The organism is Prochlorococcus marinus XMU1405, assembly GCF_017696275.1.
Taxonomy (GTDB): Bacteria; Cyanobacteriota; Cyanobacteriia; order PCC-6307; family Cyanobiaceae; genus Prochlorococcus_A; species Prochlorococcus_A marinus_AB.
This window is the reverse complement of the sequence record NZ_JAAORF010000001.1, coordinates 114,199-170,657: the sequence shown is the minus strand read 5'-3', so window position 1 is coordinate 170,657 and position 56,459 is coordinate 114,199. Positions and strand designations below refer to the sequence as shown.

Sequence of the window (56,459 nt, the reverse complement as noted above, 5' to 3'; positions counted from 1 at the left end):
AAAAATAATAATTAGCATTCTTTTAAATTTATACTCACATTTGAAGCCTCTATCCATCTTTCTAACTGATCGGGAAGTTCAATTTTATTTCTTGAATCAACATCTAAAGAACAATGTATAATTTTCCCTTCGGCTACTTTATTTCCGTTTTTTATAAAAAAGCTATTTACTTGGAACAAATAAGTATTAATTTTATGAGGGGCAATTTTTACTTTTAAGAAATCTCCAATTTTTATAGGAGCAAGAAAATTTGCTTCACAATTAACTATGGGAAAAATAATTTGACTTTTACGTGTAGAAAAATCTGGAAAAATATCTTGATAAGGGATCCCATAAATTTCAATACTTTCTTCCCAAGCTTCGTGCGACCATTTTAATAAGTTATGAAAATGAATTACACCTGCAGAATCACAATCACCAAATCTTACCTTCTTCTGCAATATTAACCAATCAGCGGGTTTCATTTAAAGAAATTATCTATCAACAGATCCCATAATGACATCTATTGAACCAAGGATTGCCATAATATCAGCGATTTTGGCACCTTTAAGAATATGAGGCAATATTTGCAGATTATTTAAATCAGCTGCTCTGATTTTAAATCTCCATGGGGTAACTTCATTATTTCCTTGAATAAATACACCTATTTCTCCTTTGCCGGACTCTAATCTTGTATATAATTCTCCGTTAGGAATTTTAAAAGTTGGAGCAACTTTCTTAGCTACATATTGATAGTCAATACCGAATATTTCACTTTTCTTATCTTCAGTCGCCATTCTTTGAGCTTCTAAATTTTCTGTTGGACCTCCTGGAATCATTTTGCAGGCTTGGCGAATGATGCTTAGTGATTGTCTCATCTCTTCAACTCTTACTCGATATCTCGCATAACAATCTCCTTCTTTTTCAGAAGCAATCTGCCAATCAAAATCGTCATAACATTCATAACTATCGACTTTCCTTAAATCCCAGGAAACCCCAGAAGCTCTTAGCATTGGCCCAGACAAAGACCAATTAATTGCCTGGTCTCTTTGTATTGTTCCAAGACCTTCAATTCTTTTTCTAAAAATTGGATTATTTGTTATTAATTTTTCGTATTCATCTATCTTAGGACCGAACCAATCGCAAAAGTCTATACATTTTTCTAACCATCCATATGGTAGATCACATGCTACTCCACCTATTCTAAAGAAATTATTATTTATTAGTCTTTGTCCAGTAGCAGCTTCCCAGAGATCATAGATCATCTCTCTTTCTCTAAAAATATAGAAAAATGGAGTTTGAGCACCTACATCTGCTAAAAAGGGACCAAGCCATAAAAGATGATTAGCAATACGATTTAGTTCGAGCATGAGAACTCTGATGTAACTAGCTCTTTTGGGAACTGGAATATTAGCTAATCTCTCAGGAGCATTTACTACAATAGCTTCATAAAACATTCCTGCGGCATAATCCATTCTGCTTACATAAGGGACATACATTACATTTGTCCTATTTTCAGCTATCTTTTCCATTCCTCTATGTAAATATCCAATTACCGGCTCACAATCAATGACATTCTCACCATCAAGAGTTACAACTAACCTTAAAACCCCATGCATTGAGGGATGGTGAGGGCCAAAATTGACCACCATTGGTTCTGTTCTAGTCTCTAGCTGAGCCATTCAAAATTTAACTTCTAAACAAATCTTAGTCGAAAGTTATGCAAAATGACCTATCTGATTCATCTTTTTTCAATCATAAATCAGTTATGACAGATGAGATTATGGCCTCATTAGAGCATTACCCACTGATACATAACAATCGACTTAAGGGAATAGACGCAACTTTAGGCGGAGGCGGGCACTCTTATCAATTATTGAGAAAATATTCTGATTTACATATAATTGGACTTGATCAAGATCCATTCGCGAGAAAATCAGCATCAAAAAAACTTGATGAGTTTAAAAATAGGATTGATATAAGGGCTTCAAATTTTGCGGATTTTGTACCAAAAGAAAAAGTTTCTTTTGTGATTGCAGATCTTGGAGTAAATAGTAACCAAATTGATGACCCTAAAAGAGGATTTAGTTTCCAAAAAGATGGTCCACTTGATATGCGCATGAATCCTTTTCTTGATGTTGATGCAGAAAAATTAGTTGAGGCTTTAAATGAAAAAGATCTAGCTAATCTAATATATAAATACGGAGAGGAGAGATTATCAAGAAAGATTGCTAGGAAAATAAAATTGGATTTGAAGGAAAATGGGAAATATTCTGGAACAAAAGAGTTAGCTTATTCTATTGCAGGCTGCTTCCCACCAAAACAAAGACATAAAAAAATACATCCAGCAACAAGAACATTTCAAGCACTAAGAATTGCTGTTAATAAAGAAATTGAAGTATTAGAAAAATTTTTGCAAGTTGTACCTGAATGGCTTTTGCCAGGGGGTATTATTTCTATTATTAGCTTTCATTCCCTTGAGGATAGGTTGGTAAAAAGTTGTTTTAAGAATGATCAAAGACTAAAAAACCTGACAAAAAAGCCAATAACTCCTTCCGAACAAGAAGTTGAACAAAATAAAAGAGCTAGAAGTGCAAAATTAAGAATTGCTCAATTAAACTAAAGAGCCAATAATTTTTAACGTAATGATTTGATTATATGTGTAAGAATTTGTATTGCTTGTTTTATTTCTCTTGAATTAGTGCTTAATCCAATACTTAACCTTATTGAAGATTCTGCTTCTTTAAAAGATCTGCCTAAGGCTAGTAAAACATGAGATGGTTCACCATTACTGCATGCAGATCCACTAGAACAAACTATTTTCGATTTTAAAAGTTTATGAAACTTCGCTCCGTTTAAATCCAATATAGTCAAATTTAAATTGTGAGGTAATCTTTTTTCTATTGAGCCATTAATTAATAAACCAGAATTATTTTCTAACAAACCCTCTAAAAGATTATTTCTGTAAAAAAGTAATTTCTCAGCATTATTTTTTTGATTAAAAACTGCTATCTCTATTGCTTTAGCAAAGCCAACTATTAACGGAAGAGGTAATGTACCAGACCTGAGACCATATTCCTGACCTCCTCCAACAATTAAAGGCTCAAGATTAATTTCTTCATCTATCAAAAGAAGTCCTATCCCTTTAGGACCATATATTTTGTGAGAACTCATCGTTATCATATTTACATCTGATAAAAGATTGTCTAACTCGATATAACCTAAACATTGTGCGAAATCAGAGTGAAAAGTTATTCCTTTCGATTTACATATCATTGAAATACTCTCTATTGGCTGTATAACTCCAATTTCGTTATTTGCCAGCATTATACTAACCAGGAATGTATCCTCTCTTATATTTTTTTTGAATTGTTCTTCTGAAATTAAGCCATCTTTCTCAGGATTAATTTCTGTAACCAAAAATCCCTCATTTTTTAGTTGGTTTAGGGGCTCTAAAACAGCTTTATGCTCTGTTTTTAAGGTAATAATATGTCCATAATTTCCTGTTTTTTTATAGTAATCTCTAGCAAAACCTAATAGGGCTAAGTTATTAGATTCAGTTGCCCCACTTGTAAAAATAACTTTTTTATTCTTAAGAAATAAATTTTGTTCTATTTTTTCTCTTGAGGCTTCCAATATAGCGCTTGCGTTAATCCCCGCCAAATTAGATTTGCTTGCGGGGTTAGAAAATATCTCACTCCAAAAAGGTTTCATAGAATCAACAACATCTTTAGAGCAAGGAGTCGAAGATTGATAGTCTAGTAGTATGGGAGTTGATAGCATTATGTTTAGTATATAAAATTCTGTTTATTACTAGAAATCAAATTGAAGAATTTAAAAAATGAATGAACTTAATCGAATAAATAATGAACCGATACGAAAATCAAGAATTTTATTAGTTGATGATGAGCCTGGTTTAAGAACAGCTGTTAAAACCTTTCTAGAAGATGAAGGCTTTGAAATATTTATTGCAGTTGATGGAGAGGATGGATGGGAAAAGGCGCAAACAATTTTTCCCGATTTGATAATTAGCGACATTATGATGCCCCGAGCTAACGGTTATGCTTTATTAGAAAAAATTAGAGAGGATGAAAAATTAGGAGGAACTCCAGTTATTTTTCTGACAGCAAAAGGAATGACCCTCGACAGAACAGAAGGCTATCTTGCAGGAGTTGATGATTATATTTCCAAACCTTTCGACCCCGATGAATTAGCTGCAAGAGTTAAAAATGTAATTAAGAGACAAGAACGTTTACTAAAAGAAGCGGCACGATTCGCAGATATTGATGTAAGCAAAATGGCTAAACAAATTACTGAAATAAAATCTATGCTCACAGACCAAAATCCAATTAATTCAGAAAATAAAATAAATATTCCTACTTTTACTCCAAGAGAAGCAAGTGTACTTCAACTAGTAGCAGAGGGCCTGATGAACAAGGAAATTGCAAGACAGCTGGAAACATCTATTAGAAATGTTGAGAAATATGTAAGTAGACTTTTTATCAAGACAGGTACATCTAGCCGAACCGAATTAGTTCGTTATGCACTTGAAAATCATTTAGTAAAATAAATTATTAAATTTTTTCAAATTCAATTAGTTTTGAAAAATAAAAAGGAGCTTTATTTAATTTCTTTTTAACCACTTTAAATCCTCTTTCTTTAGCAGCATTAATAATACCATTTTCTTTCAATGTATATGCTCTTGTAGTTTTACTTGGCCCAGGAAATAATTTCCCAATATTTTTTAGAACAGCAAGAACAGGAGTATAAGGAGCAAAGCTAACGATTAGTTTTTCTTTGCTTAAATCGCATAGATGCTGGACCATTTCTTCTGCGACCGGTTGAGGATAATGAATAAATACGTCCAAACAAACCACAACATCAAATAGTCCTTTTAATTTTTCCAAATCACAGACTTCATATTTGATTTTGCCTTGATTCAATCCTAATGTATTAATGCGTTTCTTTGTTTCTTTAATCATTTCAGAAGATATATCGCTCACCTGTAATTCTTTTATACCAAGTCTTAGTAAAGGTATGGAAAGACTTCCTACACCACATCCTGCATCACAATAACTTTTTTTTGTTAGTTCAGGATAATCTTTGATGTATGAGACTACATCATCTACAGTTTTTTGATGTCCTTTCCTAATATTTTTCTGAACTGTATTAATTTCATCAGATTTGCTATAAATTTTATTCCATCTTTCAAAGCCAGTTCCATTAAAATACTCCCTAACTTCACTTTTTTCGATAATCTTATTTGACGTCATAATATTCTATGGTATTTTCTTATTTTTATACTAACTAACTGGCGCCAAATTAATTGCACGCCATTATAGGAAAGAATTGATTTGTTATTTTGTCAGAATTGAATTCTAAAGATGTTTATAAAATTGCTGTCGTAATGGGTAGTGATTCAGATCTAAAAACATTGAAACCAGCCATTGATATTTTAAGAGAATTTGGAATAAAAACTGAAATTTGTATACTTTCTGCCCATCGAACACCTTTTGAAATGATGGAATATGCAAAAAATGCAGAATCAGAAAACATAAAAGTAATAATTGCCGGTGCTGGTGGTGCTGCTCATCTTCCAGGAATGCTGGCATCCATAACTTGCATTCCTGTAATTGGAGTACCAGTAGAGAGTAAGACACTTAAGGGGATTGACTCTCTTTTATCAATCGTTCAAATGCCCGCTGGAATTCCAGTCGCAACAGTTGCAATTAATGGAGGTCAGAATGCTGGATTATTGGCAATAGAGATGATCAGTTTATTTGATGAATCCATAAAGAAAACTTTAAAAGAATTCAGAGAAAATCTTCATACACAGGTAAGAACAAAAAATAGTAAGTTATCAGCTATTGGACCTGACAATTATCTTCAAAATAAATGAACTATTATTTTTCTATTGGGCCTTGTTAAGAAAGTTTTCTGTTTTAAGGTAGTTAACAACTTTTTCAACGGAATCATTTAAATCTAACGAACCTGTATCAACAACAATTTCTGGATTATGAGGAGCTTCATATGGACTAGAAATCCCTGTAAATTCTTTGATTTCACCCAAACGAGCTTTCTTATACAGACCTTTAGTATCCCTATTTTCGCAAACTTTAATATCAGCAGCACAATAAACTTCAATAAAATCACTAGATCCAATAATTTTTCGAACCTTATCTCTATCGCTAATAAATGGCGAAACGAATGCTGTAATAGTTATTATCCCAGCATTCATAAATAAATTCGCAACTTCTCCAATTCTTCTTATATTTTCTTCTCTATCTTCATCCGAAAACCCAAGATCTTTACATAAACCGTGTCTAATATTATCTCCATCCAACACATAAGTCGAAAAACCATCTAAGTGTAAAACTTCATTTAAAGCGTTGGCCAAAGTACTTTTACCAGAACCAGATAAACCTGTAAACCAGATAACCATACCTTTATGACCTCTCATTTTCTCTAACTTTTCTCTATCAATAGTTAAATTGTGCCACTTTATATTGGTTGACTTTGTTTGATCTTGTTCTTTCATTTTTTGGATCATCAAAATTAAAAACCTATCCTAACCCTTGCTTCATAAATTATGAAATCCCTCTTTACGAAGAAACTCAATTGATTTCGATACCATATCACCCTGTAACTGGATATTTTTATCAATTAATGTTCCTCCAGTCCCACAAAAAACTTTAATTTTTTTTAGTAATCCTTTTAATAAGATTTCATCCTCAGTGCCTAAACCCCTAATTAAAGTTATAGTCTTACCTTTTTTACCTTTTTTTTGTTTTGAAATATTTATTTTTGATCTTTTATCAAAAGTATCTTCCTTAGCTGTTTCTTCAGAATTTTTTTTGTGATTATCAAATTCTATCCAATTCTTTTTTCCCATTATTTTCAATATATTCTATAGTTAGTTAATACTTATTCTATAGAAAAGTGGTAAGTACATTTTCTCGCAAAGATCAAAACTATAAAAATGAAGATTTAAATCAACCCTCGAAAGAAGGAAGATTTGGAAAATATGGTGGTCAATATGTTCCTGAAACGCTAATGCCTGCTCTGTTTGAGCTTGAAGAAGCTGCATCTGATGCTTGGAAAGATAAATTTTTTGTAGAAGAATTAAATCATCTACTTAAGACTTATGTAGGTAGAGAAACACCACTTTATGAAGCCAAAAGACTTACTGAACATTACAAAACCAAACAAGCAACTCCAAGAATATGGCTTAAAAGAGAAGATTTAAATCATACTGGTGCTCACAAAATTAACAATGCCCTTGGACAAGCTTTATTAGCTATAAGAATGGGCAAAAAAAGAATAATTGCAGAAACTGGAGCAGGTCAGCATGGAGTTGCTACAGCTACTGTTTGTGCGAGATTTGGCTTGAAATGTATTATCTATATGGGTGCTGAAGACATAAAAAGGCAATCCCTTAACGTTTTCAGAATGAAACTTCTAGGAGCTGAAGTTAAAGTTGTAAATTCTGGAACTGCAACACTTAAGGATGCTACTAGTGAAGCCATTAGAGATTGGGTTTCTAATGTCGAAACCACACACTACATTTTAGGATCTGTTGCCGGCCCACACCCTTTCCCAAAAATTGTTAGAGATTTTCATGCAGTTATAGGAGAAGAAACTAAAAAACAATGTCTGGAATCATTTGGATCTTTACCCCATATTTTACTTGCATGTGTAGGTGGGGGATCAAATGCAATGGGTCTTTTCCATCCTTTCGTAAAAGAAACTTCTGTACGACTTATTGGAGTGGAAGCCGCAGGAAGCGGAGTTGATACTGACAAACATGCTGCCACTATCACTAAAGGTTCAGTTGGAATTTTGCATGGATCAATGAGTCTTCTTTTGCAAGATGATAATGGTCAAGTACAAGAAGCTCACTCAATAAGTGCAGGTTTAGATTACCCAGGAGTCGGACCTGAACATAGCTTTTTAAAAGATATAGGTAGAGCAGAATATGGATCAGTCACAGATCAAGAAGCTTTAGACGCTTTGAAACTTGTTAGTGAACTTGAAGGCATTATTCCGGCACTTGAAACGTCCCATGCCTTTGCTTGGTTAGATAAATTATGTCCTACTCTTGAAAAAGATACACATATAGTTATCAATTGCTCTGGAAGAGGGGACAAAGATGTTAATACTGTTGCATCTTCATTAGATATTTAATCAATACCTTGGAATTGATGGGTCAATATATGTACTCCATCCATCAATTCCCTCCTCCAAATTCCATATTTCGCTAACAATATTATTATCTAAGCACCACTGACAAAAGTTATAACTTCTTATCCCTGCATGACAGCTAACAACAATTTCTCTATCTAATAAACCAGAAAATATTTCTTCAACATATTGAAACGTGACTTTACTAATTGGTATATGTAAAAATTCTTTTGAGAAACGAGCTAGTTCAAGTTCTGACTGTTCTCTTACATCAATCAAAACTGGATCCTCTTTCTCAGAATTAAACCAATCATTGAGACTAGAGGCATTTATAGATTTTGGATAATTTCCCAATTAAGAAGATCAATTATGTGTTATTTACAATTTAATAAATTAGGTTGCAGAGCGAAATTTATTGTTAAAAATAAAAATAAACATTGATAATGAAACTTAGAGTAATAACAATAATACTATTATTATCTTTATTACTTTTTTTTGGTTTTAAGAAAGTTTCTGCCAATAAAAATAAGGAGCAAAGTATAAATATTGAGCAACTAAATATCCTAAAATTTATACCTGAAAACAGTAAATTATTATTTATCTCAAATTTAGAAAGTTTTAATATTGTTAACAATAACGAAAAAGATAAAAATCCAAAAAATCAAGATAACTTTGTTTTAATAAAAGATTCTATTTTAAATTACTTAGGTATAGATATAGGTAACAATAAATTAGAAGATATCTATGATAATGAACTTATAATTTCAACTTTTGAGAATAATATAACGCCTAAAGATAATATTTTGATTGTTTTTAAAATTAAGCCGGAAAAAACAATAGATGATTTATTAAATTTGCCTTATAAAATTGAGCAGAATGATTATATAATTCCAATCAAAAGAAAAAATAAAATAAATTTCCTTAACTTTATATATCAGACTGAAGATAATTATATAATTGCTTCATCAGATAAAAAGTTAATCAAAAACAGTATTAACTCTAGTGATAATTTTAAGAAAAAAAAATTTCAATATGAGGAAGAACTTTTTAGACTGAAAAACGAAAAAAATATTTTATTTACAAATAAATTTTGGGAAAGTAAATTTTTTAATAAAGAAATTTTTACTGATGATAATGAGGATATTATAGCCACAACATTTGACTTCAAAAATAAGCATTTAATTTTGAAATCATATTTACTAAATAATAAAAAAAATATTGATATTCTTACTTACGATAATATAATAAATAAAGAGAATATTAATGAAAATAGTCCTGAAGTTTCAATTTTTTGCAATAAAAAAATTTTTGACTTATATCCCAAATCTTTATTAAATGATTTTGAACTCAGTTTTTTTGATGAGTTTAATCAAAATGTCAACCAAGATATATTAATTCTCAATTCAAAAAAAGATTGGCTTATTGCATTTGAAAAAAATACTGAAGATCAATTTAATTTAAGTACTTTGAAAAAACTAAAAGATTTCAACAAATATACTTTGAACCAAAATGAAGCTATTTACTCAATTTATTCAAAAGATATTCTTGAAGAAAGAGAAGATGTAATAAAAGAATTAACTTATGAAAATATCTATTCAATAGAATCAGGAAATTTACAAATCATAAGTAATCATTTAATTGATGGTAAAAAACTAGAAACAATCTCAAAAAAATTTTTCAACCTAAAAAGTAATAAAGATAAATCTGCTTTTCTTTATGCGAAAGTTGATATCAAAGATAAAAATAATAATAAAATTAAAAAATTTACTAATCTAGAAGATCTTAATTTTATGATAAAAAATATTTTAAAAATATCAAATGAAGAATCTATAGAAATCATAAGACAATCTATTCCTGAAAAAAATCCAATCCTCTATACAGAAACAATATTAAAAATGCTTTAATAAAGTCATTCAAAAAAAGCTTTAAAAACAATCAATTAAAATTTTCGTGAAGTTAATAACTTATGGTTAATTAAAAATTATTTGACTATCTTTAATCTATAAGTGTTAATTATTGAATTAAGGAATTGGATAGCAACAAACTAATTTTAAAACCAGGATTAGAGGGTGTCCCAGTTACTAATTCATCTATTTGTGATATTGACGGGAACAAAGGTAAATTATTGTACAGAGGCTATTCCATTGAGGAACTATCCAAAAAAAGCAGTTTTTTAGAAACCGCTTACCTATTGATTTGGGGTGAATTGCCTACAGCTATTCAACTAAGAGATTTTGAACAAGAAGTTCAAATGCATAGAAGGTTAAGTTTTAGAGTCAGAGATATGATGAAATGTTTCCCTGCGACAGGTCATCCTATGGACGCTCTTCAATCTAGTGCGGCTTCTTTAGGGCTCTTCTATTCACGTAGAGCGATAGATGATCCTAATTACATTTACAACGCAGTAATAAGACTAATAGCAAAAATACCTACTATGATTGCCGCGTTCCAACTTATAAGAAAAGGACAAGATCCTATTCAACCTAGAGATGATTTAACTTACTCATCAAATTTTCTTTACATGCTGACTGAAAAAGAACAAGATCCTATAGCTGCAAAAGTTTTTGATAGGTGTTTAATTCTACATGCCGAACATAGTTTAAACGCCAGTACATTTAGCGCTAGAGTTACTGCAAGCACTCTTACGGACCCATATGCTGTCATCGCCTCTGCAGTAGGAACCCTTGCTGGCCCATTGCACGGAGGAGCAAATGAGGATGTGATTGCAATGTTAGAAGAGATTAAAACCTCAGAAAATGCTGGGTCTTTTTTAGATAACGCAATAAGAAATAAAAGTAAGATAATGGGCTTCGGCCACAGAGAATATAAAGTCAAAGATCCAAGAGCAATAATTCTTCAAAAACTGGCAGAAGAGCTTTTCATTAGATTTGGAGCAGATGAAATGTATGAAGTCGCTAAATCATTAGAAGCAGAGGCAATTCCAAGACTTGGACCTAAGGGTATATTCCCTAACGTGGACTTTTATTCTGGTCTTGTTTATAGAAAACTTGGTATTCCTCGTGATTTATTTACTCCAATTTTTGCCATATCTAGAGTGGCTGGTTGGCTAGCTCATTGGCGAGAACAACTTGGAGCAAATAGAATTTTTAGACCATCTCAAATCTATACAGGAGCAGCACCAAGAGATTGGATCAGCCTAGAAAATAGAGAATAATATTTGCAGCTTTTCATAAAAAAACACACATATTGATTGTGAAGAGTTAATCTATTAGATAAATAGCATTAAAATTTTGGAATACGGATTAGATCTCGAATATAGTTTTAATGAATTCTTAAAAGGTTTTGGCCTTCCCAGCGAAATTGCTCATGTAATTTGGCTCCCTCTACCTATGCTTTTAGTTTTGGTAGCAGCAGTTGTTGGCGTTTTGGTAACAGTTTGGCTTGAAAGAAAAATATCTGCTGCTGCTCAACAAAGAATAGGACCCGAATATGCAGGAGCTCTTGGGGTCCTCCAACCAATTGCAGATGGTCTTAAGTTACTTGTCAAAGAAGATATTATTCCTGCTAAAGCGGATGGAATACTCTTTACTGCAGGACCTATATTAGTTCTTGTTCCAGTCATCCTGTCTTGGTTAATTGTTCCTTTTGGACAAAATCTTTTAATAAGTAATGTTGGTATTGGAATTTTCCTATGGATAGCTTTAAGCAGTATTCAGCCAATTGGACTTCTTATGAGCGGATACGCATCAAATAATAAATATTCTTTATTAGGAGGTTTAAGAGCAGCAGCTCAATCGATAAGTTATGAAATTCCTTTAGCTTTATCTGTACTTGCTATCGTACTAATGACAAATTCACTAAGTACTATTGACATTGTTAACCAACAAAGTGGTGCTGGGATCCTAAGTTGGAATATATGGAGACAACCAGTTGGTTTTATAGTCTTTTGGATTTGTGCTCTTGCAGAATGTGAGAGACTTCCATTTGACTTGCCTGAAGCTGAAGAAGAATTAGTTGCAGGATATCAAACTGAATATGCAGGTATGAAATTCGCATTGTTCTACCTTGGTAGTTACATTAATTTAATCCTTTCAGCTTTATTGGTATCAATACTCTATTTGGGAGGATGGGGTTTTCCTATCCCAGTTGAATTAATAGCTAAGTTTTTAAACTTGCCCATTAATGCACCATTCATACAAGTTTTCACTGCATCAATAGGAATTGTAATGACTGTATTAAAAGCATATCTTTTAGTTTTCATTGCAATATTACTGCGTTGGACAACTCCTAGAGTAAGAATAGATCAACTATTAGATCTAGGATGGAAGTTTCTTCTTCCAATTTCTCTTGCTAATCTTTTGATAACTGCAGGATTAAAACTTGCTTTTCCACAATTCTTTGGTGGTTAAACTTAAGTAAAAATACTTAAATTTAAAATTAATCCACTAAAATAAAATAACTAAGTAAATTCTTCAAAATGAAAAATTTTCTTCAACAAATAAATAGCTATATCAAAGAAGCATTTAATGCAGGCAAATACTTATATAGTGGCCTATCAGTAACTTTTGATCATCTTCGAAGAAGACCTGTTACTGTCCAGTATCCATATGAAAAATTAATACCTTCTGAAAGATATAGAGGAAGAATACATTATGAATTCGATAAATGTATTGCTTGTGAAGTTTGCGTGAGAGTATGCCCCATAAATCTACCAGTAGTTGATTGGGTGATGAACAAAGAAACAAAAAAAAAGGAACTTAGAAATTATTCTATAGACTTTGGAGTTTGTATATTTTGCGGAAATTGTGTTGAATATTGCCCAACTAATTGTCTATCAATGACCGAAGAATATGAATTAGCTACTTTTGACAGACACAACCTAAATTTTGATAATGTAGCACTCGGTAGACTTCCCACAAACGTCACGACAGATCCTTCAGTTAAACCTCTAAGAGAACTCGCCTATCTACCTAAAGGTGTCATGGACCCTCATGAAATCTCAGCTTCAGATACTAGAGTTGGTAAATTACCTGAAGAAGTCTATGATTGGATGAGATCAGAATCCAATGAAAATAAAGATAAAGTTTCTAATTCAAACAATTAATTTCAATTAATTTATGTCTATTGCAATAACAACTCAAATTATTTGTTTTACAGTTTTATCTTTAGTTATCCTTATTGGTGCACTTGGGGTTGTCTTGCTAGAAAGTATTGTTTATTCTGCATTTCTTCTAGGAGGGGTTTTCATGAGTGTAGCAGGATTATATCTTCTTTTAAATGCAAGTTTTGTTGCTGCAGCACAAGTTTTAGTTTATGTGGGTGCAGTTAATGTATTAATAATTTTTGCAATTATGCTAGTAAATAAAAAAGAAGATTTAAAGCCCATCAATGACATTAAATCTAGAAGAATCATATCAACATCAATATGTTTAACCCTACTAAGCCTTTTAATAAGAGTTGACTTGACCAATGTATGGAGCCTATCAAATCCTCAAAACTCTATAGGAGAAGAATCAACTATCAGAATTGGTGAACATCTATTTAGTGATTATTTACTCCCATTTGAAGTAGCTTCAGTTTTACTTTTAATGGCAATGATTGGAGCTATTGTTTTAGCTAGAAGAGATGTAATGAGCAAGGATATTTCCACTGGATTACCTGTTGATCAAGAGTTAATTGAAAAATCATCAGAACCTTTACTTACAAATAAAAATTAACCTCTTAACTTTCTTATGATGAATTTAGAATCAATCCCTATTCAAGCTTTTTTAATAGTATCTTCAGCACTATTCTGTATTGGTATTTGGGGATTATTAAATAGCAGAAATGCAGTCAGAGTTCTTATGAGCATTGAATTAATGCTCAATGCAGTAAATATAAACTTAATGGCGTTTTCTTCCTATGTTGATAATAATTTAATTCAAGGACAAGTTTTTACAATTTTTGTGATTACTGTTGCTGCCGCAGAAGCAGCAGTTGGATTAGCTATCCTGTTATCTCTGTATAGGAATAGAGTGACTGTAGATATGGAAAGTTTTAATTTATTAAAATGGTAAAACCACTAAATGCAACTTTCATTAGTGCTTATTGTATATCGTTCAGATAGTTCTATAGCTCGAGAGGCTTCTAAATTCTGTGAAGAAGTCCTAAAAGCTAAAAATATAAAATCAAATAGAATTGAAAGTGATTTTCATAAAAATGAAATTGAAAAATATCTTTGCAATCCAGAATTGCAACCAAATATTGGCATAGTTCTTGGTGGAGATGGAACGTTCCTAAAATGTGCAAATGCTTTAGCTGATTATGATATTCCTTTGTTAAGCATTAACATTGGTGGTAATCTGGGTTTCCTTACGCAAGAAAAAAATTTCTTGTTTGACAAATCTTTTATTGAAATCCTTGAAAACGAAGAATATAAAATTGAATTTCGTAATAGATTAAATTGTAATGTTTGTATGAACGGGACAAGTTCTGAGAAAAAAATTATAAAAAGCTACGACGCCTTAAATGATTTTTATTTTAAATCCGTTGAAGAGGACATTTCTCCTACCAACCAAATACAAATAGAAATTGATAACGAAAAGGTGAATGAATATAAAGGTGATGGATTAATCATATCTACATCAACTGGTTCAACAGCCTACTCTATGGCTGCAGGTGGTCCAATAGTTCACCCTAGTATAGATGCAATGATAATAAACCCTATATGCCCGATGAGTTTGGCTAGTAGACCAATAGTTATACCTAATACAAGTAAGGTAGTAATTAAACCTGTTAAAAAAAGTAAGGGGGAAATTAAATTATGGCGAGACGGTTCAAAATGTATGACCATTAAGGAAACTTATTATTGTGAGATCAAAAAAGGGCAATCACCTTGCAAAATAATAAAGTTTAAAAAAAGCAATACTTATTATAATACTTTAATAAAAAAACTAGATTGGAAAGGCGATTTATCTAGAAAAAATCAGAAAAATTAAATGGCCTTAGAAATAGAAAGAAGATTTCTTATAAAAAATGAAAATTGGAAAGAATTCATAACTAGAAAAATTTATATTGAACAAGGATATTTAACCAAAAGTTTAGATGATTGGATTATTAGGGTAAGGTTTACAGGCAAAGACTCTAAAATTGCACTCAAAAAACATATCAAAGGTTTTACCAACTTTGAATTTGAATATTCCATTCCTCGAAGCGATGCTGAAACAATAATGTCAAATCTTTCTAGCACAATTAAAAAAGAAAGATTTTTTTTAGAAGTTGAAAAAAAATCTTGGATTATAGATTGCTTTAAAGAAAAGAATTATCCACTTGAAATTGCAGAAATTGAACTTTCCAATGAAGAGGAAGATTTATTTCTTCCTTCTTTCATTTCAAAAGAAATTACTGGTCTTACCCATTACTCTAATTTCAGTCTTGCTAACAATCCTTTCTCAAAATGGAGATAAAACTATTTGACAACTTTCAAAAGTAACTAGTCAAAAGAACCACTCATCCTTTATATTTTCTTTATATTTAAATTTTCAATTATTGTTTTCTTCAGATGTATGGTCTTTATGACAAAGAAGGAATATTGAGATTTGTTGATTCAGACAAAGATGCATGTATTGCATACGCTGAACTTTTTGAATTAGGATCTACAAATTATTGTTTAATGGATTTAGCTAATGATACAACAAAAGTAAAAAGTAAAATTAATCTTGATCAGAATCTGGGAGTGAACAGCAATTAAATCCATCTCTACAAATCTTTCCATTGTCCATTGCCCAATTCAAAAGAGCTACTCTGTTTTTAGAACCAGTTTTTGTAAACATATTACTTACATGATTATCAACAGTTCTTTTACTAATAGTAAGTTTTACTGCAATTTCTTGATTTGTAAGCCCATCAGCTACGAGATCAATGATTTCCATCTCTCTTGCTGAGAGACCCATCATGTCAATGTTGTTTACTTCTTCTTCAACCATTTGCATTTAAACAGTTCCTTTTTTATATTAATTAAGTTTAGCAATCTCAGTACACTTGTTAACTTAGTAAGAAACAAAAGCAATTGAAATCAAAACTTCAGCAGACTTTAGAAAAAAAATCTAAAGTAATAACGGCAGAGTTAATGCCGCCAAGAGGCGGGAGCCCCATAAGATCTCTTAAGATAGCACAACTTTTGAAAGATAAGGTACATGCTGTTAACATTACCGACGGAAGTAGAGCTGTAATGAGAATGTGCAGCTTAGCAATGTCCAAACTATTACTGGAAAATGGAATAGAACCAGTCATGCAAATATCTTGCAGAGATCGTAATAAAATTGCTTTACAATCAGACATTCTAGGAGCAAATGCTTTAGGAATTAGAAACATTTTATGCATTACCGGTGATTCAGTTAAAGCCGGGGATCAACAAGATGCTAAGGCAGTGCATGAGTTTGAGTCAGTTAGATTACTTCAACAAATTCAAGCCTTCAATAAAGGAAGTGATCCGACTATAGGAGAACTTTCCGATAAAAAAACCTTTATTTTCGCAGGTGCCGCTGCTGATCCTAGTTGCAGAAATAAAAGAAGTTTAGAAAATAGAATGAGAAAGAAAAAAGAGGCAGGAGCAGGATTCATACAAACTCAAATGGTTATGGAAAAAGAAAATTTGATAGAATTTTGCGAAGAAATTAGCAATCCTCTTGAAATTCCTGTAATTGCAGGTGTATTTCTATTAAAATCTTATAAAAACGCCTTATTTATTAACAAATATGTTCCAGGCGCAAACATCCCTGAAAATATCTTAAATCGGCTTAAAGATGCTAAAGATCCTTTACAGGAAGGTATTAAGATTGCAGCTGAACAAGCTCATGATTTTATTAATATCGCAAATGGTATTCATCTAATGGCCGTAAAGGCAGAGCATTTAATTCCTGAGATTCTTGAAAAAGCTGATCTTAGTCTGGAATATTAATCAAATCAGTACCTAATAATTCTGCCATAGCTTTCTGCTGAGGGGATGGCTCAGTCAAATCAGATCTTCTTGAATCTGCTATTAACCAATCTAAAGATGCATCTTGCAAATCAAAATGATCTCCATTTTTCCCAACACAATATTTACCAAAAACTAACTTATCCATAAGTCTTACACCTTTACCAATTTTAGAATAATCAAAAATAATTGAGTTATCTATAGTTGCTCCCTCGCAAATGCAACAACTTGGTCCAATCATTGAAGGGCCAATAATAGTTGCTCCATCTTCGATCCTAGTCATACCTCCTATATAAACCGGCCCAGTAATATTAACCTTTTCCCAGTTAGCCGCTACATTCAAACCGGTAAAAACTCCTGGTTTTATTTCCTTACCTGGTATTTGCACTTGTCTTACCTTGCCTTGCAATACATTTCTAATAGCACTCCAATAATCAGGAACTTTTCCAATATCTACCCATTCAAAATCCATTGGTAATGCAAAAAATGGTAAATCCATTTCAACAAGTTTAGGAAAAAGATCAGCTCCAATATCAAACTTCTCTGCTGAAGGGATATAATTAAAAATTTCAGGTTCGAAAAGATAAATTCCTGTATTTATACAGTCACTTAAAGCTTGATCAACTTCTGGCTTTTCCTGAAAAGCTTTTATACGGCCGTTTTCATCAGAAACTACGACACCGTAACTTGATACTTGATCTTTAGTTACCTTTTTTGTTATTAAGCTCGCAATAGCTCCTTTCTGCTTATGTTTTTTAACAGCTTGAGTTAAATCTAAATCAACTAAAGCATCACCACATAAAACAACAAAAGTTTCATCAAAGAAATTTTGAAAATCCTGAATTTTTTTTAATCCTCCTGCGGATCCCAAAGCATCACCTATTAATTCTCCATCTTCAATTCTTCCCTCAAAACTATAAGCAATTTCTACTCCAAATCTTTGCCCATCCCTAAAATAATTTTCAATTTCTTCCGCCAGATGAGAAACATTGACCATAATTTCCTTAAAGTTATGTTCTCTTAAAAGTTCCAAGAGAAACTCCATAACAGGTTTTTGCAAAATCGGAATCATCGGTTTTGGAATAACATGCGTAATAGGCTGAACACGTGTACCTTTACCTGCCGCAAGTATCATTGCCTTCATGAATTCAAAACCTCTTTTTTAAAGATTATACGTTATTACTATTAAGCTCCTAAACAGCAGAAGGATAGGTCTTGGATACCTCAAGATTCTCTATAGGCAATTGAGCCAAACCTCCATCCGGAATTATTCTTTTAATTTGAATTGGGCCATATAAAGAGTTAATTTGTTTAATTTCAATTTTGTTTTCAGATGATAAAAATAACAAGGCCCAAAAAACACCCAAACGATCTTTATCTAAATCATTTTTTTCAACAGTTTGCCATTTCTCAACAAGATATTCAAAATCTGTCCACTGCAATGCTTTTTCCCACCCTTCAATAAATTTACCTAATGCTTTAGTGGTTTCTGGTAGTTTCTCACGATGCGCTAATGATTTCACTTGAGAAATCAAAGCTTTATCTGAATATTTTTTATTTCTTTTTCTCTTCATTAGTAAAAGATCTTGGGTTTCTATAACTTCAGCAATAGACTCTAACTGACTTACCAGTTCTCCCAAAGTTGTTGTACGTTTGAGAATTGGTTGTGCTATTGATCTTCTCCTTAGATATTTTTCAGGATATTTTGGTATATCAAATTCTTGATCAATCCAATCTTGATCATCCAAGTCAAAATCATCTTCAAAATCGGAAGAATTTTCTTTGAAAACATCAGATTCTAAAACTTGAGCCTTTAAATTAACTAGTACTGAAGCCGCAAAAAAAGCCTCACTTGTCTCAGATAAATCCTTATGATAGGAAATTTTGCTATTAGATTTGCTTCCGAAAGATTGTGAATATTGCTCTAAAAAACTATCAATTACACTTATTACATCAATATCCCATGGATCAAGATCACCTTTTCCTGCGGCGTCTTGAAGAAACTTAATCAACAATCTAGGCCCTAATTGTTGTCTATGAATAGGGTTGTAATTAGATATTTTTAAAATAGATAATAACTATTCATAAGATATACCCTTAATTATTTAATGCCAAACAATATTGCATTAATTTTAAAATTATATAGTTGGAGCTTTTAGGGTGTCATTTGTTTTAGTTCCTGAAAAAATATTTGTTTTAACTGCACCTTTAACTGCGGTTAAATCTCGATCGACCAAATTATTGATAGATGCAATGTAACTTTCAGTAACTAATCTAGGGTACAAACCTATTCCTATAATCGGTAAAAGTAAACAAGCAATAATATAAACTTCCCTTGGTTCTGCATCTACAAGTTTTCTTTCTTCGATTAGTTTAGGATTTTCTTTACCAAAGAAAATTTCTCGTAACATTGAAAGTAAATAAATAGGAGTAAGTATTACACCTATAGCAGCTAAAGAGGCCATCACCACCCTAAAAGGAAGTGTGTACACTTCATCAGTAACAAATCCTGTAAATACCATCAATTCGGAAACAAATCCGCTCATACCAGGCAAAGCTAGGGAAGCAAGGGAGCAAGCAGTCCACAGGGCAAACATGATTCTCATTTTTTGTCCTACACCACTCATTTCATCAAGTTTAAGAGTCTTTGTTCTGTCATAGGTGGCACCAACAAGAAAAAATAAACTTGCACCAATTAATCCATGACTAACCATTTGCAGCATAGCTCCACTTGTTCCAAGGCTACTAAAACTCCCTATACCAATAAGAACGAAACCCATATGACTTATCGAACTATATGCAATTTTTCTTTTAAGATTTCTTTGAGCAAAAGAAGTTAATGCAGCATAAATTATATTGACTACCCCCAGAACTATTAATAATGGAGCAAATTGAGCATGGGCAACGGGTAATAATTGTGCATTAAATCTTAAAAGAGCATATCCTCCCATCTTTAATAAAATTCCTGCTAAAAGCATATGAACAGGAGCTGTAGCTTCTCCATGAGCATCTGGAAGCCAAGTATGAAGAGGTACTATTGGTAGTTTCACTCCAAATGCAATTAAAAGCCCGACATAACATAATATTTGGAATTTTTGACTAAAATCCTGAGCTGCCAAGTGAGAAAACTCAAAGTTAGGAATTTCTGAACCATAGAAACCCATTGCTAACGCTGCCAAAAGAATGAAGATAGAACTACCAGCTGTATAAATAATGAATTTTGTTGCTGCATATTGTCGATTTTTGCCACCCCATATAGCTAATAATAAATAAACGGGAATTAACTCAAGTTCCCAAGTTAGAAAGAATAAAAGCATATCTTGTACTGCAAACACAGCGATTTGCCCCCCATCCATAACCAATATCAAAAAGAAAAATAACTTTGGTTTGAACTTGACTGGCCATGCAGCAAGAACTGCTAAAGCAGTTATAAAACTAGTCAATAATATTAACGGCATAGACATTCCATCAGCGCCAACAGACCAAGTAAGACCTAAATCAGGGAGCCAGCTAATATTTTCCTTCAGTTGAACATTTTCATTATTAATATCAAAGCCATTTATATATGAACCTACAGTTATTAAAAAAGTTATTAATGCAATAGACAATGCAAACCACCTCACCTCTTTGCCATCGCCTTTATCTGGGAAAAAAGGTATCACAAATGCACTACCAATTGGGAATAAAATTGAAGCAGATAACCAAGGAAAATTTGACAATCCAGCTCCCAAAGTTCCCAACATTTGTGTCGCAAAATGGGTATAAAAATAAGTACTCAATTTAAAAAGAAATTTATCTTAAATAAAGTCTAGAAATTTTCTGTATTTTTTCACCCCAATGGACAGTGAAGACACACAATTGTAATTAAGATACTTGTGGAGATTGAATACCAAATATAGCAACTAGTAGAATTACTCCTCCAAAAACAATAAGCGCATAAAATTGAGCCCTACCAGTCTCAAAATATTTTAAACCTTCTCCACTACCTAAAGTTACGAGTCCAGTAAGATTTACGACGCCATCAACAACCTTAGAATCAACCTCTAAGACTTCTTTAGCGAGTTTTCTACTACCCTTAACAAAAAGTTTTTCATTAATATCATCTAGATACCATTTATTGGATAAAAACCTGTTGATACTAGGAAACTTTTCGGCAAATAAAACTGATAAATTAATTTTTTTCACAAAATATGCCTGATAAGCAATAATGATTCCAGCTGATGCAATAAGAACTGAAGCTATCGCTAAAGGCAAAAATTCTTTTAATTCGAAAGCTTTTGCAGCAGTCTCTGCTTCTTCAGGATCTAGTAAATTGGCAATTTTGCTATCCCATGGAAGTCCCATAAAACCTATAATTAGAGACGGTACAGCTAGAAATACCAAGGGAAATGTCATTGACCAGGGTGACTCATGAATAGTGCCTTGTTCTTCATGCTGTTCTTCATTTTCTTCATCTTGATTTATTTTAGAGGCCGTTAGAAGCTCTTTTTGCAATTCTTTATTCTCCCCTCTGAAATCTCCTTCAAATGTCAAGAAATAAAGCCTAAACATATAGAAAGCAGTCATACCAGCTGTTATAAGTCCTATAAACCAAAAAGCTGGAAATGATATGAAAGCATTTCCGAGGATTTCGTCTTTACTCCAAAAACCTGCCAATGGGGGAATACCACTAATTGCTACGCAACCTATTAAAAATGTTGTTGATGTATATGGCATTTTTTTTCTTAAACCGCCCATTAATCTCATATCTTGAGCTAAAACAGGCTGATGGCCAACTACTTCTTCCATGGCATGTATTACTGAACCAGATCCCAAAAAGAGCATTGCTTTAAAGCAAGCATGAGTCACTAAATGAAAAATTCCTGCAACTGGTGCTCCACAACCCATTGCAAGCATCATATAACCAAGCTGAGAGACTGTGCTATAAGCTAAACCTTTTTTTAAATCCATTTGGGTCAAAGCTATAGATGCTCCTAAAAAACAAGTGATGGTACCAACTAAAGCAATAATGAACTGAATAGAGGGGAATATTGAATACAAAGGTTGAAGTCTTGCTACAAGAAAAATGCCTGCAGCAACCATTGTTGCAGCATGGATAAGTGCAGAAATAGGTGTCGGGCCTTCCATCGCATCAGGCAACCACACATGAAGAGGAAACTGAGCAGATTTTGCCATTGGCCCTAAAAAAACTAAAAAACAAAGCAATAAAGCAGCCCAAATAGGTATCGAATTATCAGATATTGATCGAGAAATTCCAGTGGCTATTTCATTAAAATCAAAACTATTTGTTGCCCAAAATAGGCCAAGAATTCCTAGTAATAATCCAAAATCTCCCACTCTATTAACAACAAATGCTTTTTGTGCAGCGTGGGCAGCGCCATCCCTGTCATACCAAAAACCAACCAACAAATAAGAACACATTCCAACTAATTCCCAAAAAACATAAATTTCTAATAAATTCGGACTAACTATTAATCCCATCATTGAACTACTAAATAATGCTAAATATGTAAAAAATCTGACATAACCTTTGTCATGCGCCATATAACCATGAGAGTAAATCATCACGAGCAACGTTATAGTCGTTACAAGAGCAAGCATTACACTCCCCAAAGGATCAAGGACAAAACCCATCGGGATTGTAAAATCCCCAGCACTAGCCCATACAAATAATTTTTCTACAGATTGATAACCATTAACTTGTTCAATCAGAGCTTTGTAACTAATTACTGCAGAAATGCCAACAAAAGAGATAAGACCTACAGAAACAATTTCTCTAGAATTATTAATTTTCTTGTTAATACTTATTAGGCCTAAACCAGAAAGAACTGCTCCAATCAGTGGGAAAACAGGAATTAACCAGGCAATTTCTGAAGCTTGAGGCATTTTTTAAAAAACTTATATTTAAGATTTTAAACTGTCAATTGAAAAATTCAGACAAAAATGATGAATTAAATGTTTTAACAGCAATATTTATATATTGATGAGACCACCAAAGTACGCCTATTGCAATTAATATGCCTAATTGAGATAACCTAAAAAATTCTTTAATCTTAAATTCTTGCCTCCCCTCAAGTATTGCCATGAAGGGGATTATGGATGTATTTTTTTTAAAATTTTCAAATTCTTCTCCAAATCTATTTGCTAATCTCTTGTCACCATGCCAGATTGCAAAAAGATGATGCAAAACTAAGCCAATAGAAGTTACTAATGTGAATGATGTACCAATCCATAAAGTATGAGCAAAACACCAAATTATCTGACCAAATGCTTGAGGATGTCTTGTAATTCGCATTATCCCAGTTCCATAGATTCGTACTTTAGGTTTTAAAACCGAAGGAATTTCTAGCAAATTGTAAGTAGCGGGATACAAAAATAAAAAACTTATTGCAGTTAAGAACCAAACGACCATAAAAACAAAATTATTGCCCTGTAAATTCCATAATCTGATTCCGTCATATCTATGAGCCAAAAAATAACTGATCAAGATAATTGCAGATGGCAAACTTAAAAAAACAAAACATAACCGCCATAATCTCGGACCAATAATAGATTCTGCTTTGATTCTCAAAGCAGCTCCCCCACTATGAATTACCGCAAAAATCAAAATCAAAAGTAAGATGATTAGGGAAGTTTTATGAGTCTCCATATATTTAAAATGTTCAAATAATTTTTGTTCTTAACAAGAATGCTCCGAAGCATTAGAATTATAAGAAATTGTAGGCATAATAGATGCCAGAATTACCTTTTACACTCGACCAATTAAGAATATTAAAAGCTATAGCAGCTCAAGGAAGTTTTAAAAAAGCTGCAGATCTCTTATATGTAACCCAACCTGCCGTGAGTTTACAAATACAAAATTTAGAAAAACAACTTGAAATCACAATTTTCGATAGAGGTGGTAGGAAGGCTCTATTGACTGAAGCAGGGAGGCTATTACTTGAATATTGTGAACGGATTTTGAATCAATGCGACGAAGCTTGCAAAGCTATTGAAGATTTAAATAGCTTAAAAGGTGGAACTCTTGTTATTGGAGCGAGCCAAACAACAGGTACCTATTTAATGCCGAGAATGATAGGACTATTCAGACAAAAATACCCTGATGTATCCGTTCAACTTCAAGTTCATAGTACGAGAAGAACTGGTTGGAGTGTCGCCAATGGACAAATTGACTTAGCCATTATTGGCGGACAATTACCTGGAGATTTGGAAAATTTACTACAAGTAATTCCATATGCCACTGATGAATTGGCATTAGTTTTACCATCCAAACATCCACTTTCGACCAAGAAAGAGCTTCTAAAAGAAGACTTATACAAATTAAATTTTGTAACATTAGACTCACAATCTACAACAAGAAAAGTTGTTGACAAACTTCTCCAAGATTCTGGGCTTGATATTCAAAGATTAAAAATTGAGATGGAACTTAACTCTCTTGAAGCAATCAAGAATGCGGTTCAATCAGGTTTAGGAGCTTCCTTTTTGCCTGTTGTTTCTATTGAAAGAGAATTATCGGCTGGAACAATCCACAAAGCATTCATTGCAGACTTAGAGGTTAAAAGAGAACTTAAATTAATTACTAATCCGTCAAGATATTCATCAAGAGCATCAGAAGTATTTAAGAAAAACATTCTTCCACAATTTGCTAGCTTAGAAAGTCCTTTGAGACATATATAATTTTGATCAAAACTGAATTGCTTCTTTGTTAATACCTACCCCGCCGTCTTCGGCTTGTCCATCTCCTTTTATTATAAATTTATTTTCATTTACATCAGTCTGATAAACGCACTTAACTATTGGCTTATCTCTTATAGATCCAATATAAGCAAAAGTATTCATCCTTTGCTTACATTCTCTTACATCTTCATTACTAATTGCGCCCTGTTTTTGTAGTACTGTCCAATTCTCTCTTCTAATCACACACCCTGGCTGAAGAGCTGGTTGCGTTACAAAACTAGTAGATGGATTAAGTGTCGTATACATTTCAACATCAATTACAAAAGCACTAGCTCCCCATTGTCTGCAAAATTCAGGGTCTGGAACAGCCATATCTAATTGTTGTTGACTTGCTATATTTCCCTGCCCGCCATCGGTTGTACTGGTAATAGCGCTCCCGATACCAACTCCTAAAATTAATACTCCAGCAAGTACGGCAATGGTTCCTGTACTAAAGTTGATCTTTTGTTCAGAAGAAGCAGGCAATCTATTGCTTCTTTGACCATATGGATCCATATCCCTTGGATTTGGAGGATAATAACTTCTATTTGAGCCTCTTCTTGGCCTTCTATTTGATGGTGGTCTATTCACAGTACTTCATTGGTCTTTGGTAAACCCATTGAATAATTCATTACTCTACATTCAGGGTTATAGCTAAGCTGACCGTTTTGTAGCAGCAATTTAATTAAACCTTCAATTTCTGATCCTATTTTTCGAAGTTCATAATCATCTAAATCCCTTCCTGCTCTCTCTTTTATTAATTCATTGAATTTTTCATTTATTTTATTTAGAGAATCTTCGTTCCAAATAAATTCGTTATCGGGATCTAAATCAAGAGTTAGTTTATTGGGATGAAACTTTAATTCTTCATTTACCACTTCGGCAGTGAAAATTCTTACATGCCTAGTAGTCGATTTTAAAAGCATTTTTTCCATAATTTTACGAAATAATCAACGAAAAAAACTATTATGTTCTAACTTTAATGTAGCTTATTAGTAAGTGTTAATTTATTTCTTGATTTTATAATGCGTGTTGTAATTGCTGGTGCTGGTTTAGCAGGTCTATCTTGTGCAAAATATTTAGTCGATAATGGGCACATCCCGATTGTACTTGAAGCCAGAGATGTTTTAGGTGGGAAAGTTGCTGCATGGAAAGACGAAGATGGAGATTGGTATGAAACTGGATTACACATCTTTTTTGGAGCTTACCCAAATATGTTGCAACTTTTTAAGGAACTAGATATTGAAGACAGACTCCAATGGAAAAGTCATTCAATGATTTTTAATCAGCCATCAGAGCCTGGAACTTACAGTAGATTCGACTTTCCCGATATACCTGCTCCTATTAATGGTGTATCAGCGATACTAAGCAATAATGATATGCTTTCATGGAATGAAAAGATTTTGTTTGGATTAGGTTTAGTGCCTGCAATGTTGAGAGGCCAAAAGTACCTAGATAAATGTGATACAAAATCATGGACAGATTGGCTAAAAGAACACAATATCCCCGAAAGAGTTAATGATGAAGTTTTTATAGCGATGAGTAAGGCTCTTAATTTTATTGGACCGGATGAAATATCATCTACAGTTTTATTAACAGCATTAAACAGATTTCTACAAGAAAAAAATGGTTCTAAAATGGCATTCCTTGACGGAGCTCCTCCAGAAAGACTATGCCAGCCAATGGTTGATTATATTACTGCTCGTGGTGGCGAAGTTCACATGAATAGTCCATTAAGGCAAATTAACCTTAATGAGGACAGCACTGTTAAAAGTTTTACTATTGCCTCTTTAGAAAAAAACGAAAAGAAAGAGCTAACGGCTGATGCTTATGTTAGTGCAATGCCAGTAGATCTCTTCAAATTAATGATCCCTAAACAATGGAAAGGATTAGATGCATTTTCTAAATTAGATGGTTTAAATGGTGTTCCAGTCATTAATATCCATTTATGGTTTGACAAAAAATTAACAGATATTGATCATTTATTATTCAGCCGATCACCTCTCCTCAGTGTTTATGCAGATATGAGTATCACCTGCAAGGAATATGAAGATCCAAATAGATCAATGCTTGAATTGGTTTTTGCACCAGCAAAAGATTGGATAAATAGGAGTGATCAGGATATTGTTGATGCAACTATGGAGGAACTCAAAAAATTATTCCCAACGCATTTTATGGGAGACAATAAAACAAACTTACGAAAATATAGAGTAGTCAAAACTCCAAGATCTGTTTATAAGGCAGTCCCTGGATGCCAAGAGTTCAGACCTAGTCAAAAATCCCCTATAAAAAACTTCTTTTTAGCAGGTGATTATACTATGCAAAAATATTTAGCATCTATGGAAGGTGCTGTTTTAAGTGGTAAATTATGCGCGGAATCAATTAATAAGGAGCATTCCAAAACTCCTCAAACTGTTTCTTAATGAGATTTACATTCCAGTAATTTAAAAATTCATCTAAAAACTTTTTGAAAAATTCATTTTCTCAACTAGATCAAGCATACGAGATATGCCGAAAAGAAACCCAAAAATGGGCTAAAACCTTTTACTTGGGAACTCTTCTACTACCTGTAGAAAAAAGAAAAGCCATTTGGGCTATTTATGTTTGGTGTAGAAGAACAGATGAAATTATGGATAGCTTAGAAGCTTCAACTAAATCGCAAGATGAGCTTTCAGATAATTTAGATGCGTGGGAAGAAAACACAAAAAATATTTTTAAAGGAAATATTAAATCTGAACTTGATTCAGTTCTACTAGATACCATCGAAAAATATCCACAAAGTATTCAACCTTATCTAGACATGATAGAAGGTCAGAGGATGGATCTTAATAAATTCAGATATAAGGATTTTGATGAATTACAACTCTATTGTTATAGAGTCGCAGGTACTGTTGGTTTAATGACTCAGAATGTAATGGGCATTGATAGCGCTTATACATCCGCACCATGGAGTGCCAAGCCAGACCCCTCAGAAGCAGCTATAGCTTTAGGAATAGCCAATCAATTAACCAACATTTTGAGAGATGTAGGGGAAGACAGAGGAAGGGGTAGAATTTACCTCCCACAAGAAGATATTGAAAAATTTAATTATTCTGAAGAAAAGCTTTTAAAAGGCGAAATAAATAATCAATGGAAAGAACTGATGAAGTTTCAATTAAGTAGGGCTCGAGATTGGTTCCAAAAGTCTGAAGATGGGATCAAATGGCTATCTTCTGACGCTAGATGGCCTGTTTGGACATCTTTACGTCTTTATAGAGGCATATTAGATTCAATTGAAAGATTAGACTATGATGTGTTTAACAATAGAGCCTTTGTAAAAAATTCAGTTAAAGCTTTTGAGTTACCAATATCTTTTTTAATTTCCCGAATTAAATAACTAAGCAGGTGTTTTCTGATTAGCTAACAAATCTTTTAGTTTCGATAGTTCCCCAGCCCATCTTGGATCAGGTGCTTCGAGATTAGGGGCATCGCTATGGACAATTTTCTTAAAATCTTTCCTCTTCTTATTTTTGTTAAAGTTTCCACTATTTTTTTTGTTTGAAGAAGAATCCTTCTTTTCTGATAACTCTACTCTTAACTTAGAACCATTAAATTCAAAACCATTTAATTTTTGAATCAGTAGATTAGCATTCTCTTCACTATTTGTTGTCGCGAAACCAAACCCTCTACATTCTTTAGTTTCCTTATCTAAAACTGCTTTAAATCTAACCGAATCAGAAATAGATTTTAAAAGCTTATCAAATTCTTTTGGATTAAATCCTTGTGGTAAGTTGCCAATGTAAATGCGAATACTCATAAATTTTTAAAAATGATTTTGAAGTCTGAACTTCTAAACAAAACTAAGCTATGTGTATTTAATCACATTTTGGCGCATTTTGTTCAATCCATTGCTTTGCTTTATAAATAGCTTCATCAAAATTATGCAATCTATTAAATGCAAACTCCTTTGAAAGATACTGTAAAAGCTCTCCCAAGATAGGCCCATCCTTTATTTTTAAATTTTTTTTAATTACATTACCGTTAAGAAGATTTGAGGGATGAAATAATTTGTCTTCCTTGTCACGCCACCTTTTTAGCCAATCGGAATGCAAATTTTGAGGTAAATAAAAAATAAATAATGGAAGAAACATTTCTAACTCTTGATGTAATTTAAATCTATCAAATTCACTTAACTCAGCGATATTTTTGGTCTTCAAAAAAAAATGCCATTTTCTCAATAACTTTGTTTTTGCAATTTCATCTTTACTAAATTTAAGTTTCTCTAGAGATACAACATCCAAAAGTTGGTTAATAAAAAACAACGGTAAAAATTTCTCTTTTTCTTTTTGATTAAGTTCTGCATAATTAATTTTCTTTAAATCCAAAAAAAAAGAATCTTTATATGAATTCTCAGAGCCTAGTATATTCAATTGTTTTACCAAACTTACCGCATGAAGAGCATTTGACCCATTTACTATTTTTTGGATTTCATAGTTAATCCTCTCTTTAGCAACAAGATATAGTTTTCCTTTATTTTTTTTTATAAATGTAATTAAATTTAGATCAATTTCAAAATTCAATTCTGAAACGAATCGAAAACATCTTAATATTCTTAAAGGATCATGCAGTAAATTTATTTCTGAATGCATTCTAAGCATAGAAAGCTCTAAATCTTTAAGGCCATTTAAGGGATCATACAAACACTTCTTATCCAAGAAAAAAGCAATTGAGTTAATTGAAAAATCTCTAGCACTCAAATCTCCCTCGATCGTGGGTGAAACCTGATTAGCTATATCAATATTAATTTGATGAAGAATAATTCTTACAACTTCTCTTTTTTTATCTAAAATTATAAATTTGGAATTAATGTTATTCGCAATATTTTTCCCAATTTCAATTGCATTTGAAGGCACCACAATATCAACATCTACCTCCTTACTTACCCTCCCCAAAATAATGTCCCTTATGTATCCCCCAACCAAATATGATCCTTTAGGTAAAAAAGGTAAAATAAAATTCCAATTATGAAATTTTATTCTTGTTTCTAATTCATCGATTATTAGTGTATGATCAATGAGAATATTTCTTTTCATTTTATTTATTAATTATGTGCATTTGCATCAACTGTAAATGGGTTGATAGATGTATCACTTATCATGATGTTGAGAATAATCATGATGTTGATAATATTTGTGATGTACCTGATTTTAAACCAAAAAGACCATACATTCATGTCTCTATAGTTAAAGTAAATAATGGTGATTACAAAACTGATTGGGATGTTCAGTCTTGTGAAAGTTTTGTAAATGAATTTGGTAAATGGTCTAAATGTAATCCAGATATGGAATTGCCTGTTTGAAGGTAATAAATGACAAATAGTTTCAAACAAAGAGGAAATTACCCTGCATTAGTGATCCTTAGCACAGATAATTCATTTGGCTTTGGATATAGAAAAAACAAAAACCATAAATCTGATGAATTATTTCTAAAAAAATTTGATAATGACTTATGTAATAACTTAATTAATGATTTTAACAATTTTATTTCTAAAGAAAATCTACAAAACGTTAATAAGATATCTGTCAGCATAGGGCCAGCAAATTTTAATGCTTCTAGACTTATTGTCGTTTTAGCAAGAACTATCTCACAACAAATAAATTGTCATTTAGACAGTTTTAGTTCATTTGAAATAATGGCAAAAAGAATTGCATTGAAAAATAATATTTTTACAAACCAAAAATCATACTGGATTTACAAAAAATTAAAACGAAGGGGATTTATTGCAGGTAAATATGAGATTTGCAATAACCAGCAAAGGAATGAAGGTCTAGGAATTCGAGAAATAGTTTCACCAAAAGTTATTAAAGAATTAGATTCTAAAGAACTTTTTTTTGAGGCACATTATGACGATAAAAAAGATTTAACAGAATTATTAGATTTATCAAATAAAAATTTATTAGATGATATTGAAAATTCATGGCAAAGAGTTCTGCCCCTTTACCCTATTTCTCCATTTAACTGATTATTTATCCAATCAAATTATTAATATTATCTTGAAGGTTCATTGTTACGATATTCAGATGATCTTTTGATGAGCTTTGTGGAGGTTTTATAGGTTTGCCCACTTTGATAATTATTTTTGAAAAAAAAGGTATACAGAATTTAAATTTTATTAGTTTATTTGAATTAACTATTGCAACGGGTAATAGTAATTTTTGATTTTTAAAAGCTAATAATGCAGCGCCTTGTTTTGGTCTATTAACTCGCCCATTTTTTTGACGAGTTCCATCAATAAAAATTCCAATAGAGTTGTTATTTATTAATTTTTCACATGCTATTTTAATAGTATTTTTATCAGCAATTCCCCTCTTCACAGGATATGCTCCACAAGCCTTTATAATAAAGCCAAGAACAGGTATTTTGAAAAGCTCTGCCTTTGCCATAAAAGATATATTTCGTTCAAGAGCGTGACCTAACAAAGGAGGGTCGAGTAAAGAACCATGATTAGAAACCATTATAAAAGAATCTTTTTGAGGTATATTTTCTCTACCTATTAAATGGCCTTTAAATACAAATTTGTAAATAGGAAATACAAAAAGTTTGCTGACTAATTGATATATTAATTTTTGAAAAATATAGTTTTTCATAAGAATTAATAAGTTAATTTATCTGAAGATGAAACTTGAGAAATTTTTATATCCTTCAGATGTCTTTTTCCTAAACCGCTAAGTACATTTGACGGGCCAATTTCAACAATATGCAGATTACTATCTTTTGCCATTAAATCCATAGTTTCTCGCCATCTCACTCCATTACACATTTGATTTTCCAATCTAATTTTTAGCTCATTTGGATCGCTGCAAAGTGTAGGATCATAATTACTTATGACGGGAAATAAAGGATTTTGAAATTTAATCTGTTTTAAATATTCAGAAAATTTTATTGAAGGCTCCTTCATTAATGGTGAATGAAAAGCACCTGAAACATTTAATTTTAAGAATCTTTTACAAGTAATTTCTTTCGATAAATTATCTAATGCTTCATTAGAGCCGGACAAGACAACTTGGGACGAGCTATTATCATTAGCAATTACAATATCGTCAATTTTTTTTACTAATAACTCAAGTTGATTTCTGTCAAAACCAATTACTGCTGCCATAGATCCTTTCCCAGCACTTACCATTAATTCAGATCTCACTTTTATTAGAGATACACAATCTTCGAATGAAAAAACTTCTGCGCAGTACAGAGCAGTAATTTCTCCTAGACTATGCCCAGCAACATAATTTGGTTTCATACCTTTATCTTTTAGGGCATCTAATAAAATTGATTCGATTAAAAAAAGACAAATTTGTGTATTTCTTGTGTTATTTAAATCATAAAGAGAATTAGATGGTTCAGAATTTAACTCACAAATTTCAAATAAATTCCGCTCAAATATCTCAGAAGCATAACTAAACCTCTCCTCTGTATTTGACAAATTTTGAACTTGTTTTGCCATACCTATTTTTTGCGAACCCTGTCCAGGGAATACCCATGCAACTGTCATAATTTTCCTATTTAGTTTTTAAACCCATTTAATGAGGGCTGCACCCCAACTTAGGCCAGCACCAAAACCACTTGTAGCAATAATATCATTTTGTTTAATTCTATTGTTTCTAATAGCCTCATCCATCATTAGCGGAATTGTTGCTGCTGAAGTATTACCATATTTTTCTAAATTGCTAAGAATTTTTTCTTTAGGAATTTTTAACCTATCTCCTACAGAATCCAAAATTCTTTTATTAGCTTGATGCAATACAAGCCAATCAACTTCATCAGAACTATATTTCATTTTTCTAAACAACTTTTCAAGAATGATTGGAACTTCTCTAACTGCAAATTTATAAACTTCCTGACCATTCATTTGAATTGGCGAAAAACCTCCACTTAAAAAATTAACGTTATCAATTATTGAATCCATATTATTTTTTGATGGAAGATTAAGAAAAGAACCCCTTTCCCCATCAGTTCTCATGTCAAAACCAATAAAACTATCAAATTCATTGGTGGCTTCAATTGCTAATGCACCTGCACCATCTCCAAATAAAATGCAACTTCTTCTATCATTCCAATCAACAAAACTTGATAGTTGATCTGCTCCTATAACTATAGCCCTTCTAAAACTACCCCCTTTTAAAAATTGTGAGGCTGTTATTAAGGCGAATAAAAAACCACTACATGCTGCAGTTAAATCAAAAGCTACAGCATTATGGGCTCCTAACTTGGCTTGAATAGAGGGCGCCGAACCAAACAAATCATTTGGAGTAGAAGTAGCTAAAACAATCAAATCAATAGTTTTAATATCCCAATCAGCCATTTCAATCGCAGATAGTGCAGCCTCATAACCCATTTCAGTCACACCATCTTCAGAGCTAGAAATTCTTCTCTCAGAAATGCCAGTCCTAGACTTTATCCATTCATCATTTGTATCTACCTTTTGACTAATTTTTTGATTGGTTAGTATTTGATCGGGTACATAACTGCCACTCCCTTTAAATGAGACTCCAATTTGGTTAAACTTTATTCCTTCCAAAAGAATTTTTTAGTTACTTATATAAGTCAAACATAAATTTGTCGCAATATGTTTTATGAATTTAAAACTTGAAGCTTTTGAAGTTGATTTAAATTTTCCATCACATTATGATTCACTGCCGAGTGAGCCAAACGAAGAGCGCTTACTACCGATAAGGACTTACTGCTACCGTGACCGATCACGCAAATACCATTGACTCCGAGTAATAAGGCACCACCATGCTCGGCATGATCTAACCTTTTTTTAATTCTGAGTAAATTACTTCTTAAAAAAGCTGAACCAACTTTACCCCGTCTTCCTCTTGGAAGCTCAGCTCTCAAAATATCTAATAAAACGCCTCCCACAGACTCAAGAAATTTTAATAATATATTTCCAGTAAACCCGTCACACACTACTACGTCAAAATTACCTGATAAAACATCACGACCTTCACAATTTCCCTTAAAATCAAAACTTTTTTCATTAGATAGTAATTCAAATGTTTTTAAGGATAAATCATTACCTTTACATTCCTCTTCGCCTATATTTAAGAGACCAATTCTTGGTTTTTTTACTTGCAAAACATCTTTTGCATAAATATTACCTAGAAGAGCAAACTGATGCAGATAAGAGGGTTTACAATCGGTATTTGCGCCAACATCTAAGACTAAGACAGGACGAGTTTGATCCCTTGTAGGAAATAATGCACCTATTGCAGGTCTATCAATCCCTTTCAACCTACCAATTCTAAATATGGCAGAAGCCATCATTGCACCAGAATTGCCAGCTGAATAAACAGCTTGAGCTTTATTATTTCTTACTAAATCCATCGCAACATTTATAGTTGCATTTTTCCTTTTTCTAACCGCAGTAGCCTCTTCATTCATTCCTATAGGATCTCCACTATCAATTAATTCGAGACGATTATTTTCTATTTCTTTTTCAACTAATTCTGCTAAATCATTTTTTTCTGCAGCATTTTTGACTTTTTCAATTTTGCCAACAAACTTTATATTTATTGGAAATCTGCTAATTGCTTCAAGGCAACCTTCTAATATTGGCCCAGGCGCATAATCTCCACCCATTCCATCAACTGCAATCCAAATCCTTTTAGATTGAGATTCTTCTTCCTTATCTAAAACATTATCGTTGTTTTGCAATCTTTTAAATGGATCAAAAACTAATGGCTGTAATTTATTTTTAGCTATTGAACTAGCATTTGAAACAACACTACTAGCGGTATTAACAACAGATTCAGCGCTTGAGACTACATTACCCGCAACATTACCTGCAACATTACTGGCAACATTACTAGCTGTACTTACGACAGACCCAGCACCTGAAACTACATTACCCGCGACGTTACTAGCTGTAACTGCAGAACTAGTAGCAGTATCTACTATTGAAGTTACAGCCGAGTTTCTTTTATACCAAATTACTAATCTTCTAATAGCTCTGGGCTTGTTAATTTTATGTACAGTTTCTTTGCCCATTTACTTACCATCAAAAGGTGTAATATCAACAATCCTTTGAAAAAGATATCCTGTGCCCCTTGCTGTTAATATCAATTCAGGATTTGCCGGATCAGCCTCTAATTTCGATCTTAATCGAGATATGTGAACATCAACTACTCTAGTATCTACATGTCTCTCGGGTGTGTATCCCCAAACTTCTTTTAAAATCTCTCCTCTACTAAATGGCTCTCCTGACCTACTTACCAAAAGTTCTAAGAGACTAAATTCCATTCCAGTCAATCTAATTCTCTCATCACTTTTAAAGACTTGTCTTCGATTTGTATCAATTTTTATATCAGTAACCAAAATTAATCCTGAATTAGGCATTCCAGGAATTTGTTCTTTATCAATTCTTCTTAGAACGCACCTAATTCTAGCTTCTAATTCCTTTGGACTAAATGGTTTCACGACATAATCATCAGCCCCTAATTCTAAGCCTGTTATCCTATCTGCTACATCTCCTAATGCAGTTAACATGACAATTGGTACATCAGAGTCTTTCCTTAATTCCTGACAAACTCCATAACCGTCTAACTTTGGCATCATGACGTCGAGTACGACTAAATCAGGCTCATAATCTTTAAATAACTTTAGTGCTTCTTTACCATCACATGCAGTGACAACTTTGTAGCCAATCATGGAGAGACGCGTCTCCAGAATTCTTCTGATACTTGCCTCGTCATCTGCGACAAGGATTGTTTCTTTAGTTTGACTAGATAGAGCCATTTGTTTCTATTAGCTAATCAGTAAGAGAATTAATTATTAGTCTAATCTAACTTGTAGAGGGGCAATATCCCAAACATTCTAGTTCCATTACTTTATTAAAAAAACTAAATGTCTAGCAAATTGTCAACTTTTATTTGTCAAAACTGTGGGACTAAAACTTCTCAATACTTTGGGAAATGCCTAAATTGCAACTCATGGAACTCTATTATAGAAGAAATTAAAAGCAAGAGATCTAAATATCAAGAAATAGCAAATAATAAAAAATCTATACCGTTTAATGAAATTTCATCAAAAAAAATATCAAGATTTACAAGTGGTTTTAGGGAATTTGATCGAGTTCTCGGAGGTGGAATAGTACCTGGATCTGTTGTTTTACTTGGAGGAGAACCAGGTATAGGTAAAAGCACAATAGTTCTTCAATCAGCAGGAAAAATATCTCTCAATGAGAAAGTTTTATACATAACTGCAGAAGAATCTTTAGAACAAGTAAAAATTAGATGGGAAAGATTAAATCAAAACAGTATTGATTTAAAAATTTTTGCAGAAACTAATTTATCCCTAATAATTGAGGAGATCAAACAGGTAAATCCAAGTTTCGCAATTATTGATAGTATTCAAGCTATCCATAATCATGAGATGGAAAGTTCGCCAGGATCTGTTTCTCAAGTTAGAGCATGCTCATCTGAATTGCAAAATCTCGCCAAAGACAAAAATATTGCGCTTTTAATAATTGGTCATGTAACCAAAGATGGTGTTTTAGCTGGTCCTAAAACTCTAGAGCATTTAGTTGATACAGTAATAAACTTTGAAGGAGATAATATCTCCTCACATAGATTACTGAGAAGTATAAAAAATCGATTTGGATCAACTTTTGAAATTGGAATTTTTGAAATGCGTGAAGAGGGCTTAAGAGAGATAAAAAACCCAAGTTCAATTTTTACAAATAAAGAAAATATTGCAGGTGTAACAACTACGATTACAAATGAAGGCACTCGACCATTAGCAGTTGATATACAAGCACTTGTAAATAAAACTTTCTACAGTAACCCAAGACGTACTACAACTGGAATAAACATAAATAGATTACATCAAATTCTAGCTGTTATTGAAAAACACGTAGGGATAAAATTATCTGAATTTGATTGTTATATAGCTACTGGTGGGGGTTTTGAGATTAATGATCCATCATCTGACTTAGGTGTAGCAATATCAATTTTATCAAGTTTGAAAAATATCCCTCCTTTGGCAAGTAGCTCATTTATTGGAGAATTGGGTTTGAGCGGTCAGGTTAGAAAATCAAATAACCTTCGAGCAAAGATAGAAGAAGCTGTAAGACTGGGGATAAAAAATATAGTAGTGCCAAAACTTGAGGAGGACCTAAATAATAATTTTCAAAATTTAATAAATATCAAAGAAATATCAAATATTAAAGAAGCAGTTGACTATTCCTTATCAGATTAAAAAATTAGAGATACATATCGATTGAACTTCTTCCGGAGTTTTTCAACCAATTCTCAATATCTAGATAACCACCTGGATATAGTCTCACTGCTTTAGACCAGACTTCAGCAGCCTTATCAAACCAAATGTCTCTTTGATCTAAATCACCATTTTGCTCAGCATATCTTCCCCTTTTTTCATAAATCAAACCTATATTTTTAAGGCATGATGGCTGTTTAGGATTTTCTACTAATGCTTTTTCATAAGTTTCAATAGACAGATCCTCTTCACCATTACTCATATATATTATTGCCATATTTTTTAAAGTCTCACCCCTATCAATTTTATTTTCTTCAAGTAGTAAACTCTCTTTGTAATATTCTAATGCTTCTGAATAATCTCCATTATTTTGTGCTGCTAGGCCATCTCTGTAATAGATATATGCTTTTTTTTCTTTCTCTGCAATAGGCATTATTTTTACTATAGATTCAGCAATTACAGTAAAAGCTTTATCGATAAAATTGTCTCTATTTTGATTACTTGGCACCGCTCTAAAACTAATAAAATTAATATAGTAATTTAAAAAATAACTATTTAAAAAGTATATTACATTTATTATTATAGTTAAAAAAAAGGTTAAGCATTAGAATTTGATTCAACAGTGAAAAATATGGAAAGCATTCAATTAAACATTACAGGAATGAAGTGCGGAGGTTGTGTTAGTACTGTTGAAAAAATATTAAATAATTCTGATGGTATTGAAAATGTTTCTGTTAACTTACTAACTGAAAGTGCATATTTTGAAATTACCCAGAAACATATAGAAATAGAAACAGTTCTCAAAAATCTTAAAGAGAATGGATTCCCATCAAAGATTTACACAAATGATTTTTCAAAAAAAATAAATAAGGCAGAATTAGAAAAAAAAAAGAAGTGGAATAATCAATGGAAAAAACTAACTTTTGCTTTATTACTTTTATTATTTTCAGGTTTAGGTCATTTAGCAGAAGGAAGATATATAAATTTTCCAATATTAGGTAATATATTTTTTCACGCTTCATTAGCAACATCGGCTCTATTATTCCCTGGCAGAGGAATAATTATTAATGGATTTAAATCATTTTTTAAGAACCGTCCGGATATGGATTCCTTAGTAGCTCTTGGAGTGATGAGCGCATATTCAACGAGTCTTCTATCCTTAATATTTCCTGCCACTGGTTTTCCTTGTTTTTTTAATGAACCAGTTATGTTATTAGGCTTTATATTAATTGGGCGTTTCTTAGAGGAAAGAGCAAGATACCAAACTGGTTCATCTATTGGAGAGTTATTAGATCTTCAACCTGAAATGGCAAATATCTACACAGAAGATAATCAAATAAAATTAATAAGAGTAAATACTTTAAGACCTAATCAAGAGATTCAAGTTTTAGCAGGAGATAGAGTACCTGCTGACTGCGTTGTTACCCAAGGTAATTCATATGTTGATGTTTCACATATTACTGGAGAATCCAAACCTATCGAGGTAAAAGGAGGTGACAATCTATCTTGTGGGTCTTTAAATCTTAATTCAACTCTAAGACTTAAAGTACAAAAGGTCGGAGGCGATTCTTCTCTTGCAAAACTAGTAAATCTTATAGAGTCTGTAAACGCTAGGAAACCTCGCATTCAAAGAATTGCTGATGAAATTGCAGGCAAATTCACTTACTTTGTACTTTTTTTTGCTACTCTAACTTTCTTCTTTTGGTGGCAGGGAGCAAGAAACATTTGGCCAGATTTATTAAGTCATAATCATAATTTCATCACTCAATCAAGCCACACACTTCATAGTTCGCTTGGTAGTAATGCTGAGAATTTCCTTAGCTTAGCCATTCAATTGTCAATTGCTGTTTTAGTAATAGCTTGTCCTTGTGCATTAGGTTTAGCCACCCCAACTGTAATCACTGTCGCATCAGGTAAAGCAGCAAAAAAAGGGGTTTTATTTAAAGGCGGGGATAAAATAGAGATGGCTTCAAAAATTAATCACATTATTTTTGACAAGACAGGTACTTTAACAAAAGGTAAACCTTTCATTGTTGATTATAAAAATAATGATGATCATTCATTTTTATTAAGAATAGCTGCCAGTTTAGAAAAGGAAAGCAGGCATCCAATCGCAGATGCCTTAATGCAAGAGGCAAAAAAACAAAATTTAAGTTTATTTCCAATAAAAAAAATTTTCACTCATTCAGGTCGAGGTATTTCTGGAGAACTAGAGTCAATTGATGGACTTATTAATATTGGAAATATTGAATGGCTACTAAGTAAAGGAATAATTATTGATAGTGAGGCAAAAAAAGTAATTGAAAATGAAGAGACAAAAACGTACACTATCGTTGGTGTAAGTATCAAAGATAAGTTATTAGGCTTTATCTTTCTAGGGGATTTACTCAGAGATGATTCAATTAAAACTGTTCAAAATTTAAGAGAAAACAAATTTAAAATTAATATTTTAAGTGGAGATAGAAAACAAACAGTTTTAGCTTTAGCAAAAAAAATTGGTTGTAAAGAATCAGAAGTAAAATGGGATCTTCTTCCTGACATGAAGCTAAATACTATAGAAAGTTTAAAAATTAACAGTAAGGTAGCAATGATTGGTGATGGTATTAATGATGTCCCAGCCTTAGCATCCTCAGACTTAGGAATTGCTGTGGGATCAGGGACTCAAATAGCCAAGTCAAATGCAGATGTAGTATTGATGGGAGATCAACTAAATGGATTACCCTACGCCTTTAATCTTGCAAAAAAAACTATAAGAAAAATAAAACAAAATCTAATATGGGCTTTTGGTTACAACTTACTAGCTATACCTTTAGCCGCTGGCATTTTATTCCCTAAATACGGTATTCTTCTTACTCCCTCAATTGCAGCATTATTGATGGCTATTAGCTCTATTACAGTTGTAATTAATGCTTTATCTTTGGATTAAATGAAAGGAAAATTTATCGTTATTGAGGGTATTGATGGATGTGGTAAAACTACTCAAATAGATGAACTGTCTAAATGGCTACCTAATAGTGGTCTAATTAAGAAGGGGTCCAAATTAATCACAACTAGAGAGCCGGGAGGCAGTCTTTTAGGAAAAAAACTTAGAGGACTGATTCTTGATAATAATAAAAATAACAAGCCTTCATCTCTCGCGGAATTATTGCTTTATTCAGCAGATAGAGCTGAACACGTTTCCAAAATTATTTCACCTGCTTTAAATAAAAATGATTGGGTGATAAGTGATAGATTTTCAGATTCCACCCTGGCTTATCAAGGTTATGGAAGAAATATAAATTTAGAAATAATTAAAAATATTGAATCTATTGTATGTCAGGGAGAATCTCCTGACCTCACTTTCTTCCTAGAAATTTCTCCAGAAGAGAGCATGTTCCGAAGAAAAAATCAAATTCCAGACAGAATAGAATCAGAAGGTATTAGATTTTTAGAAAAAGTAAATGAAGGCTTCAAACTAATTGCCAAACAAAAAAACTGGAAAGTAATATCTGCTTCACAAAATATTAAAACTATTTCTAATCAAATTAAAGAGACTTTGCTAAACAATTTTTCTAATAACAGATGATTGAGGTTAAAAAAAATAATTTTTTCTTGAATGAAGAAGTTAATACTTGTCTTAACAACATAATAAAAAACAAATTATTTGCTAATGGTTATATATTTTATGGGCCTGAAGGTGTAGGAAAAAAGCAAACTGCTCTTCAATTTATAAAAGAGATTTTCAAACAGTCACCAAGCGAAAATGTTGAAGACAGCATTACAAACAATAACCATCCTGATTTTTTAACTATTGAACCTGATTCTTTTTTGGCAACAAAAAGTTCAGGAAGTTCCGATCATGAGAAAACGTTAAAAAGTGGATCTGAGATTATTAAAATTGCTCAAATACGTAATATCAAAACTTTTCTTAGTCAAAAATCAATAAACTCAGAAAAAAAAATTGTTTTAATTATTGATGCACACCTCTTAAACGAAGCAGCCTCAAATTGCCTTTTAAAAACACTAGAAGAGCCTAGTAACGGCATTTTTATTTTGCTGACATCTAAATTGAACCTTCTCTTAGATACGATCATCTCAAGATGTCAAATCATCAGATTTCGATCTTTTTCTGGTAAACAAATAGAATCTATTTTGAAAGAATATTTAGATACTTCTAAATTAAATAGAAGTACAAAAATAAAATTTGAAGATTTGATAAACTCTGCAAATGGATCTCCAAAACAATTATTGAAAAATATTGAAATTTGGAATGAATTTTCAGATGAAATTATGAGTAAATTGGATTCTCCAATTAAAAATAGTCTGGAAATATTAGAAATATCTAAATCAATATCTGAAAAATTAGAAATTTTTCAACAGATTTTTTTAGTAAATTTAATTCAAACAATTTGGTGGAGAAAAACAAAAAATATAGGTTTAGTTAAAAAGCTTGAAAAATTAAAATACCTCTTAAGAAAAAACATTCAACCAAGGTTGGCTTGGGAAATTACTTTTTTAAAAATTTCTATGGAAGTTATAAAAAATTAATCTACTGCAGAATTTATCAAGTTAGGATTTCTTGCTTGAATAAACTCTTGCCTAGCAGTTTCCACTTGAGAACCAATAGGTAACTCAAGGCAATATCCAGCACCGTATACAGTTTTTATATAAATAGGTTTACGTGGATCGGGTTCAAGTTTAGTACGTAAGTGTCTAATATGAACTCTTATTGTCTCAATATCATCATCAGGTTCATATCCCCATACTTCTTTAAGAATTAATGCTGGCGATACAGTTTGACCATGCCTTTGCAAAAGACAATGAAGGAGTTCAAATTCAAGATGTGTTAATCTAACAGGAGATTCAAACCATATAGCTTCAAATCTTTCAGGAACAAGGGTTAAAGGGCCATAATTTAATATTTCTTGCTGATTACTTGAATTTAATTGCGCTCTGCTAGTTCTTCTTAATAAAGCTTTTATGCGTACATGTAATTCTTCTAAATCGAATGGTTTAGTAATATAGTCATCTGCTCCAGAATTAAAGCCAGTAACTTTATCTTTAAGACCGCCTAAAGCAGTTATCATTAAAATTGGTATATTTGATGTCCTTTCATCTCTTCTTAATCGCTGGCATAAAGTTAATCCATCAACACTTGGTAGCATTAAATCTAAAAGTATTAAATCTGGTGAATATTGAAGAGCTAACGCTTGACCTTTAATTCCATCTTCAGCTTTTTGGACATCGAACCCAGAATGTTCTAAATGCCTAGACACCAAATCACGCATATCACGATCGTCTTCAATTAGAAGGATTGAAATTTTCATATTTATCAACTATTAAATTAAAATTAAGTTTTCGTATTACGATTCTCTCAAGAATTTATAAAGATTGCTGAATTAGTGTAAACAATTTTATCAATTAGATTTACTAAATAACTTTGTAATAACAATGGATTAGAAAGAAATCGCAAATTTTTATAAAGTCGAAATTTTAGAATTTCTTTCGATTCTATTTACTTTTTCTTAATAATTAAAGAATTTCAGAAACAAATAATGGTTAAATTTGAAAGAAAAACTAATCCAGATTGCCATTTAAATTATATAAAAATTAAGTTAAATGATGTTTTTAGTTGTCAAATAGGAATTAACTTAGTTTAATTTCTCCAGAATGTTTAAACCAATAATTTTGTCTATATTAAAAACTTAAGTATTTATGATTTATGAAAAAGAAGCCAATTATCTATTCTGATTTATCAAAAAAACAACTAGAAAGTCTTAAAGAACTTTACATTAAAAAAAAAGTTGAATCGATGAGTCATCAAGAACTTAAACAATATGTACTAGAAATTATTTCTCATCAAATAAACGATACTATTGGCAAAGAAGAAGAAATGGAGGCATGGAGAGAAATATCAGATTTTTTTGGAGAAGAATTTGAAATAATTATCTCACAAATACAAACAAAATTCATTGACGATAAAAACGTAATTGAACCAGAAATAGATTCTCAGAAACAAAGAATAGAATTACTTGAAAGGAATAATTTCGATCAAGAGAAAAAGGATATGTGGGATGACTAGAATTGCCTGATTAGTGCAGTAATTCAAACGATACAAACAAAAATATGTATTAATTAATTAATTAATTAAAAAAAATAAAACAATCAAAGAACTTTTTTTTCCTAATGTGAAGATTTTATTAAATGTTCTAATTACTGTTCTTAAAAAAACAATTTTTTAATTTTAATTTGGTTGTTTGTGATATATAATTTAAATATTATTAATGTTCTATATACTGTTATTAAAAATAAATTAAATTTACTTGATTATATCTTCTGCGAACCACTATTTGACAAAAAGAATTCAAAGAAATAAAAAAGTCACCTTTTTAGGGTGACTTTGGATAACTTTTTGAATTTTATAAACTCCCCGGGCGGGACTTAATTAATAAATCAGATGCCTTGATATGCCTACATGTGCCTAGTTATGCCGAGAACTAATTGATGCATAGCGAACATTTAGCGAACAAATTAATATTGTTATAAAGGAAATTGAGGAATAATGAAGAAAATTTATTTTTTAAGTTCTTTCTTTTTATTTTTAAGCCCTTCTGTAAATTCAACCCCTGAAGTTATAACTGAATATGATGAAAAATATTCAGAGGTTATTGAATTAATCATGGAAAAAAACAAAGTTGATATAGAAAATAGAGGTTTATATCAATTTTCTTTTTTAAAATTTAAAAACAATTGTGAAGCTGAAGTGAAGTTAATTCACTATTCTCCATTAATAGAAGTTTTTAAAGTAAATGTTTGCAAAAAAACTTCAGTAGTATCAAAAGCAGAAAAATGAAAAAGTTTCTAATTTCAGGAATAGTTGATGAATTATGATGTGTGTTTTTCTCGGTTTACTTTTAATTACAATCAAAAAAATAAACTCTAAGATCTCTTTGCTTGTTTATTCCGAATTAAAAAACTCCCTGGGCGGTCGCAGAGTTGGAATATAAACAGTAGAAATGGGAAGTTTTATGAACTTTTTTTGAAAATTTAGGGGAATTTTGCGCACATTGAACACACATTTTTTTGTGTTAGCAACCCCTGAAATTCAAGCTATAAAATCCTTATCTATCCTAAACATTAGGAAGCAATCTCATAAAAATTTAATCTTGCTTGAGGAAAAATAAAGTTTTACTTTATTTCGTAAAGGAAAGAATCATTTGAATATTTTCCTTTACGCGTATCTCCATTCGCCCAAATATAAGTTCCCACGCCATGTCTTTTACTATCTACCCAATTTCCAATATATTTGTCCCCATTATCATATATATAAGTTCCATTTCCATTTCTCTTCCCATCTACCCAATTTCCAATATATTTTCTTCCATTCGCCCAAATATAAGTTCCTACGCCATGTCTTTTACCATATAAAAAATCCCCTTCATATTTGTCCCCATTAGCCCATATAAGAGTTCCTTTTCCATTATAAATACCCCATTCGCTGAAACTTCCTACATATTTGCTTCCATTTAAATTAAACAAAGTTCCATAGCTCTTCTGATTATCAACGTAATCACCTTCAAATTGAATTTTCCCATTTAGATAATACTCAATACCTTTGCCTTCCTTACTATTATTTACCCAATTTCCTTCATAATCTTTTTTTCCATTTTTAAAATAAAGTATTCCTTTACCAGTCCTTTTATCATCTACCCAATCTCCTTCGTATTTTTTCCCATTTGCCCAAATAATAATACCTTTACCAGTCCTTTTATCATCTACCCAATCTCCAATATATTTGCTTCCATTTACCCAAATAAAAGTTCCTTTACCAGTCCTCTCATCATTTGTCCAACTCCCTACATATTTGCTTCCATTTGCCCAAATAAAAGTTCCTTTAGTCCTCTTCCCATCTACCCAATCTCCTGAAAATTTATCTCCATTAGCCCAGATTACATTTACTCGACCGATTAATTTATCATTTTCCCACTTTCCTATATATTTATCCCCCTTTGCCGTAATAAAAGTTCCTTCTCCATGCTTTTTATCATTTAACCAATCTCCTTCATATTTTTTTGTCCCATCATATTTTTTTGTACTGAAATTGTACGTTGTTAAAGTTCCTTTTCCATTTCTCTTCCCATCTACCCAATTTCCAATATATTTTTCATAACCGTCTCGTGAAATATGAGTACCCTTACCGTTTGCTTTACTTCTTTTCCAATCTCCCTGATAACTATCTCCATTATCAAAAACATAAGAAATTTTTCCCCCTGATATTCCATTTTTAATAAAATTTGCATTAATTCTTTGAATAATTCGCAAGAGTGGGTTTCTTCCATCAGCGACGGCGATTCTTTTTATATCATCTGCGCAAATTTTGACTCTGCTTTCTGATTTGCAATCATATTTAATAAGCTTATTTTTTTCAATTTCCCACTGACCAATTCTTTTCTGAGAGTAGTCAGTATAGTAAATTGCTTCTTTCTTTAAAAAACCTATAAAGTTTTCTTCGATCACAAATGAATCTTTACTTTTATCATGAATGAATTCAAATATTTTTTTATCTTTAGTAATGCAATATCTGTAAATACCTTTTTTTCTAATTTGACCATCTAAAAATGTATTTTCTTTATATACCATCTCAAATTGAGCATTCTCATAACTACAAGATGATTTCTTTTTATAGTTTTCTTTTAAATTAGCATATACATAATCTCCAATCCCTAAGGCAATAAATGATAATGCGCCAAATGAGAAAACTATATTTCTTATTAATTTCATAAGTAAAGTAAAGCTTATGAATTAGTAAAAATTTTAAAATAATTTTGTACAATTCTAAGGTTAATTAAATAATTTTTAAATAACATCAAACCTTTCCATTTGAAAAAATTTCTTTAATTTCTTCATTGTTGCTTTTTTAGCTATATAAAGTTCAGAAATTGTTGATGATATAAATAAGCTTTTTTTGTTATTACTATCTATTAAATTTACCCATTTATTTAATACAATCTTCTGATAAATCTTGTCCTCCGATTAACTCAAGTAGGCACTCACTTGCTTTCTCCTCATTGGTTTGGTACTCATCATAAATTTTCTTAAAGTAAGGATTAGTAACTGATTCTGCATTGTTATATAAAATGTCGTAACTCATGTCGTAATTTAACAATTTATCGCACTTTGATTCTTCTCCCTTATTGCAGGAATTTGCATCAAATTTAAATAAAGCGAAGCTTATACCAAAATGTATCAAGACACCAACAACATAAATCAATATTCCTCCACCAGCCAATAAGAAAATTGACCCCAATATAGTTAAGGAATCTGAGGAGTATTTATTCTTTTTTTTATTTTTCTTTTTCTTAGGCATCAACCTTAACTATCTTAAAGAAGATAATTATAAGATAATAAGTGTTCAAGTCCTAAGGATAGATATGATTTCAATTATGAGAATCGCATACAACCAAATAATCTGAATAACTTAGCGATCTTTTTATACCGTAGCGAACATTTATTTCCTGAATAGCGAACATTTAGCGAACATTTTTGATAACCAGAAGTAAATTTAAGCCGCTATGAATCATTTAATTTCTTAATTTACTTTTAATTGCAATAAAAAAGAGACCTAAAGATCTCTTTGCTTGGTTATTTCGAGTTATAAGACTCCCCGGGCGGGATTCGAACCTGCGACCAATCGATTAACAGTCGATCGCTCTACCGCTGAGCTACCGAGGAATATAAGATGAATTTAGCTCTTTGAAGTACCTTATGACAAGTACAAAATTTAATTATATTGAAATTTTGATGGTTCTTGCCAGCTAGATAAAAAACCATTTTTCAACTCTGCTACTGCATCAGCATAAGTTAATTCTTCATATCGATGAGTAATCCACAAAGCTGATAAAGGTTTTTTATGATCACTTGTAAGATTTTTAATAGTTTGTAAAACTTTTAATTGGCTAGTTTGATCAAGTAACGCAGTAGGCTCATCTAAAAGAATAAAATTTTTATCACTTATCAGAGCGCATGCGATAGTTAAGCGTTGTTTTTGTCCACCACTCAAAGTATGGACTGGCCTTTTTTCAAAACCAATCATTCCCACCTGATCAAGTACATATTCGATTTTTTTATTAATTTCATTGTGACTTATATTTTGATTTATATTTATCAGAAGTTCACTCCTGCAATTAGGCATCAATATCTGATGATCAGGATTCTGAAACACCATACCAATATTTGCATTAGAGTCAATTGAACCATTATTGGGTTTAATTATTCCATTAATTAATTTTAAAAGAGTACTTTTCCCACTTCCGTTTTTACCTACGACCATCCAGAATCCAGGTTTTTTTATTGAGAAGTTACATTTAAAAATTAAATTTTCTTTTTTTTCAGGATATGAAAAAGAAACATCTTTGAATTTAATATGAGGTATTTCATTTTCAAGTGAATCTCGCATTAATTCTATCAATCAATGTTAAGAGAAAATCCTGGTCTTTTAGCTCCCCCTGCTACTGAAGATTTTTCATATATCTGAACAGAAATGATTTCTTTAACTCTTACAGCAATTAATTTATCTTGCACTTTGTCACACCTTAATTCGATCAATTTTGAAGATTCTAAAGATTCATTCATAGAACTTTTTATTTCATCATAAATTCGTTTAACATCATCCAATTCTTTCTTCTGAATTGAAAGTGGAAAAGGTGAATACCTCAGACTTAATTCCAACGAATACATAATTATTATAAAAACTAACTCTTATAATAATAAATATTTTTACGCAGGTAGTAATTTTAATTAAATTCTTTTGAGAAAATTATATAAAGACCTTTAAATACAATTATCATGAATATAGGAGATTTTATTTTGCATTTTAAAAAAATCATTTCATGGAAATAGCAAATGATATAACTTCTCTAGTTGGAAATACCCCATTAGTTAAATTAAATCGGATCAGAAAACATTTTGATTGTTATCCAGAAATAATAGCCAAACTAGAAAGTTTTAATCCATCAGCGTCCGTTAAAGATCGCATAGCTTATTCAATGTTAAGTAAAGCTGAAGAAAAAGGATTGATAACACCTGATAAAACAACATTAATTGAAGCAACAAGTGGGAATACTGGCATCGCATTAGCAATGGTTGCTGCAGCAAAAGGCTATAAATTGATATTAACTATGCCAGATACGATGAGTATTGAGAGAAGGGCAATGTTAAGAGCATATGGAGCTGAATTACAGCTTACGCCAGGAAAAGACGGAATGAAAGGAGCTTTAGATTTAGCTAATGAGTTGTCTTCAACCATTTCATGTAGCTATCAATTTAATCAGTTTGAAAACTTTGCTAATCCAGATATTCATGAAAGAACAACAGCTCAAGAAATATGGTCCCAATCTAATAACAATTTAGATGGCCTAGTTACAGGAGTAGGTACTGGAGGAACAATAACTGGTTGTGCACGTTTTTTGAAAAAAGTTAATCCAAATTGCAAAATTTATGCTGTAGAGCCAAAAAAAAGTGCTGTAATTTCCGGAGATAAACCAGGATCTCATTCGATTCAAGGGATAGGAGCAGGTTTCGTACCGAAAGTACTTGATACTAAATTAATTGATGAAATTATAAAAATAGATGACGATGAAGCATTTTATTATGGGCGTTTATTAGCTCGATTGGAAGGTCTTTTGTCTGGCATCAGCAGCGGTGCAGCTTTAGCAGCAACTATAAAAATTGGTAATAGAAAAGAACTAATGAATAAAAGATTAATAGTTATTCTTCCAAGTTTTGGAGAAAGATATTTATCTACAGCAATGTTTGAATCGAATACCTCAATTCAAGCCAGAAAAGATGGTTATCTTTAATGCATAATTTATAAAAATGGAGAAAAATTTATATCAAGAATTAGGTGTCAAAAAAAATGCAAGCAGAAGTGAAATTAAATCTTCATATCGCTCTTTAGTTAAGCAACATCATCCTGATGCAGGAGGCAAGAAAGAACGTTTTCTTGCAATACAAAATGCCTGGGAAATTCTAAATGACCCTATTAAAAAAAAACAATATGATAGCAGTTTTTTATCTTCCAGTTCATCATTTGATTCATTAAATGAAAATTGGGAAGAAAAATTTAATCAAAAAAAATATAATTCTTCAATTAAAGACAAAGAAGTTGAAACATGGATTAAAGAAATTTACACTCCGATCAATAAATTAATTAGTCAAATAATTAAACCTTTGAACAACGAAATAAAAGAACTATCTGCAGATCCATATGATGACCAACTAATGAAAAATTTTTGCATTTATATAACCCTTTCACAAAAGAAAATAGAAAAAGTTGAAAAAATTTATAACAAAAAATTAATTCCAAAGTCTACTTCAGCTTTAGGCCTCGATCTTTATCATTGTTTTTCACAAGTTAAAGATGCACTATCAGAATTTGATAGATACACACAAGGTTACGTTGATAATTACTTATTTGATGGTAAAGAAATGATCAAAGAAGCAAAAAGAATCCAATCAAGGATGTCTACAGAGAAAAAAAATAAAAACTTTTAAATATAAATTTTATTGAGTATATTCTTCAAGTTGATCTAATTTCAACCAAACATCTGGAACAGGTCTGCGCCATCGAACTTGAGCATATTCGTCTTTGACTGAAAGAATCTCTCCAGGACCTTCAAAAACATAATTAGGTAGATCCTTATCACTAGCAAGCGCTTCAATACTTTTTATATAATGATCTCTATCGACAAAAACTAAGCTTCCTTTCTTTAAAGGTTTCTTTTGAATAGAATCTGTCATAATAAATTCAACAAAGTTATTTGAAATTTATTATACAAAAACTTGTTTGAAAATATTTAAAAAAATTTATACGGGAATAATAATTACAAACGTTTAAAAAATTTAATAGCCTTAAATGATAAACATCTATATAATATGCGTCTTTTACTACTCGGCTGTACAGGATTTGTTGGTAAAGAATTAGCACCAACACTACTCAATGAAAATCACGAAATATACATTGTAAGTAGAAAACCCATAAGTAAATTAAAGATTGATTTAGATTTCAATAAGTTTAAATTTTTTCAAATAGATTTATCAAAAGAAAAAAACTGGAATAACGAAAATCTTCTAAATATTTTAAGAGAGACAGATGGAATTATTAATTTGATGGGAGAACCAATAGCAGAAAAAAAATGGACTTCTGAACAAAAACAGGAGATTGAAAATAGTCGTATTAACACCACTAAATTTATGATGAAGACTCTTAAAAATTTTAAAATCAATCCAAAAGTAATCATAAATGGATCAGCAATAGGTTATTACGGTACAAGTATTTCTGGTGAATTCAATGAAAATAGTATTGGAGGAAAAGACTTTTTAGCTAATCTTTGCAAAAAATGGGAATTAGTCGCTGCTGAAAAACCATTTTTTTCAAGGTTAGTTATTTTTAGAATTGGAATTGTTCTAGAAGCAGATGGAGGAGCATTAGGAAAAATGCTCCCTATATTCAAAGTAGGATTAGGTGGACCAATTGGAGATGGTAAGCAATGGATGAGTTGGATTCATAGAAGTGATTTATGTGCATTAATTACTCGAGCATTAGTTGATAAAAAGTATTCAGGAGTATTTAATGCTGTTGCACCAAATCCAGTATTAATGAGAGACTTTTCTCAGACTTTAGGCAAATGTCTGAATAGACCTAATTTACTTCCAGTGCCTGGAGCGGTTTTAAAAATATTATTAGGAGACGGAGCAAAAGTTGTATTAGAAGGACAAAAAGTAATAAGCAGCAAACTCAAAAATTATGATTTTAAATATCCTCTTCTTGAGAAAGCAATTTACGCCTCCACCAAGAATTAATCCCATTTACTAAGGCGCCAATTATAAGAATTGTTATCAACGGAACTATAAGAGGATTCCAAACTATCTGAATAATATTAATAAAAATAAATATGCCATTTAATTGCATGATGATTGCAAAAATAAAAAATATTGCAAAAAAAATGACTGTAAATAAATTTATTAATAACAAATTATCGATAATTTGTTTTAACTTATTTTGATTATTATCCTTAGTCATTTTTTATAACAATATCCATATCATCAACCATTTTAAGACAAGCTTTGTTTTCACCCAGTCTTTTTTTGGCATTTTCAATACATGAGATCATAAACTTCTTATTTAGCTGCATGAGGTATATTATTTTTATGATCAATTTAATAGTCTGATTTATTTGATCATTCTTATCTTTATATTGAGTGGCACAAAAAACATATTTTCCTAGCAAACGTCTTTGGGCTTCTGCAAAATTTTTTGTAAATTGTGGACCTTTACCTTCAATCTGAATAACTGGTTTTCCTAATCCAATCGCTTGCTCTGCTGCTGTTCCTGCCATGCTGATACAGAAACTACTTTTCAATAATATTTTATCAAAATTATTCCAATGTATATTCACTTCTAAAAATTTATATTGGAATTTCAAAAGATTATTATCTTTAATTTTTTCTAGTTTTAACCATCCTCTTTTTTTAAATATCTCCTTTATTTTTAAAGGAGATAGAGCATTAACTATTGCAAAATTAAACTTAATTTTTTGAAAATATCTTAAATCTGACAATGCCTCTAATACCTCTAAAATCAAAACAAAATTATCTAAAATCTCAGGGAATCTACTTCCTGGAAATAATCCAATACTAAATTCAGCTTTATTTAATTCTTTTTTTATAGGAAGAAACTTATCCATAAATGGATTGCCTAAAAAAGACACTTTCTTTTTTAATTGCAAAGTTAAATCAATAGCTGTAAGGGAATCTCTTGTATATATTTTTTTTGCTTTTTGTGAGAGCAAGAAAAATTTAGAAGGCCATGGTAATTTTAACTTCCCTTCATAATGACTGGAATAAGCAACTAGATATGTAAAAAAATCTTTCTTGCAAATCCATGCAAAAAAAACTGGCACAATATCTCCAACTACAAAAAAATAATCATATTTTTTTCTTAATTTAAAAGTTAAATATAATCTTTTTAGAAGATAAAATATTTCTCCTCCTAATATCTCAGTGATTCTCCCCTTAAAGGAATTATAGCCAATTCCTCCAGTACTAAATTCTTTAGTTTTACCGATAATCTTAATTTTTTCTTTTTCGTAATGGTTTCCGATACCAACAATTGGCAAAGCATGAACAGAATAACCACTTTTTACGAATTGCTTTGCTATTAGACTGCCAGATAAATCTTCACCATGCCCATTACTTAATATTAAAATTTTAAACAATTTAAAATTCCAACCATTTTTTTACTTTGGTTAACTCAGGCCAATCTGGATATCTACTTAATCCGTCTTCAACAGATTCTTTTAACTCACTTTTCACATCTGGCATCATCATAGACATTTTTTTTATTAACTCAATATGATCCCTAACACCTTTATTATTGGTAGCCAAAAGAGCTAAAGACAAATTCATTCTTGCTTGTGGATCTTGCTGATTTAATCGAACAGCTTGTCTGGCAGCTGACAAAGCTTCTTCATTATTTTTCAAAAGTAATTGAAGCCATGATAAACAAGTCCAGGCAGCAAAATGATTTGGAATTTGCTGTATGATTTTTTGAAAATCTTGAACAATTGGGATTAAATCTTGCCCTGCTTTATATCTTGATAGAGCTGCATTAAAATCCTCTTCGATGGGATTAATTTCGTTATTCATTATCTATTAAACTGCAAAGGAGCTTCCACAACCGCAAGTTTGAGAAGCATTTGGATTTACAAAATTAAAGCCACCGCCAATTAATTCCTTACTAAAATCTAATTGCATTCCATAAATATATAAGAGACTTTTAGGATCACAAACTACTTGAAAGCTTTGATCAGCTTTTAATGAATAATAATAAACTTTATCATCGGGATTTATTTCATTAGTTCCTATAAAATCCATCGTATAACTCATCCCACTACAACCGCCTGATCTTACTCCTACCCTTAATGCTTTTTTATCACTTTGACCATTCAATAAATTTGAAATTTGTTCTATAGCATCATTCGTAATTAAGATACCTTTGCCATCATCAGAATTTTTAATTTCCTGTTTAGCTTCTACATTTTCCATAAACAAAGGGATTTCCACTATTTATAATATAAAAACTTTATCGATAGGATGCATAGAACAAACATTATCCAAACTTGATTTGTTATAATTTTAAGAAAAAGTGAAAATTGCAATAGTTGGTTCTGGATTAGCTGGTCTTACAGCAGCAGTCAATTTAGTTGATGAAGGTCATGAAGTAGAAATTTACGAGAGCAGGTCATTTTGGGGAGGTAAAGTCGGAAGTTGGGAAGATAAGGATGGAAACCACATAGAAATGGGTTTACATGTATTTTTTTACAATTATGCAAATCTCTTTAAATTAATGAAAAAAGTGGGAGCTTTAGACAATTTACTCCCAAAAGATCATACTCATCTATTTATCAATAATGGTGGCAATTTAAAATCTTTAGACTTCAGATTCCCATTAGGTGCTCCATTTAATGGACTAAAAGCTTTTTTTACCACCGAACAACTTACTTGGTTAGATAAGTTCAGAAATGCCTTAGCTTTAGGAACAAGCCCAATAGTTAGAGGATTGATAGACTATGAAGGCGCAATGAAAATAATTAGAGATCTAGATAAAATTAGTTTTAAAGAATGGTTTTTAAACCATGGTGGAAGTGAAAAAAGTTTAGAAAGAATGTGGGATCCTATCGCATATGCTTTAGGTTTTATTAATTGCAAAGATATTTCAGCAAGATGCATGCTAACTATATTTATGATGTTTGCTTCAAAAACAGAAGCCTCAAAACTTAATCTTTTAAAAGGTTCTCCACATAAGTGGTTAACTCAACCTATTATCGACTACATCACAAACAAAGGAGCAAAAATACATCTTAACCACAAAGTTGAGGAAATCATTTATGAAAAGGAATCTTCATCTTATTCAGTAAATCAATTAAAAATATCTTCTCCTGAAGGAATTAAGGCAGTGTTTGCAGATAAATTTCTAGCTGCCTGTGATGTTCCTGGAATAAAAAAAATAATTCCAAAAGAATGGTATCAATTTAAAGAATTTGAAGGTTTAAAAAAACTTAGAGCTGTAGCTGTTGCCACAATCCAATTAAGATATGACGGTTGGGTTACTGAATTACAAAAAGATAATACTGGAAACAAACCAATTGGACTAGATAACCTTCTTTATTCTGCTGATGCCTCTTTCAGTTGTTTTGCTGATTTAGCACTAGCAAGTCCAGCAGACTATAGAAAAAAAGATATGGGATCGCTTCTCCAATGTGTTTTAACTCCTGGCGATAGATGGATGGGAAGATCCACAGAAAGAATTACAAAAGAAATAGATAAAGAGGTTCGCCGTCTATTCCCATCCTCAAAAAACCTTAAATTGCTTTGGAGTAATGTGGTACAAATTCCACAATCACTCTACAGAGAAGCTCCCGGTATGGAACCTTTCAGACCTGATCAAAAAACATCCATATCTAATTTCTTCATGGCTGGTAGTTATACAAAACAAGATTATATAGACTCTATGGAAGGAGCTACAATGAGTGGTCATTTAGCTGCTGCGGCAATTTTAGAGAAGAAAGCCGAATTAGCAAAAAATCTTGCAGTAAGTTAATTCATGGGTACTTGGCTAAAACATGACGTAATAACAGTTGTTAATGCGCCTCTAGAAAATGTATGGGATACATGGAGCGATTTAGACTCAATGTCACTTTGGATGAGCTGGATTGAATCTGTAAAAACAGTTGACGAAGAGACTAATACGTTACCAGATTTAACAGAATGGACTTTAGCTGCAAATGGCTTTAGGTTTAAATGGAAAGCTCAAATTACAGAAAGGGTTGAAAAAAGCAAACTTAAATGGAAATCAATAGGAGGATTACCAACTGAGGGATCAGTAGTTTTCGAAAGTAAAACTGATCAAATCACAATGGTCAATTTAGCCATAACTTATGAACTACCAAAAATGATTGCTCGGTTTATGGAAGAAAATATTTTAGGCAAAATGGTTACAAACGAATTACAGGCCAATATTGATAGGTTCAAAGATTTAGTCGAAAAGAACTATACAAAAAATTTTTCTAACTAAAAATATTAATTGCTAAATCTAGTAGTCCTTCAAAAGTATATTTTTGTGCCTGACTATCAACTCTTCCAAAAATCTTGTTACATCTTTTTGTTGTCTGAGGTCCAATAGTTAATAACTTAATTTGATCAAAATATTCTAACCATTGTTTACCAAGTTTTTTTTCTAGTAAAAAAGCAGCATTTACTACAGTTTTACCGCTCGAGAAAATAATTGCATCGACTTTTCGATTAGAAATAATATCAATTGTTTCTTCCGGAATTGATTCAGGACATCTAGTTTCATATGCAGCAACCTCAAATACACGAGAACCAGCCTTTCTAAATTGATCTGCAATTAAATCCCTCCCACCTGTTTGAACTCTTGGTACAAAAACTCGAAGTCCATAACCAGATACTGGGAAATTATCAATTAAACTTTCAGCAACAAATTCTGGAGGTATGAAATCAGCCTTAATCCCAAAATCATCAAGAGTTTTTGAGGTTTTTTCTCCGACTACGGCGATTTTTGTTTTTTTAGAACATTCTTTTAATGAACTATTAAAGTATCTAAGTCTTTTATCCACAAATTTGATGCCATTACTACTGGAAAAAATAATCCAATGAAAATCATTTATTTGATTTAATGCTTCGTCAAGAGGATTCAAATCATCAGGATCACCAATACTTATTGCAGGCAAATCAAATACATTGGCACCCTTGCTTGTGAAAATCTTTTTTATATCCAATATCCCTTCTTTTGATCGAGTAATAATTATATTTCTTTGATCAAGGGGTAGATCAACTTTTGGCATCCTTGTCCTCAACATTAGTATTTTGATTTTTATTTTTTAATTCATCGAGAAGTTTCAAGACTGATAATCCTTTATCAAGAACAACATCGTCTTTAAAAATTATCTCTGGAACTCTTCTCATCTCAATTCTTTTTCCTAAAAAATGCCTTATAGAGCTTTTAGCAGTATTCAATTTTTCCACAATCTCTTTCCTCACTTTCTCTTCAGCAGTTGAAGTTATGTAAATTTTACAGTGTTGCAAATCACCTGATAAATCAATCTTAGAAATATTGACGAAATGATCTCTAATAAGATCATTTTCTAAATCATTCTGCAAAATAAGGGTTATTTCTTTCTTCAAAAGAGAAGAAACTTTTGCAAGACGGTAATTATTTGGCATTATGGTTATAAATTTATTGGGTTTGTCATCGCTTGCAAGACAAAATAAACAGTTATGAAAGCACTTAAGACAGAAGATATCAAACCTACTATTGTGAGTGGATTTGATCTATTCTTGAATAAAGGTTCAAGCA

At 31.7% G+C, this 56,459-nt stretch carries 67 protein-coding genes and 1 tRNA gene (2 of these 68 only partly in view); 31 read left to right on the top strand and 37 right to left on the bottom strand.

Annotation, left to right across the window (positions count from 1 at the left end):
• Positions 1 to 8: the final stretch of an AMP-binding protein gene (locus HA148_RS00930; protein WP_245151970.1), read on the top strand. Its footprint begins 1,195 nt before the window's first position; the window shows 8 of its 1,203 coding nt (coding positions 1,196–1,203); its start codon lies off the left edge, out of view; it ends in the stop codon at positions 6 to 8.
• 3 nt (positions 9 to 11) lie between these two features.
• Here the strand turns inward: HA148_RS00930 and HA148_RS00925 are convergent, their stop codons facing one another.
• Both HA148_RS00925 and HA148_RS00920 read right to left on the bottom strand, forming a co-directional pair.
• Entirely contained in the window at positions 12 to 464 is a 453-nt protein-coding gene (locus tag HA148_RS00925) for an acyl-CoA thioesterase (protein ID WP_209129404.1), read from the bottom strand.
• A 9-nt stretch (positions 465 to 473) separates the two neighbouring features.
• Entirely contained in the window at positions 474 to 1,661 is a 1,188-nt protein-coding gene (locus HA148_RS00920; protein WP_002807890.1) for an NAD(P)H-quinone oxidoreductase subunit H, read from the bottom strand.
• Positions 1,662 to 1,699: 38 nt separating this feature from the next.
• Here HA148_RS00920 and rsmH point away from each other — a divergent pair, with 38 nt between their 5' ends.
• Positions 1,700 to 2,602, top strand: a complete 903-nt coding sequence (gene rsmH, locus HA148_RS00915) for a 16S rRNA (cytosine(1402)-N(4))-methyltransferase RsmH (RefSeq protein ID WP_209129402.1) — start codon at positions 1,700 to 1,702, stop codon at positions 2,600 to 2,602.
• A gap of 14 nt (positions 2,603 to 2,616) precedes the next feature.
• Here rsmH and HA148_RS00910 read toward each other — a convergent pair whose 3' ends face one another.
• The gene (locus HA148_RS00910) at positions 2,617 to 3,762 is read right to left on the bottom strand and encodes a cysteine desulfurase family protein (RefSeq protein ID WP_209129400.1); all 1,146 of its coding nucleotides are present in this window, start codon (positions 3,760 to 3,762) and stop codon (positions 2,617 to 2,619) included.
• A gap of 58 nt (positions 3,763 to 3,820) precedes the next feature.
• On the opposite strand from HA148_RS00910, the gene HA148_RS00905 reads away from it, so the two are divergent.
• Positions 3,821 to 4,549 (top strand): response regulator transcription factor, encoded by a 729-nt coding sequence (locus tag HA148_RS00905; protein ID WP_209129398.1) that lies wholly within the window; start codon positions 3,821 to 3,823, stop codon positions 4,547 to 4,549.
• A 4-nt stretch (positions 4,550 to 4,553) separates the two neighbouring features.
• On the opposite strand, the gene bchM is transcribed toward HA148_RS00905, so the two are convergent.
• Positions 4,554 to 5,252, bottom strand: coding sequence for a magnesium protoporphyrin IX methyltransferase (bchM, locus tag HA148_RS00900; protein ID WP_209129395.1), 699 nt, complete (start codon positions 5,250 to 5,252; stop codon positions 4,554 to 4,556).
• Positions 5,253 to 5,341: 89 nt separating this feature from the next.
• On the opposite strand from bchM, the gene purE reads away from it, so the two are divergent.
• Positions 5,342 to 5,878 carry a 5-(carboxyamino)imidazole ribonucleotide mutase gene (gene purE, locus HA148_RS00895; protein WP_257471406.1) on the top strand — a complete coding sequence of 179 codons (537 nt, stop codon included), beginning with the start codon at positions 5,342 to 5,344 and terminating at the stop codon, positions 5,876 to 5,878.
• 12 nt (positions 5,879 to 5,890) lie between these two features.
• On the opposite strand, the gene cysC is transcribed toward purE, so the two are convergent.
• On the bottom strand, positions 5,891 to 6,517 hold the full coding sequence (gene cysC / locus HA148_RS00890) for an adenylyl-sulfate kinase (protein ID WP_209129393.1): 627 nt from the start codon (positions 6,515 to 6,517) through the stop codon (positions 5,891 to 5,893).
• Positions 6,518 to 6,559: 42 nt separating this feature from the next.
• Positions 6,560 to 6,871, bottom strand: coding sequence for a translation initiation factor SUI1 (locus HA148_RS00885; RefSeq protein ID WP_209129391.1), 312 nt, complete (start codon positions 6,869 to 6,871; stop codon positions 6,560 to 6,562).
• 47 nt (positions 6,872 to 6,918) lie between these two features.
• On the opposite strand from HA148_RS00885, the gene trpB reads away from it, so the two are divergent.
• Positions 6,919 to 8,163, top strand: coding sequence for a tryptophan synthase subunit beta (gene trpB, locus HA148_RS00880; protein WP_209129388.1), 1,245 nt, complete (start codon positions 6,919 to 6,921; stop codon positions 8,161 to 8,163).
• On the opposite strand, the gene HA148_RS00875 is transcribed toward trpB, so the two are convergent.
• On the bottom strand, positions 8,164 to 8,514 hold the full coding sequence (locus tag HA148_RS00875; protein WP_209129386.1) for a rhodanese-like domain-containing protein: 351 nt from the start codon (positions 8,512 to 8,514) through the stop codon (positions 8,164 to 8,166). It abuts the gene before it with no gap.
• 89 nt (positions 8,515 to 8,603) lie between these two features.
• Here HA148_RS00875 and HA148_RS00870 point away from each other — a divergent pair, with 89 nt between their 5' ends.
• The 9 genes from HA148_RS00870 to HA148_RS00830 all read left to right on the top strand — a co-directional run bounded on the left by HA148_RS00870 (position 8,604) and on the right by HA148_RS00830 (position 15,850).
• On the top strand, positions 8,604 to 10,064 hold the full coding sequence (locus tag HA148_RS00870) for a hypothetical protein (RefSeq protein ID WP_209129384.1): 1,461 nt from the start codon (positions 8,604 to 8,606) through the stop codon (positions 10,062 to 10,064).
• A gap of 125 nt (positions 10,065 to 10,189) precedes the next feature.
• Positions 10,190 to 11,335: a citrate synthase gene (locus tag HA148_RS00865; protein WP_209129382.1), complete on the top strand. Its 1,146-nt coding sequence runs from the start codon at positions 10,190 to 10,192 to the stop codon at positions 11,333 to 11,335.
• Between the two features lie 76 nt (positions 11,336 to 11,411).
• Complete coding sequence (gene nuoH / locus HA148_RS00860) at positions 11,412 to 12,530, top strand: NADH-quinone oxidoreductase subunit NuoH (protein ID WP_209129380.1); 1,119 nt, start codon at positions 11,412 to 11,414, stop codon at positions 12,528 to 12,530.
• Between the two features lie 68 nt (positions 12,531 to 12,598).
• A complete protein-coding gene (gene ndhI, locus HA148_RS00855) occupies positions 12,599 to 13,225 on the top strand; it encodes an NAD(P)H-quinone oxidoreductase subunit I (protein ID WP_209129378.1) in 627 nt (208 codons plus the stop codon).
• Between the two features lie 13 nt (positions 13,226 to 13,238).
• Positions 13,239 to 13,838: an NADH-quinone oxidoreductase subunit J gene (locus tag HA148_RS00850; protein ID WP_209129375.1), complete on the top strand. Its 600-nt coding sequence runs from the start codon at positions 13,239 to 13,241 to the stop codon at positions 13,836 to 13,838.
• Positions 13,839 to 13,856: 18 nt separating this feature from the next.
• Positions 13,857 to 14,177 (top strand): NADH-quinone oxidoreductase subunit NuoK, encoded by a 321-nt coding sequence (gene nuoK, locus HA148_RS00845; protein WP_025943246.1) that lies wholly within the window; start codon positions 13,857 to 13,859, stop codon positions 14,175 to 14,177.
• A 9-nt stretch (positions 14,178 to 14,186) separates the two neighbouring features.
• Complete coding sequence (locus tag HA148_RS00840) at positions 14,187 to 15,098, top strand: NAD(+) kinase (RefSeq protein WP_209129373.1); 912 nt, start codon at positions 14,187 to 14,189, stop codon at positions 15,096 to 15,098.
• The gene (locus HA148_RS00835; protein WP_209129371.1) at positions 15,099 to 15,566 is read left to right on the top strand and encodes a CYTH domain-containing protein; all 468 of its coding nucleotides are present in this window, start codon (positions 15,099 to 15,101) and stop codon (positions 15,564 to 15,566) included.
• 95 nt (positions 15,567 to 15,661) lie between these two features.
• Entirely contained in the window at positions 15,662 to 15,850 is a 189-nt protein-coding gene (locus HA148_RS00830; protein ID WP_209129369.1) for a hypothetical protein, read from the top strand.
• Here HA148_RS00830 and HA148_RS00825 read toward each other — a convergent pair.
• The gene (locus HA148_RS00825; protein ID WP_032526549.1) at positions 15,813 to 16,091 is read right to left on the bottom strand and encodes a helix-turn-helix domain-containing protein; all 279 of its coding nucleotides are present in this window, start codon (positions 16,089 to 16,091) and stop codon (positions 15,813 to 15,815) included. The two genes, HA148_RS00830 and HA148_RS00825, sit on opposite strands and share 38 nt — an antisense overlap.
• A gap of 77 nt (positions 16,092 to 16,168) precedes the next feature.
• Here HA148_RS00825 and HA148_RS00820 point away from each other — a divergent pair, with 77 nt between their 5' ends.
• Entirely contained in the window at positions 16,169 to 17,059 is an 891-nt protein-coding gene (locus HA148_RS00820; protein ID WP_209129367.1) for a methylenetetrahydrofolate reductase, read from the top strand.
• Here the strand turns inward: HA148_RS00820 and HA148_RS00815 are convergent.
• The 5 genes from HA148_RS00815 to HA148_RS00795 form a co-directional block, all read right to left on the bottom strand.
• On the bottom strand, positions 17,043 to 18,221 hold the full coding sequence (locus tag HA148_RS00815; protein ID WP_209129365.1) for a nucleotidyltransferase family protein: 1,179 nt from the start codon (positions 18,219 to 18,221) through the stop codon (positions 17,043 to 17,045). The two genes, HA148_RS00820 and HA148_RS00815, sit on opposite strands and share 17 nt — an antisense overlap.
• A gap of 49 nt (positions 18,222 to 18,270) precedes the next feature.
• The gene (locus tag HA148_RS00810; RefSeq protein ID WP_209129363.1) at positions 18,271 to 19,092 is read right to left on the bottom strand and encodes a segregation/condensation protein A; all 822 of its coding nucleotides are present in this window, start codon (positions 19,090 to 19,092) and stop codon (positions 18,271 to 18,273) included.
• Between the two features lie 123 nt (positions 19,093 to 19,215).
• On the bottom strand, positions 19,216 to 20,820 hold the full coding sequence (locus HA148_RS00805; RefSeq protein ID WP_209129361.1) for an NAD(P)H-quinone oxidoreductase subunit 4: 1,605 nt from the start codon (positions 20,818 to 20,820) through the stop codon (positions 19,216 to 19,218).
• Between the two features lie 121 nt (positions 20,821 to 20,941).
• Positions 20,942 to 22,963, bottom strand: coding sequence for an NAD(P)H-quinone oxidoreductase subunit 5 (locus tag HA148_RS00800; RefSeq protein WP_209129359.1), 2,022 nt, complete (start codon positions 22,961 to 22,963; stop codon positions 20,942 to 20,944).
• Between the two features lie 34 nt (positions 22,964 to 22,997).
• Positions 22,998 to 23,726 carry an NnrU family protein gene (locus HA148_RS00795; protein ID WP_209129357.1) on the bottom strand — a complete coding sequence of 243 codons (729 nt, stop codon included), beginning with the start codon at positions 23,724 to 23,726 and terminating at the stop codon, positions 22,998 to 23,000.
• Positions 23,727 to 23,809: 83 nt separating this feature from the next.
• On the opposite strand from HA148_RS00795, the gene HA148_RS00790 reads away from it, so the two are divergent.
• Positions 23,810 to 24,754, top strand: coding sequence for a LysR family transcriptional regulator (locus HA148_RS00790; RefSeq protein WP_025931306.1), 945 nt, complete (start codon positions 23,810 to 23,812; stop codon positions 24,752 to 24,754).
• 6 nt (positions 24,755 to 24,760) lie between these two features.
• On the opposite strand, the gene HA148_RS00785 is transcribed toward HA148_RS00790, so the two are convergent.
• Both HA148_RS00785 and ndhM read right to left on the bottom strand, forming a co-directional pair.
• A complete protein-coding gene (locus tag HA148_RS00785) occupies positions 24,761 to 25,384 on the bottom strand; it encodes a DUF3172 domain-containing protein (protein WP_077141896.1) in 624 nt (207 codons plus the stop codon).
• Positions 25,381 to 25,728, bottom strand: coding sequence for an NAD(P)H-quinone oxidoreductase subunit M (gene ndhM / locus HA148_RS00780; protein WP_209129355.1), 348 nt, complete (start codon positions 25,726 to 25,728; stop codon positions 25,381 to 25,383). Before ndhM ends, HA148_RS00785 begins: the two co-directional genes overlap by 4 nt.
• 90 nt (positions 25,729 to 25,818) lie before the next feature.
• Between ndhM and pds the strand changes: the two genes are divergently transcribed.
• Together pds and HA148_RS00770 are read left to right on the top strand one after the other, a co-directional pair.
• Positions 25,819 to 27,216: a 15-cis-phytoene desaturase gene (pds, locus tag HA148_RS00775; protein WP_209129353.1), complete on the top strand. Its 1,398-nt coding sequence runs from the start codon at positions 25,819 to 25,821 to the stop codon at positions 27,214 to 27,216.
• A 44-nt stretch (positions 27,217 to 27,260) separates the two neighbouring features.
• Positions 27,261 to 28,169, top strand: a complete 909-nt coding sequence (locus tag HA148_RS00770) for a phytoene synthase (protein WP_209129351.1) — start codon at positions 27,261 to 27,263, stop codon at positions 28,167 to 28,169.
• Here HA148_RS00770 and HA148_RS00765 read toward each other — a convergent pair whose 3' ends face one another.
• Positions 28,170 to 28,589: an RNA recognition motif domain-containing protein gene (locus HA148_RS00765; RefSeq protein WP_209129349.1), complete on the bottom strand. Its 420-nt coding sequence runs from the start codon at positions 28,587 to 28,589 to the stop codon at positions 28,170 to 28,172. It abuts the gene before it with no gap.
• Positions 28,590 to 28,647: 58 nt separating this feature from the next.
• Entirely contained in the window at positions 28,648 to 29,865 is a 1,218-nt protein-coding gene (locus HA148_RS00760; RefSeq protein WP_209129347.1) for a CCA tRNA nucleotidyltransferase, read from the bottom strand.
• Between the two features lie 14 nt (positions 29,866 to 29,879).
• Between HA148_RS00760 and HA148_RS00755 the strand changes: the two genes are divergently transcribed.
• Together HA148_RS00755 and HA148_RS00750 are read left to right on the top strand one after the other, a co-directional pair.
• Positions 29,880 to 30,131, top strand: coding sequence for a Ycf34 family protein (locus HA148_RS00755; RefSeq protein WP_209129345.1), 252 nt, complete (start codon positions 29,880 to 29,882; stop codon positions 30,129 to 30,131).
• Between the two features lie 9 nt (positions 30,132 to 30,140).
• Positions 30,141 to 30,794, top strand: a complete 654-nt coding sequence (locus HA148_RS00750) for a molecular chaperone (RefSeq protein WP_209129343.1) — start codon at positions 30,141 to 30,143, stop codon at positions 30,792 to 30,794.
• A gap of 4 nt (positions 30,795 to 30,798) precedes the next feature.
• On the opposite strand, the gene HA148_RS00745 is transcribed toward HA148_RS00750, so the two are convergent.
• From HA148_RS00745 to rpaB, 5 genes are read right to left on the bottom strand one after another with little or no spacing between them, the layout of a single operon-like run.
• Positions 30,799 to 31,419, bottom strand: coding sequence for a lysophospholipid acyltransferase family protein (locus HA148_RS00745; RefSeq protein ID WP_209129341.1), 621 nt, complete (start codon positions 31,417 to 31,419; stop codon positions 30,799 to 30,801).
• A 5-nt stretch (positions 31,420 to 31,424) separates the two neighbouring features.
• A complete protein-coding gene (fabD, locus tag HA148_RS00740; protein WP_209129339.1) occupies positions 31,425 to 32,321 on the bottom strand; it encodes an ACP S-malonyltransferase in 897 nt (298 codons plus the stop codon).
• 18 nt (positions 32,322 to 32,339) lie between these two features.
• Positions 32,340 to 33,347 (bottom strand): beta-ketoacyl-ACP synthase III, encoded by a 1,008-nt coding sequence (locus HA148_RS00735; protein WP_209129337.1) that lies wholly within the window; start codon positions 33,345 to 33,347, stop codon positions 32,340 to 32,342.
• Positions 33,348 to 33,400: 53 nt separating this feature from the next.
• A complete protein-coding gene (gene plsX / locus HA148_RS00730; protein WP_209129335.1) occupies positions 33,401 to 34,819 on the bottom strand; it encodes a phosphate acyltransferase PlsX in 1,419 nt (472 codons plus the stop codon).
• Positions 34,820 to 35,566, bottom strand: a complete 747-nt coding sequence (gene rpaB, locus HA148_RS00725; protein WP_209129333.1) for a response regulator transcription factor RpaB — start codon at positions 35,564 to 35,566, stop codon at positions 34,820 to 34,822.
• A 108-nt stretch (positions 35,567 to 35,674) separates the two neighbouring features.
• On the opposite strand from rpaB, the gene radA reads away from it, so the two are divergent.
• Positions 35,675 to 37,027: a DNA repair protein RadA gene (gene radA / locus HA148_RS00720; RefSeq protein WP_209129330.1), complete on the top strand. Its 1,353-nt coding sequence runs from the start codon at positions 35,675 to 35,677 to the stop codon at positions 37,025 to 37,027.
• 4 nt (positions 37,028 to 37,031) lie between these two features.
• On the opposite strand, the gene HA148_RS00715 is transcribed toward radA, so the two are convergent.
• Positions 37,032 to 37,553: a photosystem I assembly protein Ycf3 gene (locus HA148_RS00715; protein ID WP_002805833.1), complete on the bottom strand. Its 522-nt coding sequence runs from the start codon at positions 37,551 to 37,553 to the stop codon at positions 37,032 to 37,034.
• 123 nt (positions 37,554 to 37,676) lie between these two features.
• Here HA148_RS00715 and HA148_RS00710 point away from each other — a divergent pair, with 123 nt between their 5' ends.
• From HA148_RS00710 to HA148_RS00700, 3 genes are read left to right on the top strand one after another with little or no spacing between them, the layout of a single operon-like run.
• Positions 37,677 to 39,971 carry a heavy metal translocating P-type ATPase gene (locus tag HA148_RS00710; protein ID WP_209129328.1) on the top strand — a complete coding sequence of 765 codons (2,295 nt, stop codon included), beginning with the start codon at positions 37,677 to 37,679 and terminating at the stop codon, positions 39,969 to 39,971.
• Positions 39,972 to 40,610: a dTMP kinase gene (gene tmk / locus HA148_RS00705; RefSeq protein ID WP_209129326.1), complete on the top strand. Its 639-nt coding sequence runs from the start codon at positions 39,972 to 39,974 to the stop codon at positions 40,608 to 40,610.
• Positions 40,607 to 41,572, top strand: a complete 966-nt coding sequence (locus HA148_RS00700) for a DNA polymerase III subunit delta' (protein WP_209129324.1) — start codon at positions 40,607 to 40,609, stop codon at positions 41,570 to 41,572. The genes tmk and HA148_RS00700 overlap by 4 nt, the downstream gene beginning before the upstream one ends.
• Here the strand turns inward: HA148_RS00700 and HA148_RS00695 are convergent.
• A complete protein-coding gene (locus HA148_RS00695; protein ID WP_209129322.1) occupies positions 41,569 to 42,351 on the bottom strand; it encodes a response regulator transcription factor in 783 nt (260 codons plus the stop codon). The two genes, HA148_RS00700 and HA148_RS00695, sit on opposite strands and share 4 nt — an antisense overlap.
• A 395-nt stretch (positions 42,352 to 42,746) precedes the next feature.
• On the opposite strand from HA148_RS00695, the gene HA148_RS00690 reads away from it, so the two are divergent.
• Entirely contained in the window at positions 42,747 to 43,106 is a 360-nt protein-coding gene (locus HA148_RS00690; protein WP_209129320.1) for a DUF7326 family protein, read from the top strand.
• Between the two features lie 480 nt (positions 43,107 to 43,586).
• Entirely contained in the window at positions 43,587 to 43,877 is a 291-nt protein-coding gene (locus tag HA148_RS00685; protein ID WP_209129318.1) for a hypothetical protein, read from the top strand.
• A gap of 335 nt (positions 43,878 to 44,212) precedes the next feature.
• Here HA148_RS00685 and HA148_RS00680 read toward each other — a convergent pair whose 3' ends face one another.
• From HA148_RS00680 to HA148_RS00660, 5 genes are all read right to left on the bottom strand, one after another.
• Positions 44,213 to 45,805, bottom strand: a complete 1,593-nt coding sequence (locus tag HA148_RS00680) for an MORN repeat-containing protein (protein WP_209129316.1) — start codon at positions 45,803 to 45,805, stop codon at positions 44,213 to 44,215.
• A gap of 214 nt (positions 45,806 to 46,019) precedes the next feature.
• On the bottom strand, positions 46,020 to 46,391 hold the full coding sequence (locus HA148_RS00675; protein WP_209129314.1) for a hypothetical protein: 372 nt from the start codon (positions 46,389 to 46,391) through the stop codon (positions 46,020 to 46,022).
• A 293-nt stretch (positions 46,392 to 46,684) separates the two neighbouring features.
• Positions 46,685 to 46,756: transfer RNA gene (locus HA148_RS00670), tRNA-Asn, on the bottom strand.
• Between the two features lie 49 nt (positions 46,757 to 46,805).
• Positions 46,806 to 47,480 carry an ABC transporter ATP-binding protein gene (locus HA148_RS00665; RefSeq protein WP_209129312.1) on the bottom strand — a complete coding sequence of 225 codons (675 nt, stop codon included), beginning with the start codon at positions 47,478 to 47,480 and terminating at the stop codon, positions 46,806 to 46,808.
• Positions 47,481 to 47,488: 8 nt separating this feature from the next.
• Positions 47,489 to 47,761, bottom strand: a complete 273-nt coding sequence (locus tag HA148_RS00660) for a hypothetical protein (RefSeq protein WP_209129310.1) — start codon at positions 47,759 to 47,761, stop codon at positions 47,489 to 47,491.
• A 152-nt stretch (positions 47,762 to 47,913) separates the two neighbouring features.
• On the opposite strand from HA148_RS00660, the gene cysK reads away from it, so the two are divergent.
• Together cysK and HA148_RS00650 are read left to right on the top strand one after the other, a co-directional pair.
• A complete protein-coding gene (gene cysK / locus HA148_RS00655) occupies positions 47,914 to 48,882 on the top strand; it encodes a cysteine synthase A (RefSeq protein WP_209129308.1) in 969 nt (322 codons plus the stop codon).
• A 16-nt stretch (positions 48,883 to 48,898) separates the two neighbouring features.
• Positions 48,899 to 49,576, top strand: a complete 678-nt coding sequence (locus HA148_RS00650) for a DnaJ domain-containing protein (protein ID WP_209129305.1) — start codon at positions 48,899 to 48,901, stop codon at positions 49,574 to 49,576.
• A 9-nt stretch (positions 49,577 to 49,585) separates the two neighbouring features.
• On the opposite strand, the gene HA148_RS00645 is transcribed toward HA148_RS00650, so the two are convergent.
• On the bottom strand, positions 49,586 to 49,822 hold the full coding sequence (locus HA148_RS00645) for an NAD(P)H-quinone oxidoreductase subunit O (protein WP_209129303.1): 237 nt from the start codon (positions 49,820 to 49,822) through the stop codon (positions 49,586 to 49,588).
• Between the two features lie 135 nt (positions 49,823 to 49,957).
• On the opposite strand from HA148_RS00645, the gene HA148_RS00640 reads away from it, so the two are divergent.
• Complete coding sequence (locus tag HA148_RS00640; protein WP_209129301.1) at positions 49,958 to 50,884, top strand: TIGR01777 family oxidoreductase; 927 nt, start codon at positions 49,958 to 49,960, stop codon at positions 50,882 to 50,884.
• On the opposite strand, the gene HA148_RS09540 is transcribed toward HA148_RS00640, so the two are convergent.
• From HA148_RS09540 to HA148_RS00625, 4 genes are read right to left on the bottom strand one after another with little or no spacing between them, the layout of a single operon-like run.
• Positions 50,835 to 51,104, bottom strand: a complete 270-nt coding sequence (locus HA148_RS09540) for a hypothetical protein (protein ID WP_245151969.1) — start codon at positions 51,102 to 51,104, stop codon at positions 50,835 to 50,837. The genes HA148_RS00640 and HA148_RS09540 overlap by 50 nt on opposite strands.
• Complete coding sequence (locus tag HA148_RS00635) at positions 51,097 to 52,299, bottom strand: lipid-A-disaccharide synthase-related protein (protein ID WP_209129299.1); 1,203 nt, start codon at positions 52,297 to 52,299, stop codon at positions 51,097 to 51,099. The genes HA148_RS09540 and HA148_RS00635 overlap by 8 nt, the downstream gene beginning before the upstream one ends.
• Position 52,300: 1 nt before the next feature.
• A complete protein-coding gene (locus HA148_RS00630) occupies positions 52,301 to 52,729 on the bottom strand; it encodes a tetratricopeptide repeat protein (protein WP_025880236.1) in 429 nt (142 codons plus the stop codon).
• A 6-nt stretch (positions 52,730 to 52,735) separates the two neighbouring features.
• Complete coding sequence (locus tag HA148_RS00625) at positions 52,736 to 53,128, bottom strand: HesB/IscA family protein (protein ID WP_209129297.1); 393 nt, start codon at positions 53,126 to 53,128, stop codon at positions 52,736 to 52,738.
• Between the two features lie 100 nt (positions 53,129 to 53,228).
• On the opposite strand from HA148_RS00625, the gene zds reads away from it, so the two are divergent.
• A complete protein-coding gene (gene zds / locus HA148_RS00620) occupies positions 53,229 to 54,683 on the top strand; it encodes a 9,9'-di-cis-zeta-carotene desaturase (RefSeq protein ID WP_209129295.1) in 1,455 nt (484 codons plus the stop codon).
• 3 nt (positions 54,684 to 54,686) lie between these two features.
• A complete protein-coding gene (locus HA148_RS00615; protein ID WP_209129293.1) occupies positions 54,687 to 55,157 on the top strand; it encodes an SRPBCC family protein in 471 nt (156 codons plus the stop codon).
• Here the strand turns inward: HA148_RS00615 and HA148_RS00610 are convergent.
• The 3 genes in view from HA148_RS00610 to HA148_RS00600 are tightly spaced (at most 5 nt apart) and all read right to left on the bottom strand, a layout consistent with a single transcriptional unit that may run on beyond the window.
• Positions 55,150 to 55,947, bottom strand: a complete 798-nt coding sequence (locus HA148_RS00610; protein WP_209130221.1) for a uroporphyrinogen-III synthase — start codon at positions 55,945 to 55,947, stop codon at positions 55,150 to 55,152. The two genes, HA148_RS00615 and HA148_RS00610, sit on opposite strands and share 8 nt — an antisense overlap.
• The gene (rbfA, locus tag HA148_RS00605; protein WP_209129291.1) at positions 55,934 to 56,326 is read right to left on the bottom strand and encodes a 30S ribosome-binding factor RbfA; all 393 of its coding nucleotides are present in this window, start codon (positions 56,324 to 56,326) and stop codon (positions 55,934 to 55,936) included. The genes HA148_RS00610 and rbfA overlap by 14 nt, the downstream gene beginning before the upstream one ends.
• Positions 56,327 to 56,331: 5 nt before the next feature.
• On the bottom strand, positions 56,332 to 56,459 hold the 3' portion of the coding sequence (locus HA148_RS00600; protein ID WP_209129289.1) for a DUF751 family protein. Its footprint extends 76 nt past the window's final position; the window shows 128 of its 204 coding nt (coding positions 77–204); its start codon lies beyond the right edge, outside the window — the gene reads right to left on this strand; it ends in the stop codon at positions 56,332 to 56,334.

What these genes read in the sequence shown, in the direction of transcription:
- HA148_RS00830 (WP_209129369.1), top strand. Translation starts at nt 15,662, where the DNA reads ATGTATGGTCTTTATGACAAAGAAGGAATATTGAGATTTGTTGATTCA.
- HA148_RS00800 (WP_209129359.1), bottom strand. Translation starts at nt 22,963, where the DNA reads ATGCCTCAAGCTTCAGAAATTGCCTGGTTAATTCCTGTTTTCCCACTG.
- HA148_RS00795 (WP_209129357.1), bottom strand. Translation starts at nt 23,726, where the DNA reads ATGGAGACTCATAAAACTTCCCTAATCATCTTACTTTTGATTTTGATT.
- HA148_RS00710 (WP_209129328.1), top strand. Translation starts at nt 37,677, where the DNA reads ATGGAAAGCATTCAATTAAACATTACAGGAATGAAGTGCGGAGGTTGT.
- pds (WP_209129353.1), top strand. Translation starts at nt 25,819, where the DNA reads ATGCGTGTTGTAATTGCTGGTGCTGGTTTAGCAGGTCTATCTTGTGCA.
- HA148_RS00825 (WP_032526549.1), bottom strand. Translation starts at nt 16,091, where the DNA reads ATGCAAATGGTTGAAGAAGAAGTAAACAACATTGACATGATGGGTCTC.
- HA148_RS00920 (WP_002807890.1), bottom strand. Translation starts at nt 1,661, where the DNA reads ATGGCTCAGCTAGAGACTAGAACAGAACCAATGGTGGTCAATTTTGGC.
- HA148_RS00905 (WP_209129398.1), top strand. Translation starts at nt 3,821, where the DNA reads ATGAATGAACTTAATCGAATAAATAATGAACCGATACGAAAATCAAGA.
- tmk (WP_209129326.1), top strand. Translation starts at nt 39,972, where the DNA reads ATGAAAGGAAAATTTATCGTTATTGAGGGTATTGATGGATGTGGTAAA.
- HA148_RS00910 (WP_209129400.1), bottom strand. Translation starts at nt 3,762, where the DNA reads ATGCTATCAACTCCCATACTACTAGACTATCAATCTTCGACTCCTTGC.
- HA148_RS00665 (WP_209129312.1), bottom strand. Translation starts at nt 47,480, where the DNA reads ATGCGAGATTCACTTGAAAATGAAATACCTCATATTAAATTCAAAGAT.
- HA148_RS00650 (WP_209129305.1), top strand. Translation starts at nt 48,899, where the DNA reads ATGGAGAAAAATTTATATCAAGAATTAGGTGTCAAAAAAAATGCAAGC.
- HA148_RS00615 (WP_209129293.1), top strand. Translation starts at nt 54,687, where the DNA reads ATGGGTACTTGGCTAAAACATGACGTAATAACAGTTGTTAATGCGCCT.
- HA148_RS00745 (WP_209129341.1), bottom strand. Translation starts at nt 31,419, where the DNA reads ATGAAAAACTATATTTTTCAAAAATTAATATATCAATTAGTCAGCAAA.
- HA148_RS00925 (WP_209129404.1), bottom strand. Translation starts at nt 464, where the DNA reads ATGAAACCCGCTGATTGGTTAATATTGCAGAAGAAGGTAAGATTTGGT.
- HA148_RS00840 (WP_209129373.1), top strand. Translation starts at nt 14,187, where the DNA reads ATGCAACTTTCATTAGTGCTTATTGTATATCGTTCAGATAGTTCTATA.
- rsmH (WP_209129402.1), top strand. Translation starts at nt 1,700, where the DNA reads ATGCAAAATGACCTATCTGATTCATCTTTTTTCAATCATAAATCAGTT.
- bchM (WP_209129395.1), bottom strand. Translation starts at nt 5,252, where the DNA reads ATGACGTCAAATAAGATTATCGAAAAAAGTGAAGTTAGGGAGTATTTT.
- HA148_RS00630 (WP_025880236.1), bottom strand. Translation starts at nt 52,729, where the DNA reads ATGAATAACGAAATTAATCCCATCGAAGAGGATTTTAATGCAGCTCTA.
- rpaB (WP_209129333.1), bottom strand. Translation starts at nt 35,566, where the DNA reads ATGGCTCTATCTAGTCAAACTAAAGAAACAATCCTTGTCGCAGATGAC.
- HA148_RS00870 (WP_209129384.1), top strand. Translation starts at nt 8,604, where the DNA reads ATGAAACTTAGAGTAATAACAATAATACTATTATTATCTTTATTACTT.
- ndhM (WP_209129355.1), bottom strand. Translation starts at nt 25,728, where the DNA reads ATGGAAAAAATGCTTTTAAAATCGACTACTAGGCATGTAAGAATTTTC.
- HA148_RS00675 (WP_209129314.1), bottom strand. Translation starts at nt 46,391, where the DNA reads ATGCCTAAGAAAAAGAAAAATAAAAAAAAGAATAAATACTCCTCAGAT.
- fabD (WP_209129339.1), bottom strand. Translation starts at nt 32,321, where the DNA reads ATGACAGTTGCATGGGTATTCCCTGGACAGGGTTCGCAAAAAATAGGT.
- HA148_RS00680 (WP_209129316.1), bottom strand. Translation starts at nt 45,805, where the DNA reads ATGAAATTAATAAGAAATATAGTTTTCTCATTTGGCGCATTATCATTT.
- HA148_RS00685 (WP_209129318.1), top strand. Translation starts at nt 43,587, where the DNA reads ATGAAGAAAATTTATTTTTTAAGTTCTTTCTTTTTATTTTTAAGCCCT.
- HA148_RS00750 (WP_209129343.1), top strand. Translation starts at nt 30,141, where the DNA reads ATGACAAATAGTTTCAAACAAAGAGGAAATTACCCTGCATTAGTGATC.
- radA (WP_209129330.1), top strand. Translation starts at nt 35,675, where the DNA reads ATGTCTAGCAAATTGTCAACTTTTATTTGTCAAAACTGTGGGACTAAA.
- nuoK (WP_025943246.1), top strand. Translation starts at nt 13,857, where the DNA reads ATGAATTTAGAATCAATCCCTATTCAAGCTTTTTTAATAGTATCTTCA.
- HA148_RS00805 (WP_209129361.1), bottom strand. Translation starts at nt 20,820, where the DNA reads ATGTTGGGAACTTTGGGAGCTGGATTGTCAAATTTTCCTTGGTTATCT.
- HA148_RS00645 (WP_209129303.1), bottom strand. Translation starts at nt 49,822, where the DNA reads ATGACAGATTCTATTCAAAAGAAACCTTTAAAGAAAGGAAGCTTAGTT.
- HA148_RS09540 (WP_245151969.1), bottom strand. Translation starts at nt 51,104, where the DNA reads ATGACTAAGGATAATAATCAAAATAAGTTAAAACAAATTATCGATAAT.
- plsX (WP_209129335.1), bottom strand. Translation starts at nt 34,819, where the DNA reads ATGGGCAAAGAAACTGTACATAAAATTAACAAGCCCAGAGCTATTAGA.
- HA148_RS00695 (WP_209129322.1), bottom strand. Translation starts at nt 42,351, where the DNA reads ATGAAAATTTCAATCCTTCTAATTGAAGACGATCGTGATATGCGTGAT.
- HA148_RS00850 (WP_209129375.1), top strand. Translation starts at nt 13,239, where the DNA reads ATGTCTATTGCAATAACAACTCAAATTATTTGTTTTACAGTTTTATCT.
- HA148_RS00625 (WP_209129297.1), bottom strand. Translation starts at nt 53,128, where the DNA reads ATGGAAAATGTAGAAGCTAAACAGGAAATTAAAAATTCTGATGATGGC.
- HA148_RS00660 (WP_209129310.1), bottom strand. Translation starts at nt 47,761, where the DNA reads ATGTATTCGTTGGAATTAAGTCTGAGGTATTCACCTTTTCCACTTTCA.
- cysC (WP_209129393.1), bottom strand. Translation starts at nt 6,517, where the DNA reads ATGAAAGAACAAGATCAAACAAAGTCAACCAATATAAAGTGGCACAAT.
- HA148_RS00765 (WP_209129349.1), bottom strand. Translation starts at nt 28,589, where the DNA reads ATGAGTATTCGCATTTACATTGGCAACTTACCACAAGGATTTAATCCA.
- HA148_RS00700 (WP_209129324.1), top strand. Translation starts at nt 40,607, where the DNA reads ATGATTGAGGTTAAAAAAAATAATTTTTTCTTGAATGAAGAAGTTAAT.
- rbfA (WP_209129291.1), bottom strand. Translation starts at nt 56,326, where the DNA reads ATGCCAAATAATTACCGTCTTGCAAAAGTTTCTTCTCTTTTGAAGAAA.
- HA148_RS00640 (WP_209129301.1), top strand. Translation starts at nt 49,958, where the DNA reads ATGCGTCTTTTACTACTCGGCTGTACAGGATTTGTTGGTAAAGAATTA.
- HA148_RS00610 (WP_209130221.1), bottom strand. Translation starts at nt 55,947, where the DNA reads ATGCCAAAAGTTGATCTACCCCTTGATCAAAGAAATATAATTATTACT.
- cysK (WP_209129308.1), top strand. Translation starts at nt 47,914, where the DNA reads ATGGAAATAGCAAATGATATAACTTCTCTAGTTGGAAATACCCCATTA.
- HA148_RS00835 (WP_209129371.1), top strand. Translation starts at nt 15,099, where the DNA reads ATGGCCTTAGAAATAGAAAGAAGATTTCTTATAAAAAATGAAAATTGG.
- HA148_RS00885 (WP_209129391.1), bottom strand. Translation starts at nt 6,871, where the DNA reads ATGGGAAAAAAGAATTGGATAGAATTTGATAATCACAAAAAAAATTCT.
- HA148_RS00760 (WP_209129347.1), bottom strand. Translation starts at nt 29,865, where the DNA reads ATGAAAAGAAATATTCTCATTGATCATACACTAATAATCGATGAATTA.
- HA148_RS00815 (WP_209129365.1), bottom strand. Translation starts at nt 18,221, where the DNA reads ATGAAGGCAATGATACTTGCGGCAGGTAAAGGTACACGTGTTCAGCCT.
- HA148_RS00690 (WP_209129320.1), top strand. Translation starts at nt 42,747, where the DNA reads ATGAAAAAGAAGCCAATTATCTATTCTGATTTATCAAAAAAACAACTA.
- HA148_RS00755 (WP_209129345.1), top strand. Translation starts at nt 29,880, where the DNA reads ATGTGCATTTGCATCAACTGTAAATGGGTTGATAGATGTATCACTTAT.
- ndhI (WP_209129378.1), top strand. Translation starts at nt 12,599, where the DNA reads ATGAAAAATTTTCTTCAACAAATAAATAGCTATATCAAAGAAGCATTT.
- HA148_RS00790 (WP_025931306.1), top strand. Translation starts at nt 23,810, where the DNA reads ATGCCAGAATTACCTTTTACACTCGACCAATTAAGAATATTAAAAGCT.